Annotated in this window: 46 protein-coding genes; 29 read left to right on the top strand and 17 right to left on the bottom strand. The window is 67.4% G+C overall.

Annotation, left to right across the window (positions count from 1 at the left end; all coding sequences use genetic code 11):
* The first annotated feature begins 104 nt into the window (after window positions 1–104).
* Entirely contained in the window at window positions 105–581 is a 477-nt protein-coding gene (locus tag ACIQ7H_RS13240; protein ID WP_395792216.1) for a cytochrome c biogenesis CcdA family protein, read from the top strand.
* Window positions 582–622: 41 nt separating this feature from the next.
* Here the strand turns inward: ACIQ7H_RS13240 and ACIQ7H_RS13235 are convergent, their stop codons facing one another.
* Complete coding sequence (locus tag ACIQ7H_RS13235; RefSeq protein WP_395792214.1) at window positions 623–1,582, bottom strand: carbon-nitrogen hydrolase family protein; 960 nt, start codon at window positions 1,580–1,582, stop codon at window positions 623–625.
* A 269-nt stretch (window positions 1,583–1,851) separates the two neighbouring features.
* Between ACIQ7H_RS13235 and ACIQ7H_RS13230 the strand changes: the two genes are divergently transcribed.
* The 9 genes from ACIQ7H_RS13230 to ACIQ7H_RS13190 all read left to right on the top strand — a co-directional run bounded on the left by ACIQ7H_RS13230 (window position 1,852) and on the right by ACIQ7H_RS13190 (window position 7,255).
* Window positions 1,852–2,250: a GFA family protein gene (locus ACIQ7H_RS13230; RefSeq protein ID WP_395792212.1), complete on the top strand. Its 399-nt coding sequence runs from the start codon at window positions 1,852–1,854 to the stop codon at window positions 2,248–2,250.
* Between the two features lie 62 nt (window positions 2,251–2,312).
* Complete coding sequence (locus ACIQ7H_RS13225; RefSeq protein WP_395792210.1) at window positions 2,313–2,732, top strand: hypothetical protein; 420 nt, start codon at window positions 2,313–2,315, stop codon at window positions 2,730–2,732.
* A gap of 175 nt (window positions 2,733–2,907) precedes the next feature.
* Complete coding sequence (locus ACIQ7H_RS13220) at window positions 2,908–3,183, top strand: hypothetical protein (protein ID WP_395792208.1); 276 nt, start codon at window positions 2,908–2,910, stop codon at window positions 3,181–3,183.
* 64 nt (window positions 3,184–3,247) lie between these two features.
* A complete protein-coding gene (locus tag ACIQ7H_RS13215) occupies window positions 3,248–3,580 on the top strand; it encodes a YciI family protein (protein WP_395792206.1) in 333 nt (110 codons plus the stop codon).
* 30 nt (window positions 3,581–3,610) lie between these two features.
* Window positions 3,611–4,066 (top strand): SRPBCC family protein, encoded by a 456-nt coding sequence (locus tag ACIQ7H_RS13210; protein ID WP_395792204.1) that lies wholly within the window; start codon window positions 3,611–3,613, stop codon window positions 4,064–4,066.
* A 54-nt stretch (window positions 4,067–4,120) separates the two neighbouring features.
* Window positions 4,121–4,489: a DUF1428 domain-containing protein gene (locus ACIQ7H_RS13205; RefSeq protein ID WP_395792202.1), complete on the top strand. Its 369-nt coding sequence runs from the start codon at window positions 4,121–4,123 to the stop codon at window positions 4,487–4,489.
* The gene (locus ACIQ7H_RS13200; RefSeq protein WP_395792200.1) at window positions 4,482–5,735 is read left to right on the top strand and encodes an RNA polymerase sigma factor; all 1,254 of its coding nucleotides are present in this window, start codon (window positions 4,482–4,484) and stop codon (window positions 5,733–5,735) included. The genes ACIQ7H_RS13205 and ACIQ7H_RS13200 overlap by 8 nt, the downstream gene beginning before the upstream one ends.
* Window positions 5,736–6,075: 340 nt before the next feature.
* On the top strand, window positions 6,076–6,411 hold the full coding sequence (locus tag ACIQ7H_RS13195) for a hypothetical protein (RefSeq protein WP_395792198.1): 336 nt from the start codon (window positions 6,076–6,078) through the stop codon (window positions 6,409–6,411).
* A 64-nt stretch (window positions 6,412–6,475) separates the two neighbouring features.
* On the top strand, window positions 6,476–7,255 hold the full coding sequence (locus ACIQ7H_RS13190) for a DUF2189 domain-containing protein (protein WP_395792196.1): 780 nt from the start codon (window positions 6,476–6,478) through the stop codon (window positions 7,253–7,255).
* 82 nt (window positions 7,256–7,337) lie between these two features.
* On the opposite strand, the gene ACIQ7H_RS13185 is transcribed toward ACIQ7H_RS13190, so the two are convergent.
* The 7 genes from ACIQ7H_RS13185 to ubiH all read right to left on the bottom strand — a co-directional run bounded on the left by ACIQ7H_RS13185 (window position 7,338) and on the right by ubiH (window position 17,965).
* Window positions 7,338–8,687, bottom strand: a complete 1,350-nt coding sequence (locus ACIQ7H_RS13185; RefSeq protein ID WP_395792194.1) for an efflux RND transporter periplasmic adaptor subunit — start codon at window positions 8,685–8,687, stop codon at window positions 7,338–7,340.
* A 237-nt stretch (window positions 8,688–8,924) separates the two neighbouring features.
* Window positions 8,925–11,999: an efflux RND transporter permease subunit gene (locus ACIQ7H_RS13180; protein WP_395792192.1), complete on the bottom strand. Its 3,075-nt coding sequence runs from the start codon at window positions 11,997–11,999 to the stop codon at window positions 8,925–8,927.
* A 211-nt stretch (window positions 12,000–12,210) separates the two neighbouring features.
* The gene (locus tag ACIQ7H_RS13175) at window positions 12,211–13,017 is read right to left on the bottom strand and encodes a LytR/AlgR family response regulator transcription factor (RefSeq protein WP_395792190.1); all 807 of its coding nucleotides are present in this window, start codon (window positions 13,015–13,017) and stop codon (window positions 12,211–12,213) included.
* A 159-nt stretch (window positions 13,018–13,176) separates the two neighbouring features.
* Window positions 13,177–14,313 (bottom strand): sensor histidine kinase, encoded by a 1,137-nt coding sequence (locus ACIQ7H_RS13170; RefSeq protein ID WP_395792188.1) that lies wholly within the window; start codon window positions 14,311–14,313, stop codon window positions 13,177–13,179.
* A gap of 149 nt (window positions 14,314–14,462) precedes the next feature.
* Window positions 14,463–15,266, bottom strand: coding sequence for a hypothetical protein (locus ACIQ7H_RS13165; RefSeq protein WP_395792186.1), 804 nt, complete (start codon window positions 15,264–15,266; stop codon window positions 14,463–14,465).
* Between the two features lie 240 nt (window positions 15,267–15,506).
* Entirely contained in the window at window positions 15,507–16,739 is a 1,233-nt protein-coding gene (locus ACIQ7H_RS13160) for an FAD-dependent oxidoreductase (RefSeq protein WP_395792184.1), read from the bottom strand.
* Window positions 16,736–17,965 (bottom strand): 2-octaprenyl-6-methoxyphenyl hydroxylase, encoded by a 1,230-nt coding sequence (gene ubiH, locus ACIQ7H_RS13155; protein WP_395792182.1) that lies wholly within the window; start codon window positions 17,963–17,965, stop codon window positions 16,736–16,738. The genes ACIQ7H_RS13160 and ubiH overlap by 4 nt, the downstream gene beginning before the upstream one ends.
* A 272-nt stretch (window positions 17,966–18,237) precedes the next feature.
* On the opposite strand from ubiH, the gene ACIQ7H_RS13150 reads away from it, so the two are divergent.
* The 5 genes from ACIQ7H_RS13150 to murU are packed head-to-tail and all read left to right on the top strand — an operon-like array spanning window position 18,238 to window position 22,089.
* Window positions 18,238–18,789 (top strand): DUF6580 family putative transport protein, encoded by a 552-nt coding sequence (locus tag ACIQ7H_RS13150; RefSeq protein WP_395792180.1) that lies wholly within the window; start codon window positions 18,238–18,240, stop codon window positions 18,787–18,789.
* A 5-nt stretch (window positions 18,790–18,794) separates the two neighbouring features.
* On the top strand, window positions 18,795–19,349 hold the full coding sequence (locus ACIQ7H_RS13145; protein ID WP_395792178.1) for a cob(I)yrinic acid a,c-diamide adenosyltransferase: 555 nt from the start codon (window positions 18,795–18,797) through the stop codon (window positions 19,347–19,349).
* 41 nt (window positions 19,350–19,390) lie between these two features.
* Window positions 19,391–20,323 carry a histone deacetylase family protein gene (locus tag ACIQ7H_RS13140; RefSeq protein WP_395792176.1) on the top strand — a complete coding sequence of 311 codons (933 nt, stop codon included), beginning with the start codon at window positions 19,391–19,393 and terminating at the stop codon, window positions 20,321–20,323.
* 3 nt (window positions 20,324–20,326) lie between these two features.
* The gene (locus ACIQ7H_RS13135) at window positions 20,327–21,370 is read left to right on the top strand and encodes an aminoglycoside phosphotransferase family protein (RefSeq protein ID WP_395792174.1); all 1,044 of its coding nucleotides are present in this window, start codon (window positions 20,327–20,329) and stop codon (window positions 21,368–21,370) included.
* The gene (gene murU / locus ACIQ7H_RS13130) at window positions 21,367–22,089 is read left to right on the top strand and encodes an N-acetylmuramate alpha-1-phosphate uridylyltransferase MurU (protein WP_395792172.1); all 723 of its coding nucleotides are present in this window, start codon (window positions 21,367–21,369) and stop codon (window positions 22,087–22,089) included. The genes ACIQ7H_RS13135 and murU overlap by 4 nt, the downstream gene beginning before the upstream one ends.
* Before the next feature lie 128 nt (window positions 22,090–22,217).
* On the opposite strand, the gene ACIQ7H_RS13125 is transcribed toward murU, so the two are convergent.
* Window positions 22,218–22,373 (bottom strand): 30S ribosomal protein THX, encoded by a 156-nt coding sequence (locus tag ACIQ7H_RS13125; RefSeq protein ID WP_395792170.1) that lies wholly within the window; start codon window positions 22,371–22,373, stop codon window positions 22,218–22,220.
* 134 nt (window positions 22,374–22,507) lie between these two features.
* Here ACIQ7H_RS13125 and ACIQ7H_RS13120 point away from each other — a divergent pair, with 134 nt between their 5' ends.
* The gene (locus ACIQ7H_RS13120) at window positions 22,508–22,996 is read left to right on the top strand and encodes a DUF4442 domain-containing protein (protein ID WP_395792168.1); all 489 of its coding nucleotides are present in this window, start codon (window positions 22,508–22,510) and stop codon (window positions 22,994–22,996) included.
* A gap of 35 nt (window positions 22,997–23,031) precedes the next feature.
* On the opposite strand, the gene ACIQ7H_RS13115 is transcribed toward ACIQ7H_RS13120, so the two are convergent.
* Window positions 23,032–23,457: a MerC domain-containing protein gene (locus tag ACIQ7H_RS13115; protein ID WP_395792166.1), complete on the bottom strand. Its 426-nt coding sequence runs from the start codon at window positions 23,455–23,457 to the stop codon at window positions 23,032–23,034.
* A 177-nt stretch (window positions 23,458–23,634) separates the two neighbouring features.
* Between ACIQ7H_RS13115 and ACIQ7H_RS13110 the strand changes: the two genes are divergently transcribed.
* On the top strand, window positions 23,635–25,707 hold the full coding sequence (locus ACIQ7H_RS13110) for a TonB-dependent receptor domain-containing protein (RefSeq protein ID WP_395792164.1): 2,073 nt from the start codon (window positions 23,635–23,637) through the stop codon (window positions 25,705–25,707).
* Between the two features lie 295 nt (window positions 25,708–26,002).
* Here ACIQ7H_RS13110 and ACIQ7H_RS13105 read toward each other — a convergent pair whose 3' ends face one another.
* On the bottom strand, window positions 26,003–26,221 hold the full coding sequence (locus tag ACIQ7H_RS13105; RefSeq protein WP_395792162.1) for a hypothetical protein: 219 nt from the start codon (window positions 26,219–26,221) through the stop codon (window positions 26,003–26,005).
* A 32-nt stretch (window positions 26,222–26,253) separates the two neighbouring features.
* Entirely contained in the window at window positions 26,254–26,817 is a 564-nt protein-coding gene (locus tag ACIQ7H_RS13100; RefSeq protein WP_395792160.1) for a hypothetical protein, read from the bottom strand.
* Between the two features lie 170 nt (window positions 26,818–26,987).
* On the opposite strand from ACIQ7H_RS13100, the gene ACIQ7H_RS13095 reads away from it, so the two are divergent.
* From ACIQ7H_RS13095 to ACIQ7H_RS13080, 4 genes are all read left to right on the top strand, one after another.
* The gene (locus ACIQ7H_RS13095) at window positions 26,988–28,613 is read left to right on the top strand and encodes an ATP-binding protein (RefSeq protein WP_395792158.1); all 1,626 of its coding nucleotides are present in this window, start codon (window positions 26,988–26,990) and stop codon (window positions 28,611–28,613) included.
* Between the two features lie 10 nt (window positions 28,614–28,623).
* The gene (locus ACIQ7H_RS13090; protein WP_395792156.1) at window positions 28,624–29,013 is read left to right on the top strand and encodes a hypothetical protein; all 390 of its coding nucleotides are present in this window, start codon (window positions 28,624–28,626) and stop codon (window positions 29,011–29,013) included.
* A 157-nt stretch (window positions 29,014–29,170) separates the two neighbouring features.
* On the top strand, window positions 29,171–30,313 hold the full coding sequence (locus ACIQ7H_RS13085; RefSeq protein ID WP_395792154.1) for a hypothetical protein: 1,143 nt from the start codon (window positions 29,171–29,173) through the stop codon (window positions 30,311–30,313).
* Window positions 30,310–31,074, top strand: a complete 765-nt coding sequence (locus ACIQ7H_RS13080) for a response regulator (protein WP_395792152.1) — start codon at window positions 30,310–30,312, stop codon at window positions 31,072–31,074. The genes ACIQ7H_RS13085 and ACIQ7H_RS13080 overlap by 4 nt, the downstream gene beginning before the upstream one ends.
* 31 nt (window positions 31,075–31,105) lie before the next feature.
* Here ACIQ7H_RS13080 and ACIQ7H_RS13075 read toward each other — a convergent pair whose 3' ends face one another.
* The 3 genes from ACIQ7H_RS13075 to gltX form a co-directional block, all read right to left on the bottom strand.
* On the bottom strand, window positions 31,106–32,662 hold the full coding sequence (locus ACIQ7H_RS13075) for a succinylglutamate desuccinylase/aspartoacylase family protein (RefSeq protein ID WP_395792150.1): 1,557 nt from the start codon (window positions 32,660–32,662) through the stop codon (window positions 31,106–31,108).
* Window positions 32,649–33,158: a Fur family transcriptional regulator gene (locus tag ACIQ7H_RS13070; RefSeq protein WP_395792148.1), complete on the bottom strand. Its 510-nt coding sequence runs from the start codon at window positions 33,156–33,158 to the stop codon at window positions 32,649–32,651. Before ACIQ7H_RS13070 ends, ACIQ7H_RS13075 begins: the two co-directional genes overlap by 14 nt.
* 67 nt (window positions 33,159–33,225) lie before the next feature.
* Window positions 33,226–34,620, bottom strand: coding sequence for a glutamate--tRNA ligase (gene gltX / locus ACIQ7H_RS13065; RefSeq protein WP_395792146.1), 1,395 nt, complete (start codon window positions 34,618–34,620; stop codon window positions 33,226–33,228).
* A 204-nt stretch (window positions 34,621–34,824) separates the two neighbouring features.
* Between gltX and ACIQ7H_RS13060 the strand changes: the two genes are divergently transcribed.
* The 8 genes from ACIQ7H_RS13060 (at window position 34,825) to dxs (ending at window position 43,450) form a co-directional block, all read left to right on the top strand.
* Window positions 34,825–35,457, top strand: coding sequence for a peptidylprolyl isomerase (locus ACIQ7H_RS13060; protein ID WP_395792144.1), 633 nt, complete (start codon window positions 34,825–34,827; stop codon window positions 35,455–35,457).
* 49 nt (window positions 35,458–35,506) lie between these two features.
* On the top strand, window positions 35,507–36,214 hold the full coding sequence (locus ACIQ7H_RS13055; RefSeq protein WP_395792142.1) for a UDP-2,3-diacylglucosamine diphosphatase: 708 nt from the start codon (window positions 35,507–35,509) through the stop codon (window positions 36,212–36,214).
* Window positions 36,215–36,303: 89 nt separating this feature from the next.
* Window positions 36,304–36,831, top strand: coding sequence for a hypothetical protein (locus tag ACIQ7H_RS13050; protein WP_395792140.1), 528 nt, complete (start codon window positions 36,304–36,306; stop codon window positions 36,829–36,831).
* Window positions 36,832–36,867: 36 nt separating this feature from the next.
* Window positions 36,868–38,664 (top strand): acyl-CoA dehydrogenase C-terminal domain-containing protein, encoded by a 1,797-nt coding sequence (locus ACIQ7H_RS13045; RefSeq protein ID WP_395792138.1) that lies wholly within the window; start codon window positions 36,868–36,870, stop codon window positions 38,662–38,664.
* A gap of 106 nt (window positions 38,665–38,770) precedes the next feature.
* Window positions 38,771–39,259, top strand: coding sequence for a GNAT family N-acetyltransferase (locus ACIQ7H_RS13040; RefSeq protein ID WP_395792136.1), 489 nt, complete (start codon window positions 38,771–38,773; stop codon window positions 39,257–39,259).
* 219 nt (window positions 39,260–39,478) lie between these two features.
* Complete coding sequence (locus ACIQ7H_RS13035) at window positions 39,479–40,081, top strand: HNH endonuclease (protein WP_395792134.1); 603 nt, start codon at window positions 39,479–39,481, stop codon at window positions 40,079–40,081.
* Window positions 40,082–40,205: 124 nt separating this feature from the next.
* Window positions 40,206–41,315, top strand: coding sequence for a hypothetical protein (locus ACIQ7H_RS13030; RefSeq protein WP_395792132.1), 1,110 nt, complete (start codon window positions 40,206–40,208; stop codon window positions 41,313–41,315).
* Between the two features lie 230 nt (window positions 41,316–41,545).
* Window positions 41,546–43,450, top strand: coding sequence for a 1-deoxy-D-xylulose-5-phosphate synthase (gene dxs, locus ACIQ7H_RS13025; protein WP_395792130.1), 1,905 nt, complete (start codon window positions 41,546–41,548; stop codon window positions 43,448–43,450).
* A 173-nt stretch (window positions 43,451–43,623) separates the two neighbouring features.
* Here dxs and ahpF read toward each other — a convergent pair whose 3' ends face one another.
* Window positions 43,624–45,201: an alkyl hydroperoxide reductase subunit F gene (ahpF, locus tag ACIQ7H_RS13020; RefSeq protein ID WP_395792128.1), complete on the bottom strand. Its 1,578-nt coding sequence runs from the start codon at window positions 45,199–45,201 to the stop codon at window positions 43,624–43,626.
* Window positions 45,202–45,374: 173 nt separating this feature from the next.
* Window positions 45,375–45,938, bottom strand: a complete 564-nt coding sequence (gene ahpC / locus ACIQ7H_RS13015) for an alkyl hydroperoxide reductase subunit C (protein WP_395792126.1) — start codon at window positions 45,936–45,938, stop codon at window positions 45,375–45,377.
* Window positions 45,939–46,640 lie beyond the last annotated feature (702 nt).

Here is a 46,640-nt window from a genome sequence, read left to right as displayed (position 1 = left end):
TGCAGCGCGTCTCGACTCAAGCTCCGACCGTCAACTGCTTCCATTTGCCACACCTCCGATCCAAGACCGAAACCTTGACCGCTGGCGGCGCTTGAAGTTCACGGATAATTGGCGCCGGCTCTATAAGCACCACACTGCAAGACCGACTGGCGCGGCTGTTCGCTGGTGTGGGCAGTGCCGGCGGCAATACGCTGGCGCGGATCCGCAGCGAGCACCCGGCGGCGCAGTTCGGCGTCGGTGCGCTGCTGGGGGTGGCCTGGAGCCCTTGCGTTGGCCCAACCCTTGGTGCGGCGATTGCACTCGCCGCCACAGGTGAAGGAAGCGCCCAGGCCGCGGTGGTCATGACCGTCTTCAGCCTCGGCGCCGTGCTGCCGCTGCTGGCCGCCGGCCTGTTTTCACGCAGCGCGTTCGCGCGCTTTCGCGAGCGCCTTTTGGCCGCGGGCAATGGCGGCAAGAAGCTTATGGGCGCCAGCCTGCTGCTGATCGGCCTGCTGGTGTTGAGCGGCTTGGACAAGCGTCTCGAAACCTGGCTACTCGACTTCACCCCGGCCTGGCTGACCGAGCTGACGGTGCGCTACTGAGGTCGCTGCGGTCGGCACGACCGCCTCGATCTCGAACAGCCTCAGTCGTACCGAGTCAACACTTGCTGGCGCGTGGTGTTCAGCGCCAGCGTAAGCACATCCGGCCGGCTGTAGTGGCCACTGAGATCGAGACTCTGGCGCGCCTGCGCAACCTCGCATTGGTCCAGCTCGACGATGAACAGCTGCTCCACATCCGGCTGCGGCGGCAGCAGCCAGCGGCCGTCGGGGGCGGCCACGCAGGCGCCCCCGTTGGCCATGACCTCGGGCAGCGCGGCCCGCAGAAGCGCGGACTCGGGCAGATGCGCCGGAACATCCTGGCGCCGCATCAACCCACCGACACTGAGGACGAAACAACGGCCTTCGCGCGCGATGAAGCGGGTGATGTCTTCGGTGTTGCGCACCGAGCCCGGCCACGCCGCGACGTGAATGTCCAAACCTTGCGCGTACAACGCACTGCGCGCCAACGGCATCCAGTTCTCCCAACAATTCAGCGCGCCCAGCTTCAGCCCGTCGAGGTCGAACGTGCGCAGGCCGTGGCCGTCACCGGGCGACCAGACCAGGCGCTCTTCGTAAGTAGGCACCAGCTTGCGGTGCACGTTGCGGATCTCGCCCGAGGCGTCGATGAGCACCAGGCTGCAGTACAGGCTGTGGCCACCGCGCTCGCTGGGGCGCTCGATGATGCCCAGCACAACCTGGACTTCGGCCGCGCGGGCGGCCGCGCACACCGGGGCGAGATCACCCCGCTCAATCTGCACCGCCTGTTCGCCGTAGTGCGCATACAGCCGCTTCTGCAGCGGCGACTCGAAGCGCGCGCCTTCGGTGTGCTCCAGCCAGAACGGATAGCCCGGCAGCAGCGCCTCGCCGAACGCCACCAGCCGCGCGCCACGCAAGCCCGCCTCTTCCACCCGCGCCACCACCTTGGCAAGGGTGCCGCCTCGATCCAGCCACACCGGTGCGATCTGGGCCAGAGCCACTGTCAAGCCTGCAGCAGACTGGGACATTGCGAGCACGCGAGGTAAGAGAGGGCGCCCATCCTAGCCCGATTCGGTCTGCGGCGGAACCGTACCCGGCACATTCGGACATCGTGCGCTATCGCTGTCGATTCAGCGCTCCCAGGTTCGACCAGTGAGTCCGCAGCCGTGCGCGACTCGCGGCTCCAACAAACCCGAAGGACGCGCGGCGCGTCGCGAACTCCAGGCGCTTCGGTCAACATGCAGACGCGGCCGAACTGTATTGACCGGGCCGGACCTCAGAAGATGGACATCCCCGTATGAAGGGCAGCTGCCACTGCGGCGCCGTGGAATGGCAGCTCGACGGCGATCCGGGCTCGATCACTGCGTGCAACTGCACGCTCTGCCGTCGCTACGGAGCCCTCTGGGCGTATGACTGGGAGGGGGAACGCATCCGCTTGTCCGGTGTCACCTCGGTCTACACGCGCAGGGAACGGGAGAACCCGTTTCTCGAGATCCACTTCTGCCCCGCTTGCGCCTGCGTACTGGCCTGGCGGGCGGTGCGGCCCGATGAAGACGGGCGTCGGCGCATGGCGGTCAACGTCCGTCTGGCCCCGCCCGAGGCGGTAGCGAACCTGCCGATCGACCATTTCGACGGCCTCGATACCTTCGACGACCTGCCGCGGGACGGCCGCTGCGTTCGGGACCTGTGGTTCTGAGATCCGACCGGCACTCGATCAAGCCGACCTGCGCCCTGCCCCCGGAACGAGTGACCCGACCCATGCGCTACGTGATCGCCCTCGACGCAGCCCTCCGTCTCTTTCGCGAGCGGGCAGTGCCAACGGCAGCCACCAGTCTCATCGCTCCCACCCTGCTGCGTTCGCAGACCGTGACCCACCTGTACGCAGCCGCGCGACGGGGAGAGATCGACCGCGGCGAGGCGGGAGCGCAGCTGGACCACATGCGCACGCTCAACGTCCGCTTGCTGGGTGACCGCGTGCTGCAGAGGTTCGCTTGGGACTACGCGGAAAAGCTCGACTGGGAGGACACGTTCACCGCCGAGTACATCGCGCTCACCCGACTGCAGGCCGATGCTCTGGTCACACTCGATCCAGCGCTGGCGCGTGCTGCCGGCGCGCACGTGCCGATTGCCACCTACGAAACACTGCTCGACCGAACGGCGGCTCAGCCGCGGGCTTAAGGCGTGGCGTCCCTGCATAGGCCGCGACCCACTGCGCCGGCGGCGATCCCACCGGCCCACCGGCAGACGGTGCGACCAGCAGCTCAACCTGTCGCGCGCCGGCGCTGTCGAAAGCGCACCCGCTGCTTCGACCACTTCCCGAGTTCCCCCATGGAACCGGCTGGAGACCCACGTCATGCCCTATCTCGCCCTGCTGTACGAACCCGCTGACACGCCTGCTTTCGAAGCGCGCGGCGTACGCTGGCGACTGGCCGGCGAGGCCCTGCGCCTGGGCCCCGGCCCGACGCCGGCCCGCCCCTGTGCGCTCGCCGAATGCCGCGCAGCCGCCGTGGCTGCCGTGCAATGGATCGAGGCGCGCGATCTTAACGAAGCCCTGCGCCTCGCCACCCGCGAGCCGCTTCCGCCCGGCTACCTGCTCGAACTGCACTCGCTGGAACGCTCGACCCCGTAGCAGACTCAGCCCTCGACGGCTCTACGAATCCCCAATCCCGAATCCCCAATCCCGGCTCTCAACCATGAAATACCTCTGCCTCGTCTACTACAACGAAACCCATCAGGTCGAACTGGACGATGCCCACTGCATGCACTACGCCGGTGGCCTGGTCGAGCGCGGCCTGATGCTGGCCGGCAATGCCCTGCAGCCCGTGGCCACCGCCACCACGGTGCGGCTTCGCGACGGCCAGGTGCAGGTCACCGATGGCCCCTTCGCCGAAACCCGCGAACAGCTTGCCGGCTTCTATCTGATCGATGCCCAACACCTGGACCAGGCGATTGAGATCGCCGCCGGCATCCCACCGGCGCGGGTCGGCAGCATCGAGATCCGCCCGATCCGCGATTTGCACCCCTGAACCCAAGTCCCGAACCCAAGGAGAGCCTTCATGCCCACCGGCACCGTCACCCTGCACCGCGTGCTGCGCGCCCCCGCAGAACGCGTCTATCGCGCCTTTCTCGACCCCGATGCGATGGCCAAGTGGACCCCACCACACGGCTTCACCGGCAAGGTCAGCCACTCCGATCCGCGCGTCGGTGGCTTCTACCGGATGTCGTTCACCAACTTCTCGACCGGCAGCAGCCACCACTTCGGCGGCGAGTACCTGGAGCTGGTGCCGAACCAGCGCCTGCGCTACACCGACCGTTTCGATGCCGAATCACTGCCCGGCACGATGATCACCACGGTCGAACTGCGCGAGGTCGCGATGGGCACCGAGCTGCGGATCGAGCAAACCGGCATTCCGGACGCCATCCCCATCGAGGCCTGCTATCTGGGCTGGCAGGAATCGATGAACCTGCTGGCGCAATTGGTGGAACCGAACATCCCGGATCATCCGGTCTGAATCCGCCGCACCCGCGCGCCGCCCTTTATGCACCATCCCCGCGAGGAAGATCGCATGCCCTACGTCGATGCTTTCGTTATGCCCGGCTCCGCCGACAAGATCGAGGCTTGCAAGGAGATCGCCCGCACCGCCTGCGCGGTCTGGCTGGAGCACGGCGCCCTCGATTACTGGGAAGCCGTGGCTGACGATACTCACTGCGAGTGGGCGCGGCCGTTGACTGAACTTGCAGGCACGCAGGACGGCGAGACTGTCGTGTTCGCCTGGATCCGCTACCGCTCACGCGCGCACCGCGACGAGGTCAATGCGCTGGTGATGAAAGACCCGCGCATCACCGACATGCCACCGGAATCGATGCCCTTCGACTGCAAGCGCATGGCCTACGGCGGTTTCGAGGTGATGGTCGGCGGCCGTGCCGATGCCTGAGGTGTCGAGCGCGCTCGCCGCGCAGATCGAGGCGCTGTACCGCAGCGATTCGCGGCGGGTGCTGGCCACCCTGATCCGCCTGCTCGGCGATTTCGAACTGGCCGAAGACGCGGTATCGGATGCCTTTGCCGCAGCGATGGAGCAATGGCCCAGCGAGGGCATTCCGGGCAATCCGGTGGCTTGGCTGGTCTCGGCCGGACGCTTCAAGGCGATCGACCGCGTGCGCCGGCGCGCGCGCTTCGATGAAGTCGCGCGCACTGTCGCGGTCGAGCACGAGCTGCTGCACGAGCCGCCCACGCTCGACGGGTTCGAGCCGGTCGAAGACGACCGTCTGCGCCTGATGTTCACCTGCTGCCATCCGGCGCTGGCCTTCGAGGCGCAGATCGCCCTGACCCTGCGCGAAGTCTGCGGGTTGACCACCGAGGAGATCGCGCGCAGCTTCCTCACCACGGCCGCAACCCTGGCGCAGCGGATCGTGCGCGCCAAGAACAAAATCCGCGCCGCCAAGATCCCGTACGTGGTGCCAAGCCCGGCTGAGCTGCCGGCGCGGCTGGACGCCGTGCTGAAGGTGGTCTACCTGGTGTTCACCGAAGGCTATGCACCGACCCAAGGCGAACAGCTGACCCGCGGCGACCTCTCCGGCGAGGCCATTCGCTTGGGTCGCCTGCTGGTCGAACTGCTGCCCGAACCCGAAGTGCAGGGCCTGCTCGCGCTGATGCTGCTGACCGAAGCCCGCCGCGCCGCGCGCAGCGACGACGCCGGCGAACTGGTGCTGCTGGAACACCAGGACCGCAGCCGCTGGGACCGCGATCTGATCAACGAGGGCTGCGTCCGCGTGCAGCATGCGCTGCGCTCGCGCCGCATCGGGCCCTACAGCCTGCAGGCAGCGATCGCTGCCGTGCACGCCGAGGCGGCCGCCGCCGCCGACACTGACTGGCGCCAGATCGCAGGCCTGTACGAAGTGCTGCAACGCGTCGAGCCAAGCGCGGTCGTCGCGCTGAACCGCGCCGTGGCGATCGCGATGTGCGCGGGCCCGCAGGCCGGGCTTGACCTGATCGACGCCCTGATCGAATCCGGTCAGCTGCAGGACTATTGCCCTGCCCATGCAGCGCAGGCCGACCTGCTGCGACGCCTCGGCCGCACTGAGGCCGCGAGCTTGGCCTATGCACGCGCGCTGGCGCTGAGCCGGCAGGGCCCGGAGCAACGCTATTTCGCGCGGCGCTTGGCGGAGCTGGCCGCTGCCTGAGCCGAGCGATCGGGCATGGCCGATGCTCGCAAGGGTGCAGCAACGCGATTGATCGGATCCTTGCAGCAACGGCACAACGCGCCCGAGTCCAGCAAGCGCGCAGCGATACGCTCTCCTCAGCGGTCGACCGACCCGCACATCTCGCTGCGATCTGGTCGCGCGAGCGCCGTCAGCCGGCCACGCTCGCCAGCACGCGGTTTGCATTTGCGCGGTCGCTTGCAGCGCGGGCCAGACAGCTGAACGAATACCCCGCCCGCAGCGGCAATGCCCGGCTTCGAAGCAAGCCATCCCCTATGCTCGCCACGGCCCTGGCTTTGGGCCAACACCAGAGAGAACCTACATGCTTACCGTCCGCAGCGCCCTGAATTGCTCAACCGTTCTCGCCCTCGCCCTGGTCAGCGCGTCAGCGAAGGCCGAAGACCTGACCTTCACCCTGACCAACAACTCCAGCTTCGTCGTCGTCGAGTTTTACGCCTCGCCCTCGGACGTCGGCGAGTGGGAAGAAGACATCCTCGGCACCGGCGTGCTGGGCTCCGGCGAGTACAGCCAGATCACCATCGGCGACGGCCGCGAGCAGTGCGAATACGACCTGCGCTTCGTCTTCGACGATGGCGATGTGGTTGATCGTGGCGGCGTGAATCTGTGCGAAACCGGCAGCTACACTCTGACCGACTGACTCTGGCGCTGCAGCGGATGACGAGCCGGAGGTGTAGGCTCGCCATCCGCTGCCGGAGCTCGCAATGACCGCAAAGCCGCCCGCCGCCGCCGACGACGAAACGCGGCCTTTCGTGGTGCCGTGCGCCCAGTTGGAACTACGCGCGCCGCTGCGCTGGCTGCGGCTGGGCTGGGGTGACTTCCGGCGCGCGCCGGGCTTGAGCCTGCTGTTCGGTGCGGTCATCGTGCTGGTCAGCATCGCGGTATCGGCACTCGCCTGGTCGCTGGGTCGGTTCGCCCTGCTGGCAACGTTGCTGTCGGGCTTCGTGTTCATCGCGCCGCTGATCGCGGTCGGCCTGTACTGCGTCAGCCGCGGGCTGGAGGCCGGGCGCCAGCCCAGCCTTGCCGATTCGTTCGCACTGGCGCGACGGGTGATCGGCCAGGCCGGCGTGTTCGCGCTGGCACAGCTGGTGATCCTGCTGCTGTGGTCGCGGGCCGGGATGATGGTCAGCGCCTTTGTGCCGATGCAAAGCGGCAGCCTGCAGGGCTTGCTCGAGTTCCTGCTGATCGGTTCCGCGGTTGGCTCGGTGTTCGCGGCGATCACCTTCGCCACCGCGGCGTTCTCGCTACCGATGATCGCCGATCGCGATGTCGATATGGTCACCGCCTGTGTCTCCAGCATTCACGCGGTGCTGCGCAACAAGGCGGTGATGTTGTTCTGGGGCGTGCTGATCGCGCTGCTGACCGCGCTCGGCTTTGCCAGCGCCTTCCTCGGCCTGGGCATCGTGATGCCTTGGCTGGCCTATGCGGCCTGGCACGGCTACCGCGAGACCCTGGACACCCGCGAGTGGCCAGCGCTGGACTAGCCAGTCGACAGGACGCATGCACCCGAAGAAGTTCAGGCGACCCGAGCGCAGTCGCTGACGCGTCGGCGTCGCCTGCAACCCGTCAGCGCAGCAGCGCCGCCAGATCCGCATCGGGCTCAGCGCTGAGCACCGCAACCGTCTGACCTTCGCGCAGCCGCTCGGCGCCGCGGACGATGATGCGGTCGCCTGCCGCCAGCGCCCCGCGCACTTCGACGAAGTCGCCGTGGCGCTCGCCGACCTCCACTGCGACACGCTCGGCCTGTGAGTCAGCATCGACGCGCAGCACGTGATTGCCCTCGCGACGAAGCACCACCGCATCACGCGGCACCGCCAGCACTTCGCGCGCGGCCGCCGTCGGCAGACCCAGCTCAAGCGCCGTGCCGACCGGCAGCGACAGGCCGTGCAGCGGCAGACGCAGTTCGAGCTGGCGCGAGACCTCATCTCCGACCGGCACCACGGTACCCAGCGACAGCGGATGCGAGACATCGCCGACTCGCAGCTCGACCTTGGAGCCCGCGCGGAGGCTGGACGCCAGCGCCACCGGCGCACGCGCGCGCACTTCCAGATCAGCCGTGTCGACCAGACGCAGCACCGGGGCGCCCGCAGCCAGCATTTCGCCGTCCGCCGCGAAGCGTTCAACCACCACGCCGTCGAAGGGCGCCAACAGGCGCGCGCGCTCGATCTGCAGATGGATCTGCGCAAGCGCGGCTTCGGCTTCGACGCGCTGCGCCGTCAGTGCCGCCAAGCCCGATTCGGCCTCATCCAGCTGCAGGCCGGACACATGGCCCGCGTCGCCGAGCTGGCGGTAGCGCGCGAGCTGGCGCTCGGCCTGTTCGGCCTCGACCCGCAGCCGGCCGATCCGTGCCTGCTGCTCAGCTGCGGCCAGCTCCGCCGCGGCGCGGTCGAGCTGAGCCAGCGGCTCGCCACGGCGCAGGCGCGTGCCGACGTCGGCAATGCTGAGCACGCGCCCACCGACCTCGGCCGCCAGCCGCGCATCGCCGCGGCTGTGCACGCTGGCGCTGACCCAGCTCAGCGGCAGGAACTCCATCCGCTGCACTTCAGCAACACTGACCACCGCTGGCGGCGCAGCCGGTGCTGCAGCCGCGGCGGTCGCGGGCGGCTGCACCTGGGCAAGCGCGCTGGACTCGTCGCCCGTCAGCCAGATCACGCCGCCGCCGATCACCGCCAGCACGGTCGCCAGCGCCAGCGCCAAACGGCCGCGGCGCGGGCGCGCACTGCGCGCTGCGGCCGACGCGCGGGCCGGCGTCGGCACGGCGGGTGTAATGGCTTCGCGGATCGCCGCGGTCACCGCCGGTTCAATGGCGGTCACGGTTGGCAGCGGGTGCGGCGGCGCGTGCTCCGCGGACAGCAGCAGCGCCTTGGGCGGACGTGGGCCGTGCGAACGCGGCGATCGGCGGGTTGTTCTCGGCATGACGCATCTCCTCAGGTTCCATGGAAGGGCCGCGACCGTCCTGGCCGCGACCCGCAGTGATGACGCTCCCGCGCCACCCGGCGGTGGCTGCCTATGCAGCCACCCGCGGCCATCCCTGGCCGCCTCTGCGACGCATCCCTGCGTCGCGTTTGATCGAACTCCGAACGCATGAAGGCGCATGATTCGTTCGTGCGGGCGGCGCTGACCGCAGGCGGCCGGCAGCACGCACATAGGCCCTCATGCCGGCACCGCCGCAGGTTCAACGGCCGCCACGCGCTGGCGCTCGAACAGCCGCGCCAACACCGGCACCAGCACGAAGGTGAACACCAGCGACAGCGCGACACCGCCGACGCTGACCGCAGCGAGCCCGCGGTAGATCGCGGCACCCGGGCCGGGGCTGATCGCCATCGGCAGTGCACCGAACACGCCGGTGAGCGCGGCGATCAACACCGGGCGCAGGCGCTGGTTCATCGCCTCGCGCAGGGCGTCCTCGATGCTCAGCCCGCGCGACTGCGCCGACCGGGTCTGCGCCAGCAGCAGGATGGCGGTGTTGACCACCATGCCGAGCAGCATCACGAAGCCGATCATCGACAGCAGGTCGAGGTTCTGGCCGACGGTGAGCTTCAGCGCCCACAGCCCGAGCACGCCGCCCAACACGGCCAGCGGCAGGCTGGCCATCACCAGGGCGCTGTCGGTCAGCGAGCGGAACATCGCCGCCATCAGCAGAAACAGCACCACCAGCGCAAGCCCGAAGTTCGCGCCCATCGAGCCGACGATGGCGTCCAGACGATCCGCGCTGCCGGCCATGCGGATGCCGGCATCGGCCGGCAGCAGCTGGCGCAGCTCGGGCAGGATCTCGGCCTCCAGCACGTTCAGCGCGTCCTCCAGGGCGAGGTCTGCCGGCGGATCGAACACCAGGGTGAGGCTGCGGCGGCCATCGACGCGGCGCAGCTGGGATGGGCTGAGCAGGGTCTCCGTGCGGGCGAGTTCAGCCAACGGCAACACCCCGCCCAGCGGCGTCATCAGCGGCTGCGCACCGAGCGTCGACACGGAATCGCTACGGCCGCTGTCGACGCCAAGCAGGATTGGCAGGCGGCTATCGCCATCGAAATGCTCGCCCAGCCACAGGCCTTGACCGAGCACGCGCACGGCGTCCGCGAGATCCGCGCGGGCCCAGCCGACTTCAGCCAAACGACGGTCATCGGGCAGCACCCGCAGCTCGGGCGTAGCGACATCCGCATTCGGCAGCACCTGCACATTGGCACCGGGAAAACGCGTGCTCAGCTTCTCGCGCGCGGCTGTGGCCGCCTCGCGCAGCGCATCACCATCCGCATGCTGCAGGTGGACGCTGATCGCGCGCGCCGAAGTGCCAAAGCCACCGAACAGTTCACCCTCGGCCGCAAACGCGCGCGTGTCGGGCAGGCCCTGGATGACTTCATCGCGCACCAGTCGCTCCAGCTCGCCGATGGTGTCGGGGTCGGTGACGCGTGCGCCGATGGTGCCGCCGCCCGACCACACGCTCAGATACCAGTTGCTGAGTTGGGGCGCACGCTCGCCGTCCATGAACGGGCGCATGCGCTCGAGCAGGGTCGGCACCAGTTCCGCATTGACCCGCGCGGGGCTCATGCCGGGCGGAAAACTGAACTGGGCGTCGACCGCCGCACGTTTGACCGGCGGCAGGTAGTCGAGTTGTGGCATCAGCAGCCAGGCCAGCAGCGCCGGCGCCAGCACCAGCAGGGCCGCACCGACCCACTGCCGTGGCCGGGTCGCGGTCCAGACGAGCACCCGCTCGGTCAGCTGCGGCCAACCGTGGGCGAGCTTTCCGCGCGCGCCAGGGTTCAACCAGCGTCCGGCCGCCGCCGGCAGAACGGTGAGCGCGACCAGCAGCGAAATCGACACCGCGATCGACACCGTCAACGCCAGATCGGCGAACAGCTGGCCCTCGACGTCCTGCAGGCTCAGCACCGGCAGGAACACCGCCACGGTGGTCAGGGTGGAGGCCAGCAACGCACCGCCCACCTCGCGGGTGCCCTGCAGTGCGGCCTCAAAGCGCGCCATGCCGGCCTCGCGCAGGCGCAGGATGTTCTCGGCCACAACAACGGCGGCGTCCATCACCATGCCCACCGCGAACGCAAGGCCAGCCAGCGAGATCACGTTCAAGCTGCGGCCGCCCAGCTGCAGCACGATGAAGGTCGACAGCAGGCAGATCGGAATCGCCGCGGCGATCAGCAGGGTGGCCCGCAGATCACGCAGGAACCACCACAGGCAGCCCACCGCCAGCAGCATGCCGGCGAGCAGATTGCCGGACAGCAGGCTGATCGCACGCTGGATGAATACCGAGGCATCGAAGCTCTGCTGGATGTCGAGGCCAAGCGGCTTCAGCTCGGTCTCACGCACACGGTCGACTTCGGCGCGCACCGCCGCCAGCGTAGCCAACACGTTGGCATCGGCTTGGCGCAGAAAGCGCAGGCCGATCGCCGGATTGCCGTTCTGGTAGCTGAAGAAGCGCGCCTCGACCGGCTGCACCCGGATGTTGGCGACATCGCGCAGTCGCACCGGGCGGCCCTCGCGCCAGGCCAGCACCAGCTCGCCGAGTTCCTCGGGCGCATAGCGGCCGGCGAAGCGCAGGCTGTACTCGCGCCGGCCATCTTCAACCAGCCCCGCGGAGACATCGGTGGCGCGCGCGGCCTGGCGGGCGATCAGCGGCAGCTCGATACCGAGTGCAGCGGCGCGATTCAAGTCGACGCTGATGCGCAGCTCCTCGGGCATGCCGCCCTGGATCTCGACCGCCGCCACACCGGGGATCGACTCGAAGCGCGGCACCAGACGCTCCTCGATCAGGCGCAGGTGCTCGTTGAGGTCGCCCGTACTGCCGGGAAGCTGCTGCACGAAGAAGAAGGTCAGCGTGCTATTGCTGTCACCCGCGCTTTGCAGCACCGGCGGGCTGGCTTCACGGGGCAGCGGCGGCAGTCTGTTCAGGCGCGAAATCACCTCGACCGCAGCGGATTTCATGTCGCTGCCCACCGCAAAGCTGAGATTGACGCCGCCGAAACCGTTGCCGATGTTCGACTCCATCGACTCCAAGCCCGGCAGGCCCTGCATCACCCGCTCGATCGGTTCAACGATTTCCGACTCCAGCTCCTGCGGCGACGCCGCGCGCCAGTTCGATGACACCGAAAGCTGCGGCCGCTCGATATCCGGAAACAGCTGCAGCGGCAGGCGATACAGGGCCAGCCCGCCGAACAGGAGAATCAGGGCCAGGACCGCGGCCACCGCCGGTGGGTTGCGCAATGCGCTTTCAGTGAGTTGCATGCTCGGCATCCGTGCGAGAACGCGTGCAGGCTGCACGTGCTCGATGCCAGTTCGGATGCATCAGTGGTCACGAAGGTTGCAGGGCTTGCGACGAAGCGTGTGCGGCCTGCGCCGAAGCGTCTGGAGGGCCCCTGCAGGCATGACCTCCAGCAGGGCGAAACGACGCATTCAGGGGCGTGCGCAGTGGGTCTGATCGGCCGCGCGCGAGTTCTCAGAGCTTGAAGCGCTCGCGGAAACCCCGCGACAGCTTGAGCTCCTGTCCGCAGTCGAGGCGTAGGAACGCCTCACCGTTCAGATGCGGACGCATCTCGACCACGCGCGCCGCATTCACGATCGTCGAGCGATGAATGCGGGGAAAGCGCGATGGATCCAGCTCGGATTCCAACTGCCGCAGGGTTGCTCGCAACACATGCGTGCCGCTGTCGGTGTGAATGCACATGTAGTCGCCAGCGGCGTCGATCCAGCGGATGTTGGCGAGTGCGACCAGCAGCACCCTGCCGCCATCGCGGATCGACAGCCGGTCGCTGCGGCGCAGCTCTTCAGCGCGCTCGGCCGCCAAGGCTTCGTCCAGACTCAAATCGCTGCGGCCGGACAAGCCGCCGAGCAGGGCCAACAAGTGGGTCGTGTGTGCGGAGTGCGCATTCTGCTGACGGCGATCGCGCACGCGCTGCAGCGCCTGTTGCAAACGTTCGGCATCGACCGGCTTCAGCAGATAGTCGACCGCCGCGGTCTCGAACGCGCGCAGCGCGTAGTGATCGAACGCGGTGACGAAGACCACCGGCGGCAGGTCGTCCAGCGCCAGTTCGGCCAGCACACCGAAACCGTCCAGGCCGGGCATCTGCACATCCAGGAACACCAGGTCGGGGCGGTGCTGCCGGATCGCCTGCACCGCCGCCACGCCATCGCCACATTCGCCGATGATCTCGACGTCGGCGCTCTCAGCCAGCCGCAGCCGCAGTCCGCGCCGGGCCAGCGGCTCGTCATCCACCAGCAGGGTGCGCAGAAGTGCACTGTTCATCGCCAGCTCGATCCGCGCGCCGCACTGCCGCCGCCAACAAGTGCAGGCAGCGCAACGCGGCAGGCGAGCTTCTGCATCTCCGGTGCGCGGGTAAGCGCTGGTGCCGCCCACAGCACCTCGTGAACAACGCCTGCCGCCGATCTCACCGACTCGGATCGATCACGCGTTTGCATTCGATAAGCTCTCGTCGCGCCGCGGCAGCTCGAACGGCAGCCGCAGTTCAACTTCCAAGCCGCCCTCGGGCCGGTTGCTGGCGCGGCTGCTGCCGCTTTCGCCATACAGCACCCGCACCCGCTCGAACACGTTGCGCAAGCCAACCCCATTGCCCGGCGGCAGCGCACCGTCATCGCGCAGATGCGGGCAGCCGGGACCGTCATCGCGCACCGTCAGCACCAGCTGCGCCCCCGTTCGACGTGCCTCGATCCACAGGCTGCCGCCCTCGATCCGCGGTGCCACCGCGTATTTGATGGCGTTCTCGATCAGCGGCTGCAGGATCAGGCTGGGCACCAGTGCACCGAAGCAATCTGCGGCGATGTGGGTCTGAAGCCGCAGACGCTCGTCAAAGCGGATGCGCTCGATGCCGAGGTACAGCTGCATCGCCTCCAGCTCCTGACGCAGGCTGACCCGCTGCATCGGATCGCTGTCCAGCGAATGACGCAAGAAGCCCGACAGGCCCAGCACCATCGCATTGGCCGTGGGTGTGTCTCGATCGAGGATCAGGGTCGAGATTGCATTCAAGGTGTTGAACAGGAAGTGCGGGTTGAGCTGGTAGCGCAGCATCTTCAGCTGCGCCTGGTGGGCCATTGCGTTGGCTTCCAGCAGTCGCCGGCTCTCCGCCTGCAGCTGGCGATACGTGGTCAGGCCGAGGTACAGGCCAAGCCAGGTCAGCACCACGTAGAGATGGCTGACGGCATAGGCGAGGTAACCGAGCTGGCTGGTGGGCCGGCAGTCGCTGCAGTACTCGATCAGCACCACGATGTAGGCAGCACCCATCAGCACCGAGGCCAGCAGCACCGGCACCGCCGAAAGCAGCAGCTGCTGCGGCATCGGCCGGCCACGCAACCGGTGCAACCACGGCCGCAGCAGACCGGTGCCCAGCGCGCCCGCAATCGCAGTGGCGGCCGGCACCATCGCGTAATGCAGGCCTTTGCCGTGCGCCAGCGCGCCCAGAAAGCTCAGCCCGAAATAGCCCAGCCAGCCAACGATGTGCAGCCACCAGAACAATCGGCGCGGCGCATCTGCGCGCGCACCGGTTGCCTGAGCAGGGGCCTGCAGCGCGCTGGAGGCAGCAGCCATGGCGAGTCCGATGGAATCCAACCGCGCATGCTACGCGAGGTCTGAATCCCGAAGCTGTGCGCCGCTAACGGCTCGGCGCACAGCTCGCACGGGCTGGCGCAGACTTGCTTCGGCGAACGCCGCAGAGCCTCGCGCCGGCGATACTCAGTTCAGTAAGACTCGATCCAGCACTGCTTGCGCCTGCGCGGCGCCGGATCTTCGCCGAAAGCATCGTTGCTGCATTCGACACCACCGCGGAACTCGAGCACCACATAGTGCTGGCTGGTGCCGTAGCGCACCGCGCGACGACCGCGGAACTCGCAGTAACCGCCTTCGCTCGCACACTCGCTCCAACCGTCGCCGCCCCAGCCGCCGCCGCTGTTGGGGCCGCCGTATCCACCACGGATCGGCTGGAAATCGCAGCCCTTGCTCCGGCGCGGCGCCGGGTCGCCGAAGGTGTCGTTGTCACAGAAAACGCTGCCGCCGTCGAAGCGCTCGTAGGTGTATCTGCCCTCGGCGCCGTAGCGCACATCGGCCGGCCCCGGCAAGCGGCAGACGCTGCCCTCGCGCGCGCAGCGAATCCAGTCGCCGCCGCCCGGTCCGCCGCTGCCCCAGTGACCGCCACCGCCACCGCCACCGCTGCGGGTGTACAGCACTTCGCAGCTCTTGACGCGACGTGGTGCCGGGTCGCCGAACATCGAGTTGTCGCAGTTGAGCGTGGCATTGCGCACCTCGCGATAGACATAGCGGCCGTCGGCGCCGTAGCGCACCACGGCCCAGCCACGCACGTCGCAGCGCTGGCGCTCATTCGCGCAGAACTCCCAGTCGCGCAGATAGCCACCCGACTTGCTGCCTTGGCCGATGCCACCCAACCGCAGCTCGCTGTCGGATTGAGGCCCGATGTAGCCGTCATCGCGCTGCGCCAGCGCTGCCGTCGACAGCAGCCCGGTCAGGGCGATCAGGATCAAGTGCATGCACAGAGTGATGCGGGGCGACGGCGAGCGGCTCATAAAGGTCCTGGGTCGGAGGAGCGGTGGCGCACTGGATAGCACGCGCTGACGGACTTGTCAGCGGGGCGGCTCGGAAGCAAGCGATGCGAGGTTCAGGCGGGCTGCCAACAGGGCTGGCGCCCGATCGCCATGCGCAATCGCCACGCAGCGATGGCCTGCACGGCGCATGCCCCGCGCAGGCATCGGCACTGGTCCAGGGCAGAATCAGGCGCCACTGGCGCGCACCATCCACAGCCGCCGCAGCGGCGCGATCGCCCCTGCCAGGCCCAGCGCGTGTCCGCGCAGCAGGGTCGGCAGCACGGCATCGTTCGAGAACAGACGGTTGAGCCCGTCGAAGCCGTAGGCCGCCAGTTCGTTCTCGCTGCGCCGGCGGCGCGCGTAGCGGTCGAGCAGGCGTGTGCTGTGCAAAGGCGCACCGCGGGTCGCCGCCACGCTGGAGAGGTCGAGCAGTTCGGCGGCGTCCTGCAGGCCGAGGTTGACGCCCTGGCCGGCCAGCGGATGCACCGCATGCGCGGCGTCCCCCGCCAGCAGCAGCGGCCCGCTGCGATAGGTTTTGGCCAGCTGCAGCTTCAGCGCAAACGCGACCCGATCCGAGGCCAGGCGCATCGCCCCGAGACGACCATCGAAGGCGCGCTCAAGTGCGCGCTCGAAGGCCGGCGCATCGGCGGCGCACAGGCGCTCGGCTTCGGCGGTCGGCAGGCTCCACACGATCGACGACAGCCCGTCGGCGCAGGGCAGCACCGCCAGAGGACCGCCGGGCAGAAAGCGCTGCCAGGCGGTGTCGGCGTGCGGCTGCGCGGTGTCGATGTAGGCGACCAGTCCGCTCTGGGCATAGTCGCGGCCCTGCACTTCAATTCCCGCCCACGCGCGCAGCGGCGAGGACGCGCCATCGGCGGCAATCAACAGCGGTGCGCGCAGGGTGTCGCGATCAAGATCGAGTACGGCCATCTGCCCGCCCACGGCATCGGTTTCGACCGCATAGCCCTGCACCCGTGCCGGCGCATGCAGTTGCACCCCGGCGCGCTCCAGCGCCTGCCAAAGCCGCGACTGGATCAGACCGGCCTCGACGATATGGCCGAGCTCGCGCTGGCCGGATTCGTATGCATCGAGGCGCAGGGCGCGGCCACCGCCGGCATCCCACACCTCCATCGCCCGGTAAGCATGCGTGCGCGCCGCTTCAACACTCGACCAGACGCCGAGCAGCTCCAGCAGCCGGCGCGAGCCGGGGGCGATCGCGTAGACGCGCAGGTCGCGTTCGACTTCGGCCGACCAGGGCTGCGGCGGTCGCGACTCGACCAAGGCCACCCGACGCCCCTGCTGGGCGAGACCCAATGCAATCGCCGCGCCGACGATGCCGCCGCCGACCACGATCGCTTCCAGCGCGCTGGCCGAACGTGCCGGCTGCGCGCGCCCGGCGGCCACTCCCATGCGACTCATGCTGGCCTCCGCAGTTGGTCGAGCTGTTCGAGCGCACGCGGATTCAGCCCCATCGCGCCGCGCACCAGCGGCCGCGCCAGATCGGCGAAGTGATCAAGCGCAGCCAGGCCCAGGCCACGCAACAGCCGCACCGGAAAGCTGCGGTGACAGAACAATCCGGCCAGACCGTCGCTGAAATCGATGGTGCGAGCGCGGTCGTCGGCGCGCTGATCCGCGTACTCCGACAGACGCCCCGGGTCGCCCGGGTCCAGGGCCAGCTGCGCACGCAGCAGGCTGGCCAGGCACAGCGCATCGCGCAGGCCGAGATTGAAGCCCTGCGCACCGATCGGATGCAGGGTCTGCGCGGCATTGCCCACCACCACGCAGCGCGAGCCGACCGTGCGCTCGGCCGTCACCAGCCGCATCGGATAGGCGCTGCGACGACCGACCGCACGCAGCCGACCCAGCCGCCAGCCGAAGCGCTGCTGCAGCAGCTCCAGGTAGCCGGCATCGTTCAGCCCGAGAACGCTCTCGGCCTGGGCCGTTGGCACCGTCAGCACGCTGCCGATGCGGCCGCCGGCCAGGGGCAGACACGCGACCGGCCCGTCCACGGTGAAGCGCTCGTAGGCAACGCCCGCATGCGGGCGATCCGGCTGCACGACGCTGACGAACAGGGTCTGGCCGTAGTCCTTGCGCAACTCACCCAGGCCGAGCTGCGCGCGCAATGGCGAGTCGGTGCCTTCGGCGATCACCAGCAGCCGGGTGTGCAGACACTCACCGCTGTCGAGTTCGACGGCGACGGAATCGGTCTGGACCTGCGCGCTCACTACGCGTGCCGGCGCGCGCCGCGCAAGATTCACGCAGCCGACCAGCCGGCGTTCAAGCGCGAGGCCGAGTTCGCGCGCGATCACCACGCCACCGAATGCGTCCACGCCGTGTTCTTCGGCGCGCAGGCGCACCCGACCGAAGTCGCCGGCGCTGGAGACATGCACGCCGCGGATCGGCGCTGGCGGGGTATCGAGCTGGGCCAGCACGCCAAGTGCATGCAGCGCATCGAGGCTGAGCCGGTTCAGCGCCAGATTGCGCTCGTCAAAACTGGGCGGCCGCTCGATCGCAGGTGCGCTGGCCTCGACCAGGCCGATCCGCAGCGGGCTGGCGTCCAGCGCGCAGGCCAGGCTGCTGCCGACCAAGCCGCCGCCGACGATCAGCACATCGAAGGTGGCGCCGTGAGACATGTGTGCAGACATTTCGGACTCATGTGATGCCCCGCGGCACGCAGCGCCGGCTGGAGCGGTTCGGCTATCCTAAGTGTAGTGCTTCGCACTTGATCGAACGTACCTGCGGCGTCTTTGCGCGGCTGGCGGCGTTGCTCCTCCTCGCCATAGCGCTGCTATGACTCGTCGTCGCGCCTTGCCAGTCACGCAAAGCCACTCGCAGCTACTGTCCGCCAAGTACGAAGCACTACACTAGCGGCCGATCCCTCGGCGCGCTGTCGAGACTGCAAAGCTGGAGCATTCAGATGCCAAACACCGCCCCCTTGATCCCGCTGCGCAGCCTGGTGCTGGCCGGCTTCATCCTCGCCGCCGCCGCCGCGCGCCTGCTGCCGCACGCCTGGAACTTCACCCCGGTCGAGGCGATGGCCCTGTTCGGTGGCGCCTACTTCGCCAGCCGCTGGGCGGCGTTCGCGGTGCCGCTGGTAGCCCTGCTGCTGAGCGATCTGTTCCTCGGCTTCTACGGCCTGATGCCGGTGGTCTACGGCTGTGTCGCGCTGTCGGTGATGCTCGGCTTCTGGCTGCGCGGCAGGGTGAACGTGCTGCGGGTCGGTGCGGCCGGTCTGGTCGGCGCGGTGGTGTTTTTCCTGGTCACCAATTTTGCGGTCTGGGCCACCGCCGGCAGCGTCAGCGACCACCCCGCGTGCAGCATCGGCCTTGTCGAGTGCTATGTCGCCGCCCTGCCCTTCTTCCGCGCCCAGCTGGTCGGCACTGCGGTATGGAGCCTGCTGCTGTTCGGCGGCTACGCCCTGCTCAGCCGCCAATTGCCGGCACTGAATGCGCGACCGGCAGCGGCCTGATCGCCATGGGCAATCGACTTTCCAAGATCTACACGCGCACCGGCGACGACGGCAGCACAGGCCTGGGTGACGGCAGCCGGGTGGCGAAGGATTCAGCCCGGGTCGGCGCCTACGGCACCGTCGATGAGCTGAACTCGAACATCGGCGTGCTGCTCGCGCAGAACCTGCCCGACACTCTCCGCGAGCCGCTGGTGTCGATCCAGCATCAGCTGTTCGACCTCGGCGGCGAGCTGTGCATCCCCGGCCATGCGGCGATCTTCGACGCCGACATCGATCGGCTGGAGAACATCCTCGACGCGCTCAATGCCGATCTGCCGCCGCTGAAGGATTTCATCCTGCCCGGTGGCAGTGCGGCGGCGGCGCACGCGCACGTGGCGCGCACGGTGTGTCGCCGCGCCGAGCGCGATGTCGTCTCGCTGGCCCGCCACGACGCGGTGCGTCCGCAGGCGATCCGATACCTGAACCGCCTGTCGGACCTGCTGTTCGTGATGGCACGCGTGCTGGCGCGGGTGGATGGCGCCAGCGAAGTGCTGTGGCAGCACACCCGGCGCAACGGCTAGAGACGCAACGCTCCCCCTCACCGTAGATCGAGGCACGCCGGATGCTGCTGTTCACCCACCCCGTCTGCATCCGCCATAGTGCCGGCCCGGGCCATCCGGAATCGCCGCAGCGCCTGGCCACGGTGCTGGCCGCCCTGCATGCTCTCGACGAACTGCCGCTGGACTGGCGCGAGGCGCCGCGTGCCAGCCGCGAACAACTGCTGCGCGCACACACGCCGGAATTGGTCGCACGGATCCTCGACGTCTCGATCGAGCACACGCTGCGGATCGACGACGACACCGTGATGAACGCGGATTCGCCCGAGGCCGCGCGCCATGCGGCAGGCGCGGTGTGTGCAGCGATCGATGCAGTGATGGCGGGCGATGCCAGGCGCGCGTTCTGCGCGGTGCGCCCGCCGGGTCACCACGCCACGCGAGCCGAAGCGATGGGGTTCTGCCTGATCAACTCGGTCGCAGTCGGCGCGGCGCATGCACTGGAGATGCATGGCCTCAAGCGCGTGGCGATCATCGATTTCGACGTTCATCACGGCAACGGCAGCCAGGATATCTTCTGGGACGACCCGCGCGTGCTGTACCTGTCCAGCCACCAGTCGCCGCTGTATCCCTACAGCGGCAACGCTGACGAAACCGGTGCCGGCAACATCCTCAACTTGCCGCTGCCGGAAGGTGCCGACGGCGAGTTCCTGCGCGATGTCTACCGCCAGCACGGCCTGCCGGCGCTGAATGCTTTCAGGCCTGAACTGGTGCTGGTGTCGGCCGGCTTCGATGGCCATCGGCTCGATCCGCTGGCCGGGCTGAACCTTGAGGCCGGCGACTTCGCCTGGCTGACCCTGGAGCTGATGGAGATCGCCAATCGCCATGCCCAGGGCCGACTGGTGTCGACGCTGGAGGGCGGCTACAGCCTGACCGCTCTGCGCGACTGCAGCGTTGCCCATGTGCGTGCGCTGGCCAGCGCCGAGATGGCCGCGGCCTGATCGATGGCGGAGTCGATTCCTACCGATGCCCGCGCGCTCGCCGCGCTGCGCTGGGCGCGCGAACGCACCGGCTCGGCAACGCTTGAGCTTGCGCCCGCCGCCAGTGACGCCAGCTTCCGGCGCTATCTGCGCCTGCAGGGCACGCCGGATCTGCTGCTGATGGATTCGCCGCCGGCGCAGGTGCCGCTCGAACCCTGGCTGCAGGTCGGCCGCCTGCTGAGCAGCGCCGGCCTTCGCGTGCCCAAGGTCGAACATACCGATGTCGAGCAAGGCTTCGCCCTGATCGAACACCTGGGCGACGCGCTGTATCAGCACCGGCTGAATGCAGACAGCGCAGATCCGCTCTACGGCCGCGCCCTCGAGGCGCTGTTGCGGATGCAGCGCGCCTTGCCGGCCAGCGCGGTTCCGGTCTACGAACACGCTCGCTTCGAGATGGAGCTGGAACTGATGCCGACCTGGTTCCTGCATCGGCATCTTGGGCAAGTGCCCGAATGCGAGCAGTGGGACCCGATCGAATCCGCGTTTCGGCTGCTGCTAGACAACGCGATGGCGCAGCCGCAGGTGTTCGTGCACCGCGATTTTCACAGTCGCAACCTGCTCGACTGCGCGCCCGGGCCGGGCATCATCGACTTCCAGGACGCGCTCGGCGGGCCGCAGACCTATGACCTGGTCTCCCTGCTGCGCGACTGCTACCTGCGCTGGGACGACGCGCGCATTGAAGGCTGGGCCGAGGACTACCGTCGCGAGTTGGTCCGCGCCGGCATGATCGCCGACGCCCCGCAGCGCTTCCGACGCGCATTCGACCTGATGGGCCTGCAGCGGCACATCAAGGTGCTGGGTCTGTTCTGTCGCCTGCACTACCGCGACGGCAAGCCGGGCTATCTTGCCGACCTGCCGCGCGTGCTCGGCTACGTGCTCGATGTCGCGGATGCGTACCCGGAGCTGCGCGAGTTCGCCGCCCTGCTGCGCCGATTCACCGCTGGCGTCGACCTGAGTCAGCCGCGTAGTGAAGCAGCCATGGCGGACCGCGAGCCGCCGGCCGCATGAGCACTGCCGAGGTCGCCTTCATCCTTGCCGCCGGTCGCGGCGAGCGTATGCGGCCGTTGTCTGATACGACCCCCAAGCCGCTGCTGCAGGTCGGCGGAAAGCGCCTGATCGAGTGGCATCTGCAGGCGCTGCAGCGCGCTGGCGTGCGTCGAGTGGTGATCAACACCGCGCATCTGGCCGAGTGTTTCGAACCCGCGCTGGGCGACGGCGCCCGCTATGGGCTGGAGATCCGCTACAGCCGCGAGGCCGAGCGCCTGGAAACTGGCGGTGGCCTGTTGCAGGCCTTGCCGCTGATCGATGCCAATCAGTTTCTGCTGGTCAATGGCGATGTGTTCTGCGACGTCGACTACGCGCGGTTCGAGCTCGGCCCAGGCGACCAGGCTCAGTTGCTGATGGTCGACAACCCGCCACAGCACCCGCGCGGTGACTTCGTGCTCGCCGCCAACCGCCTGCGCAGCGAGGGCGAGCCGCGCCTGACCTATGCCGGCATCGGCCTGTACTCCGCGCATGTTCTTGATGGCTGGCGTGAGGTGATCGGCGACACCGCCGACAGCCGCCGACAGCCGCCGCGCTTCGGACTTGCGCCGCTGCTGCGCGCCGCGATGACGAACGACCGTGTCGCCGGCCTGAACCATCGCGGGCGCTGGGAAGACGTCGGCACGCCAGAACGACTGGCGGCGCTGGATGCGGTGGTCCGCAACGCCGCCCGCGAAAGCTGACGCGCATCGAGTCCAGCGTCGGCGTCAAGCGAATCCGTCGCGAATGCAATCCGCCGAAAAGCAAACGCCCCGCTCAAGGCGGGGCGTTCATTGAAGCCGGCTGCGCCGCGAGGCGCAGCGTGCAGGCTTCAGGCCTTCTTGCGGGCCGGCGCTTTCTTGGCCGCAGCGACCGGCGCCTTCGGCGTCACGGTCTTGGCCACAGCGGTGGTGCCGTGCGGGCGCGCGTTGCCGTAGCTGTGGTTGTAGATCTTGCCCTTGCGGGTGCGGGTATCGCCCTTGCCCATGTCGTTCTCCTGGAAAATTCGTTAAAGCGGGGTCGCTCGGAAAGCCGGGTAGCCTACCATCTCGCGCGGGTGAAGCAAGCAGGACGCGCCTGCGGGTAGGCTTGTCGCCTTCCATCCGTCGGGAACATCAGCACATGGCCGCCAGCACCCTCGCCCGCAATCTCGCCCGCCTCGACCGCCTTCCAGCCCTGCTGCGACCGTGGGCGCGCGATCGACTGCTCGGGCGCGCGGTGCCGCTGGTGGGCACCGCGCGTCTGCATTTCGAACAGGTCGATGCCGAGCAGGTCGTGATCAGCATTGCCAATCGCCGGTCGGTGCAGAACCACATCGGCGGCGTGCATGCGGCCGCGATGGCTCTGCTGGCCGAAACCGCCAGCGGCTTCTGCTTGGGTTGGCATCTTCCCGAAGACCGCTTGCCCCTGATCAAAAGCTTCAAGGTCGACTTCAAACGCCGAACCCAGGGCGATCTACGCGCCGTGGCCCGACTCTCGTCCGAGCAGGTGCGGCAGATCCAAGCTGAGCCCAAGGGCGAGCTGCTCGTTCCCGTCGTGGTCACCGACCAGAGCGGTGAGTCGCCGATCGACTGCGCGATGCTGTGGGCGTGGGTGCCCAAGAAGCGCTGAGGTCAGCCCCAGCACCACCGCCGGGGTTGGTGGGCTCAGTGTGCACAAGCCGGCCCGTGGACATGGCGCCGCGAAAGCCGCTGGTTGCGCAGATGCGAGACCGCCACCAGCACGCCACCGACGGTCATCAGCACCGCGTGGGGAATCAAATCGTGGTGCAGCGGCCCAAAGCTGCCAAACCAGATCAGCGCCAGCCCGGGCACCAGAACCTGCAGCGCCTTCAAACTGCCGTGGCGGCGATAGCCGGCAATCAGCGAAGACAACGCCAGCACGGTCGCAAACAGCACGAAACTGCGCTCAAGCAGCTCGGAAGCCAGAAAGCTGACACCCAAAGCCGGCAGCAGCGCGAGCAGCACGGGAAAGCTTGCGCAGTGCACGGCGCAAACGAACGAGGCCGCCGAGCCGACCTGGTCGGCGCGCGCGATGAGGCGATCGGCGGGGAACTGCGGCAATGCGGACATGGGAACGCCCCGAAGGATCAGGACCTCCGGCCTAGGCCGGGGTGTTTTGCGATGGTATAACATCTGTCTTCGGTTTTCAGGCCTGCTTGCTCAGTTCTGTCGATCCTTACCGCGGAGCGCGTTTCGACGCGCTCCTTTTTGGCTCTGCAGTCGCAACGTTATAACTCAGAGGACACCATGACTCTCCGCCCCTTGGCTGCCACCATCGCCCTGCTGCTGCCCGGTCTAAGCCCGGCCCAGTCCGCCGCCCCACACGACACAGACCGCGCCAAACAACTCGACCAACTGATCGTCACCGCCACGCCGCTGCGCTCGAATGCCGAGAACATTGTGCAGCCGGTCGAGATCCTCGCTGGCGAAGCGCTGGATGACCATCGCGCCGGCACGCTGGGCGAGACCGTGTCGCAGTTGCTCGGGGTGCAAAGCTCGTTCTTCGGCGCCGGCGTCGGGCGACCCATCATCCGCGGCCAGGAAGGCCCGCGCGTGCAGGTGCTGAGCGAGGGCATTGCCAGTCTGGATGCCTCCACCACCAGCGTCGATCACGCGGTCAGCATCGAGCCGTTTCTCGCGGATCAGATCGAAGTGCTGAAGGGACCGGCGACCCTGCTGTACGGCCCCGGTGCGATCGGCGGCGCAGTCAATGTGGTGGACGGGCGCATTCCCACTGCACTTCCCGAGCAGGCGGTCAGTGGGCGGGCGGAAGTACGCGGCGGCAGCGTGGCTGACGAGCGCAGCGCGATGTTCCGTCTGGATGGCGCCAATGGACAGTTTGCGTGGCACGTCGACGGCTTTCGTCGCGATACCTCCGACTACGAGATTCCTGGATTCGCGCGCGTGGAGGACGACCACGATCACGAAGAAGAAGGCCACGAGGCGCACGAAGAAGAGGAAAACCCCTTCGGCCTGCTGCCGAACAGCGCGGTCGACTCCCGCGGCGGCGCCCTCGGCCTGAGCTGGATCGGTGCGCGCGGCTATGCCGGCGTGTCGGTCAGCCGCTTCGAAACCGTGTACGGCGTGCCGGGCCACAACCACGGCCACGAAGAGGAACACGAGGATGGCGAGCAGCACGAAGAAGAAGGCGAAGCGCCGGTAAGCATTGATCTCGCCCAGACCCGCTACGACTTCAAGGCTGGATTGAGTGCGCCCTTTGCGGGCGTCGAATCGATGAATTTCCGCCTGGGCGTGAACAATTACCGCCACGTTGAACTCGAAGGCGAGGAGGTCGGCACGCGTTTCGACAACGAGGCCTACGAAGGTCGTGCCGATCTGGTACACGCCCCGCTCGCCGGCTGGCGCGGCGCAGTCGGGCTTCAGTTCAGCCGTCGCGATTTCGTCGCCCTTGGCGAAGAGGCCTTCGTGCCGCCCTCGCTGAGCCGCGACCTCGGCCTGTTCCTGATCGAGGAAAAGGATCTCGATGCCTGGAAGTTCGAGCTCGGTGCGCGCGCCGATCGCCTGCGGGTGAGTGCAGACGGCCACCGCGAGCGCAGTTTCAGCAGCTTCAGCGCATCGGCCGGCGCGCTGTGGCGGATGAGCGATGCGCTGCACTTCAGCGCGTCTTTCGACCGCGCCCAGCGCGCGCCGGGCGCGGAGGAGCTGTTCTCCAACGGCCCGCATGCCGCCACCCGCAGCTTCGAAATCGGCGATGACACACTTGGCCGCGAGACGGCCAACCAGCTGGAGCTGGCCGCGCATCTGCATGCCGGCCCGTTGAGCGGCAAGCTGGCGGCGTTTCAGAACCGGTTCGACGATTTCATCTACCTCGCCAACACCGGTGAAGAAGAAGACGAGCTGCCGGTGCAGCAGTGGACCCAGGCCGATGCGCGCTTCCACGGCCTGGAAGCCGAGGCCGCCCTGCTGCTGGCGGACAACGCCAGCGGGGCCTGGACAATGCGGCTGTCGGGCGACCGCGTGAATGCATCGCTGGATGCGGGCGGCAATCTGCCGCGGATCGCACCGTCAAGGATCGGCGCGGGTTTTGACTGGAGCCTGGACGGCTGGCGCGCATCACTCGACGCCAAGCGCTATGGCCGCCAGAGCAAGGTCGCAGAGTTCGAAGACCCCAGCGAAGGCTTCACCCTGTTCGACGCCAACCTGGCCTACCACTGGGATGTTCGCGAGATCGGCTGGGAGGTGTTTCTGCGCGGCACCAATCTGAGCAACCGCGAGGCGCGCCTGCACACCTCGGTGCTGAAGAACGATGCCCCGCTGCCGGGCCGCAATCTGCTGTTCGGCGTGCGCGCGTTCTTCTGACGTTTGAGCGCAGGGGCTCATGGCCCGGAAACGCGTCGGGGCGGCCGACGCCATTCATCTGCCGGCCCGAGCATGCACGAGGTGCGACGGCAGCAGCGCTCCCTTGCCTGCCGTCGCGTAATCGCCCGCCGAAAGCACCGTCCACGCAAGCTTCCGCAGGCACCGGCCCCGTACAAACGGTTACCGGTTGAGCCACGCGGCGGGAAAGGCGCTGCGCGGGGCCGTCAACGCTTCCAGCGCGGACGGAGCAAAACTGCTGCGCTTGAAGAGGCGCAGCGAAGCCGACGCCACACACTCAGCGTGAAGCGGTCTCCACGGGATAACTCGGGCCGTGGCCATTCGAATCGGAATGCGCCGACAACATCAGCCCTGTGCCAAAAGAAGCGAAACCCATCAGCAGAAAAAATGAAACCAGAGTCCAGCGCATGCGCATCACGTTGCGCGCCGGATGCACCGTTGTCAGCCAATAGGCGCCAACAGCAAGCAGCAAAAAAGCGAATGACAGCATCAACATGGCGGCCTCCCGGCAAGCCTTGAATCGGAAGATCAGTCCTCCAGCGCCACGTCCCAAAGCAGAACGCCATCGCGCAGGCTGATCAAATGTTCGCTGCCGCCCTGGCCCTCGGCGTCCTGGCGCAGGCTGCGCGCACGCAAACCCCCGGCGGCGTCGGGCAACAGGTCGGTCACCTCGCCAGCCACCTCCACGCTCCACAGACGTAGGCCGGACACCATCGAAACCGCCAGGACCTGTGAGCGGATGGAGGCGGTGTCGTGATCGGCCGCTGCAGAGGTCGCACTCAGACCGAGGTAGAGCACGTCGTCGGCGTCGGCCAGCGCGCTGATCGCGCCGCTGCCGAGGGGCATGACCCAACTGGTGCGACCATCCGGGCCCAGAAAGCGCAGTTCCGCGTTCGGGATGGCGCGGGAGGAAAGCTCGGCCACGCGTTCAGTGACCAGCACCGTGTTGCCTCGCTCATCCGCCCACAGTCCCCGCGTGCTGAGCGCGCCGCGCTGACTGGCAGCCTGAGCTTCCAACGTACCCGGTGAAAAGTGGCTGATCAGCGCAGTACAGGTCAGCAACAGGACCGCAGCCGGCACCAATGCACGCATGGATAATCACTCCGTGGCGGGCCCCCGCCGTCGGAACACAGCAGAACACGTGTGGCCGCCGCGTTCAGTCAGCGCTTTGTTGCGATTGCGTAGCGCAGCAACTGCCTTGGTCGCCCTGTGTAGCGGCATTGTAGCGAGTTTGTAGCGGCGCCCTGACCACGGCCGGGCGCATGCTAGTGTCCGCCGTCCTACTCCTGCACCGGCGCGATGTGACCAGCCTGTTCGCCCGCATCTACCTGGGTTTGATCGTGGCCATGCTCCTGATTGCAGGTGCAGTGCTGGCGACCTTGTCGCTGCTCGAAAGTTCGCGCGACACGGCGTTCCGCGAATCGGTGCTGCGGGTGCCGCTGCAGCTGATTGCCGACGGTATCGGCCGGCATGAGGGTGAGGATCGCGAGCGCTGGATCGACATCGCCGCGCGACTGTTGAACGCCGAGCTGCGGGTCGAGGCCACCGATACGCCGCCATCGCGGGTCGTGGTCGAGCACGTCGGAGAGCAGCAGTACCGCGCCCGCGTCGCCCTGCCCGGCAGCACCAAGCATCAGGTGGTGCTGCTGTTCCAGAACTGGACCGAGCAACAGTGGCGGGCGACCACGCACTTTCTGTTGAACGAACTCGGCCGCCACCCTGCCGACCAGCAGCGCGCCACGCTGGAGCGCCTGGCGGCTGATCTGCCCTATCCGCTGCGACACCTGAGCCTGGAGCAAGCCGGCTTGGATGAGCGCCAGCGCGAGCGCATCAAGACCGAGGTCGTGATGCAAACCGAGTGGCGCGACAGCGGTCGACCCAATACCCGTTTCTTCGCCCCTTACGGCCTGCATGGCGATGTGTTGGCGGTCGGGCCGGTGCCCAGCCCGGCGGCCATGCCGCTGGCGATGACCTTGAGTGTGATCGGGATTGCCGCGCTCGCCTTCGCCGGCATCGCGCTGTGGATGGTGCGCACGCTGGAGCGCCGACTGCAGCAGATCGACGGCGCGCTGGCAAAATTCGGCACCGCCAACTTCGAGCTCGGCGACCTCGGCCCCAATACGGGCGATGCGATCGGCCGCCTCGCCCACACCGTGCGCGGCATGGCGACGCGCATCCACGGGCTGTTGCGGACCCAGCAAGAGATCATCCAGGGCGTGTCGCATGACTTGCGGACCCCGGTGGCGCGCGTGCGGCTGCGGCTGGAGATGCTCAATCCTGAGCCGGGTCCGCAGCGCGATCGCGCCGATGGCATCCGCCGCGATCTGGATGAACTCGAAAGCCTGATCGACGCGGCGATCACCTACTCGCAGCTGGATGACGCAGGCGCCCGCCTGCGTCAGGAGCCGCTCGACCTCGGCAGTGAACTGCGCCGATTGCTCCAGGACCAGTCGCTGCTCGCCCCGGGGATCGCCGTCGAGCTGCGCATGCCCGAAGGCGCATCCAGGCTCTCGGCCGACCGCGGTCTGCTGCGCCGCGCCCTGCAGAACCTGCTGGGCAACGCCCTGCGCTACGCCAGCAAGCGGGTTGAGGTGCAGCTGCAGGCCGCCGCCGGCATTCTGCAGATCGCCGTCGACGACGACGGCCCGGGCGTCCCCGAAGCCCAGCGCGAGCGCATTTTCGAACCGTTTTCGCGCCTGGATGAAACCCGCAGCAAGAGCTCGGGCGGCTATGGCCTGGGCTTGGCGATCGTGCGCCGGATCGCCGAATGCCACGGTGGGCGTATCGACTGTGTCGCCAGCCCGCTGGGCGGAGCACGCTTTCAACTGCAGCTACCGCTGGCCGGGCAGTTTCATGGGACGGCTGCCAATGCGCTCGGTTCGAGCTAGACTCCGGGATATGAATACTCCCAAAGCAATCGTCATCGCCCTTGCGCTTGCGATCTCCACGTCCACCTTGGCTGCGCCTGAAACGGATGGGACAAAACTGGAAAGGGAGCGATCTGCGAAGTCCGCCCAGGCAGGTGCAAAGGCGGCAACGGCAGTCAGTTCCGAGGTCGATGAGGAATGGGGCATCTGGAACCAGGCGCCCCGACAGGGCAATCGCGATCCGCTGCTCGCGCTGGGCTACGCCGACCGTGCGCCGGGACCGGAGCCGATTGACGCCGCAGCACGTGGGGAACGATTGCCGACGGATGGCACCGCGGGCCGCGATCCAATTCAGTTGAACGCGGTTGAGTTCGATCAGATTCCTGCGCCGCCCCCTCCCAACCCCGCCAATGGCACGTGAGACCGGGCTGGCCCCGGCCCGACAGCCGAGGCTGACCTGCGGACTCTCTCCCTGCTTCCTGGCGATGGGTTTTGGCTTGTTGCTTGCCTCCAGCCAAGCCTTGGCAAGCTTCTGCGACGATCCTGATGTTTGCCTGAAACAAGCGCTCGACGCTCGCTTGGCGGGCGACGAAAGCGCTGCGCTTGCCCGGCTTGACGCCCTGCTCAGCCGCTTTCCCGATCGACTGCGCGCGCGCGCCGAGCGCGCGCTGAGCCTGCTGCAGCTGGGTCGCGCCGAGGAATCGATCCAGGAGCTCGATTCTCTGCTTGCAAGTGAGCTGCCTCCGAACGTGCGCGCCAATCTGGTGCAGCTGCGCGATCAGGCACTCTCGCAGTTGGCCGGCCCACCCGGCCGCAATAGCCTTCGCTTCAGTCTGGGCCACGATGACAATGTCACCAGTTTCGCGGACTACGACCCGCGGCTGGGGGCAGACGGGCCGACGCTCGGCACCGTAGGTGGCAGCCCGGATAGCTACGCGGAAGTCGGTGGGCGTTTGCGCTGGCGCGGTGTCGCGGGCAATGCGATCCAGACCCGCGCTGACGCTGACTTCAGTGCGCGGCGGCACCGCGAATTGCACGAGTTCGATCTTGACGACCTGCGCCTGCGCGCCAGCGCCGAATTGCATGCCACGCCGCGGCTGGGGATTCAGCTGTCGCCCAGTTTTCGCCATATCCAGCGGGGCCGCGACGCGCTGCTGAACGATACCGGCATCGAGCTGGCGATGGGCTTTTCGGCATCACGGATTGCGCTTCGCGCAGGGCTGGAACGCGCCTCCAGGCGTTACAGCCGCGCGAGCTATCGCGGTCTGGATGCCGAACACTGGGCACTGAACCTGCGCTCGCAGATCGCATTCGGCGCGCGCAACCAGTGGTGGCTGGGCGGCGATCTGGAATACCGCGACGAACAAGCGCGCAGCCGCGCCCAGAACCGCGAGCTTCAGCGGATCGGACTCAGCCTCGGCCTGCAGCAGGGCCGCCATGAACTGGTTGTGTCGGTGGACGGCAACAGCTACCGCTACCGTGAACCGGGTGCGGCAGAAACCCTGATCCGTGTTCCGATCACTGCTGACAATTCGCTTGACGTGCTGGTGCGCGGCGCTCGCGACCTTCGCTATCGCGGGGGCGATGTCCGCTACCGTTTCAGCTTCCACGCGAATTGGACCCTACAGCTGCGGCTGCGGCGCCTGCTGGCCGATATCGACGACGCGGGTCCGCGCTACGACCGCACCAGCCTTGACTTTGGAGTGGAGTGGAACCGATGAATGCCGTCGTCCAGGAGGAACCCGAGACGCGCGTGCTGGTGGTCGAAGACGACCCCGAGCTGGGCAGCCTGCTGCAGGAATATCTGCGCTCGCAGGGCTACCGGGTCGAGCTGGAACCCAACGGCCGGATTGCGGTGCAGCGGATTCTCGCCGATCCGCCCGCGCTGGTGATCCTTGACCTGATGCTGCCCGGCGAGGACGGCTTCGGCGTATGTCGCCAGGTGCGCCCGCATTTCCACGGCCGCATCCTGATGCTGACCGCGCGCGAGGACAGCATCGATCAGGTGCTGGGCCTGGAACTCGGGGCCGACGACTACGTGCGCAAACCGGTGGAGCCACGTGTGCTGCTGGCGCGGGTGCGCGCGCTGTTGCGACGCGAGCCGGTGCAGCCCTTGGTCCTGGCCTCAGATTCCAATGCAGCCGAGCCGACTCGTCCGACCTCGGCGCCGAGCCCTCTGAGCCTGTGCGGCATCGCGCTTGATGAAGGCGCACGCGAGGTCAGAGTCAAGGGCGAGCTGGTCGAACTCACCGAAGCCCAGTTCGGACTGTTGCGCCTGTTCATGCAGCACGCTGGCGAAGTGCTGTCGCGGCAGGAACTGTTCACCGGTCTGCGTGGCATCGACTACGACGGTCAGAACCGCGGCATCGATCTGCTGGTGTCGCAGCTGCGTGCTCGAATCGGTGATGATCCAAACCACCCGCGCCTGATCAAGACCATACGCGCCCGCGGCTATCTATTCGTCCGCCCCGGCGAGGAGTAAGGCACCGGCTGCGGGACAGCGCGAGCAACGCCTATTCGAAATCCTCATCCGGCGGCAGTCCTTCATCGTCCAGCGATTCCTCGCTCGGCTCAGCGGCCTCGGGTGCGGCGGCCGGTGGACGCCCGGCATCCTCCTCGTAGGGCAGCGCCGCCTGTCCGCTGGCGGCCTGATTGACCGCTCCGGATTCGCTGGTTTCTTCGCCCAGGTGGAAGATCGCATAGCCCGGCAGAACCACCTGATTCAGCGCCATACCGATCACCCGCCCGGACACACTGGCGACGATGTCGGTCTCGCTGCTTTCCAGCGGATCGACGATCTGCCCGATGCGCTGGCCGCGCTGCACGCGCTCTCCGAGGCGAACATCGCTGATCAGCATGCCGCCGCGATTGGCGCGCACCCAGCGTGACTCGTAGAAGATCGCCTGTGGCTCCAGCCATTCCGGACTGTCGCGGACCATGCCGAGCTTGTGCACCAGGGTCAGCAGGGCCTGCACGCCGGCCTCGATCTCGACCGGCTCCAGCTCGCCCGGCCCACCGACCTCGAAGGTCACCGCTGGAATGCCCGATTGGATCGCCGCCACCCGCAGCATGCCGCGGCTACCGGCACTGTGCAGGACCGGCGTAGCACCGAAGCCGCGAGTGAACTCCAGCACCTGCGGAATGCGCAGATCGGCGCGCACCTGCGGAAGATTGATTCGATCAAACGAGCCGGTGTGCATGTCGACCAAGGCGTCGCAGTGGCGTGCCACTTGATCGAAAAAGCTGTGGGCGATGCGCGATGCGATGCTGCCGGTCGAGCTTCCCGGAAAGAAGCGGTTGAGATCGCGCCGATCCGGCAGGTAGCGCGAATTGCGGCTGAAGCCGAACAGATTGACCACCGGCACGCCGATCACGGTGCCGGCGAAGCGCTCCGGCTGCAGCTGCTTCATCATCCGTCGCACCACTTCGACACCGTTCAGTTCGTCGCCATGCACCGCCGCGGTGAGACAAAGCACCGGTCCGGCGCGGTCGCCGTGGATGACGTCGATCGGCGTACGCATTTCGCCACCGGCATAGGTCTGGCTCGCGTTCCAGTACAGCCGGTTCCGCGTGCCGGGGGCGATCTCTCCACCCAACATGCGGAAGGGCCGCACCACCCGCGGACCAACGAAATCGACGCTGTCCGAATCGCCGGCAGGCTCGACCGGGGGCGGACCTGCATCAGCCTGACCGGGCCAGTCGTAGAGCACGCGCAGATCCGGCGGGCCGCTCGCCGCTTGTTCGGTCACTGCGCGCCGCGAGACATCGACGCCATACGCGGGCTCGACGGGCGAGCTTGCACCCGCCGTCGCCGCCAGCACGTTCTGCAGCTGGCGCGCCTGCTGCTCAACGGTGGGTGGTCCGACCGCGTCATCCGCAGGCAGCACTTCGAGACGCGCGCTGGCGTCTTCCTCCAGGGCGGGCAGCGGCACGGTCTCGACATCGTCAACCGGCTCGCTGGCGACCGGGTCCGGCCACGGGCCGAGTTCGATCGGCGGCGCCTGCGCGGAGCAGGCTACAGCGACCATCCACAGCAGCGGCGCCAAGCGCCACGCGCTAACGCGGTGCATCCTGCGGTTTGCTGCAGCTGGCGCACAAACCGTGCACCTCCAGCGTCTGCGCGTGCGGTTCGAAACCCAGTGCGCGCGCCTGCGAAATCAGCAGACGCGTCACCGCCTCATCCTCGAGTTCGACCGCAGCCAAGCAGCGCTTGCAGATCAGGAACGGTACCGAGTGCTGCTGCCGCGGCTGGTGGCAGCTGACGAAGGCATTGATCGATTCGAGCTTGTGGATGAAGCCGTTCTCAAGCAGGAAATCGAGCGCGCGATAGACGGTCGGCGGAGCCACCGGACCACGTTCATCTCGCATTTGCTCCAGCAGTGCGTAGGCCTTGACCGGCCGCTCGGCATCGGCGATCAGTTTGAGCACCTGCTCACGCAGCGCTGTAAGCCGCAGGCCGCGCTCGCGACACACAGCGGCAACTTCCGCCAGGTAAGACTTGGCGTCGTGCACATGATGATCGGGATGATTGCAGGCCTGCTGGCCCTGCGCGGCGGAGTGTTTCATCGCTGGATAATAGCATCGGGCTTGCGCCGCTCCGGAACGTGCCAGGCGCCGCGGAAACGGCCGCGGTTCAGGCGATTTTCGCCAGCGCCTGGTCGAGCCGCCTCAGGCTTTCGGCCTGCCCGGTCAGGTACAGGGTATGGTCGATCGAGGGCGATACGGTGCCGCCGGTCACCGCCACCCGTAGCGGCTGCGCGACTTTGCCGATGCCCAGCTCCAATGCGGCTGCGGTCGCTTCCAGCGCGGCGTGCACGCTGGCCGGGGTCCACTCCGTGAGGGCAACCAGGCGCGCATGCACGGCGCTGATCACGGCCGCTGCCGGCTTCAGGTGCTTCTCCACCGCTGCCTCGTCATAGGCTTCGATCGGGCGGTACCAGATGGAGGCGCGCTCGGCCATGTCCTTCAGGGTCTTGACCCGGTCGCGCAAAGCGACCACTACGTCAGCCGGATTGGGCCCAGCGGCGAGGTCGTAGCCCGCCTGCTCCAGATGAAAGTGCAGGTGCTTGGCGACTTCGGCCGGATCATCGGTCTTCAGATAGTGCTGATTGAGCCAGGCCAGCTTGTCGAAGTCGAAGCGCGAGGCGGCGCGGTTGACATCGTCGATGCGGAACAGCCGGGTCATGTCCTCGATCGAGAAGATTTCCTGATCGCCGTGGCTCCAGCCCAGCCGCACGATGTAGTTCAAAAGCGCGTGCGGCAGGTAGCCGTCGTCGCGGTACTGCATCACGCTGATCGCGCCGTGGCGCTTGCTGAGCTTGGCGCCATCGGCGCCGAGAATCATCGGTAGGTGCGAGAAGCGCGGCACCTCGGCGCCGAGCGCGTGGTAGAGGTTGATCTGCCGCGGCGTGTTGTTGACATGGTCATCGCCACGAATCACATCGGTGATCCGCATGTCGAGGTCGTCGATCACCACCGCGAAGTTGTAGGTCGGGTAATCGTCCGAGCGGATCATCACCAGATCGTCGAGCTCGGCATTGGCCCATTCGATGCGGCCCTTGACCCGATCGTCGAACACCACCGTACCCGCCTGCGGATTCTTCAGCCGGATGACCCGGTTGGGGTCGTCGCGGCGCGGCAGGTTCAGCTCGCGCGAGCGGCCGTCGTAACGCGGCTTCTCGCCCTGCTCCATGGCGAGCGCGCGCATCGCGTCGATCTCTTCCTTGGTCTCATAGGCGTAGTAGGCCTTGCCGGCCTGGACCAGTTCGGAGGCCACCTGGCGATAACGTTCCAGCCGCTGGGTCTGATAGATCGGACCCTCATCGGCCTCAAGCCCGAGCCAGCGCATGCCTTCAATGATCGCCTCCACCGCCGCCTGGGTGCTGCGCTCGCGGTCGGTATCCTCGATCCTCAGCACGAAATCGCCGCCGTGATGGCGCGCCTCCAGCCAGCAGTACAGCGCAGTGCGGGCGCCACCGATGTGCAGGTAGCCGGTGGGGCTGGGAGCGAAGCGCGTGCGACAGGCCATGGCGAACCCCGGGGCGATCGAGAAAATGGGCGCGGAGTGTAACAGCGACACCCGGGAACCCTGACTGATCGCCGCGGTCGCAGGCCCCTGCGCCAGCCGGCCGTAGACGCCTACAATGCCGGTGCCCGGCGCTGGCCGGACAAGTTTCGCTTTCGCCTTTCACCCTGCCCCACCGTGGGCGTTCTCAACAACCCTGGAGTCGACATGCTGCGCAGCCTTGCCCTGACCCTCGCCTTCGCGCCCTTCGCGGCCCTCGCCCAGGACGCGGCGCCTGCCCCTGCCGCTCCCGCCGCTGAGGAAGTAGCGCCCGCCGCTGCCCCGCGCGTGGCCCTCAATACCAACCTCGGGCGCATCGTGATCGAACTCGACGCCGCCAAGGCGCCGAAGTCAGCTGAAGGCTACCTGCAGTACGTGCGTGACGGCTTTTACTCCGGCACCGTGTTCCACCGCGTGATTCCAGGCTTCATGGTCCAGGGCGGCGGCTTCACCGCCGACTTGCAGCTCAAGCCGACCCGCGCAGCGGTCCCGAACGAGGCCAACAACGGTCTGTCCAACCTGCGCGGCACCGTCGCGATGGCGCGCACCAACGAGCCGCACTCGGCAACCTCGCAGTTCTTCGTCAATGTGGTCGACAACCAGCGCCTGGATTTCGTCTCGGAGCAGGACGGTCTGTGGGGCTATGCGGTGTTCGGCAAGGTCATCGAAGGCATGGACGTGGTCGACAAGATCGCCGCCCTGCCCACCGGTGGCCAAGGCCCGCTGCCACGTGATGTCCCCACCGAACCGGTGGTGATTGAAAGCGCGGAGCTGCTGCCTGCGCCGACCCCGGCGGGCTGATCTTCAACGGGATGCGGCGGCCCAGGCTGCCGCATCCCGGAACCGACACGTGACCACTCTCTTCATTTCCGATCTGCACCTCGACCCGAGTCGTCCGCAGATCACCGAGCTGTTCCTGCGCTTGCTGCGCAACGAAGCGCAGCAGGCGCAGTCGCTGTTCATTCTTGGCGACCTGTTCGAGGCCTGGATCGGTGACGATGCGCCCGGCGCGATCGGTACCGCGGTTGCGCGCGGCCTGTCGGCCTGCGCTCGCGCCGGCACCGAGATCGGCTTCATCCGCGGCAATCGCGATTTCCTGCTTGACGCCAGCTACGCCCGCAGCTGCGGCATGCGTCTGCTGCCCGACCCCTGCGTGGTCACGCTGACCGGCATCCCGACCCTGCTGCTGCACGGTGATCTGCTGTGCACCGACGACCTCGCCTACCAGCGCTTTCGCGCCGGCAGCCGTACCGCAGCCTGGCGCGAGAGTTTTCTGGCGCGCCCGGTCGCCGAGCGCGAGGCCTTCGCGCGCCAGGCTCGCGCCGAAAGCCAGCGCCATCAGCAGGGTGTCGATGCGCAGATCACCGATGCCAATCCGCAGGCCGTGCTCGACATGCTGCGGCTGTACGGCGTACCGCGGATGATCCATGGACACACCCATCGCCCGGCTGTGCATGAGCTGCCAGACGGCGACCGGCGCTACGTGCTCGGCGACTGGTACACGCAGGGCAGCGTGCTGCGCATTGACGGCAGCGGCTGGAACCTGCAGCAGCTGTGACACCCATCGCCCGCCCCGACCGGGCCGGCTCACGCCAGCTGCGCGATCGGGGCTGGTATTCTCCAACCCCATACGCCGGAGCATGGTGCATGCACATCCAGTCACTCAACCCACTGCCGATCGCCATGGCCGGGCGTTCAAGTCATCGATCTGCAGTGCTGCGCGTCTTGTTGTTGATCCTCGTCGCCCTGCTACTTGCGGCCTGCAGCAGCGGCCCGGTGAAGCGCGTGTTTCCGCCCAATGCCAGCGTGCAGGAACTGCGGCTGCAGGCCGACGGCCACTGGGAGCTGCAGCTGCGCATCCAGAATTTCAGCACGGTGGCGATGCGCTTCGAGCGGCTCGAACTCGATATCGAGCTCGGCGGCCACGCCGCCGGCCGCATCGAAACCACCGTCGCCGACACCGTTCCGCCCAGCAGCGCCGAGAACATCGTGCTACAGCTGATGCCCTCGACCGAGGCCGCCGAGGCCCTGCGCTCGGCGCTGGAAACCCGCCGCGGTGTTGGTTATCGCATCAGCGGCAGCCTGGGCAGCAGCGAGCCCAAGAACCGTAACGACAGCTTCGAGTTCAGCAGCGCCTTGACGCCGATGCCCGGCCTCGACGGCGTGCTGCGCTGATCCCTTCGCCTTTTCACTTTCAAGCACGAGCCCGTCATGAACAGCTACCGCGCCCCCGTCCGTGATCTGCGTTTTGCCCTCTACGACCTGGTCGACCTGGAGGCCCATGCGGCCAAGCTGCCGGGCGCCGAACACGTCAACCGCGAGCTGGTCGACGCCGTACTTGATGAGGCCGCGCGCTTTACCGAACAGGTGCTGGCGCCGCTCAACGGCAGCGGTGATGCGGAAGGCTGCAGCCACGACAAAGCCACGGGGGCAGTCAGCACGCCCAAGGGATTCCGCGAGGCCTACGCCCAGTTCGTCGAAGGCGGCTGGAGCGGGCTGACCGCGCCGGAAGAATTCGGCGGCCAGGGCCTGCCGGAACTGGTCGGCGCTGCGTTCAAGGAAATGATCGACGCCGCCAACCTGAGCTGGGGCAACTATCCGCTGCTTTCGCACGGCGCCACCGAGGCGCTCAAGCATCACGGTGAGGCCTGGCAGCAGGAGGTCTTCCTGAAGCCGATCGTTGAGGGCCGCTGGACCGGCACCATGTGCCTGACCGAGCCTCACTGCGGCTCCGACCTCGCCCTGCTGAAGACCCGCGCCGAGCCGCAGGCCGACGGCAGCTTCGCGGTGACCGGCACCAAAATCTTCATCACCGGCGGCGAGCACGATTTCACCGACAACATCGTGCACCTGGTGCTGGCGCGCCTGCCGGACGCGCCGGCGGGCACCAAGGGCATCTCCCTGTTCATCGTGCCCAAGTTCAAGGTGGCGAAAGACGGCGCGGTCGGCGAGCGCAATGCGCTTCGCTGCGGCTCGATCGAACACAAAATGGGCATCCACGGCTCAGCCACCTGCGTGATGAACTTTGACGGCGCCGAGGGCTGGCTGATCGGCCAGCCCAACAAGGGCCTGGCGGCGATGTTCACCATGATGAACTCGGCGCGGCTCGCCGTTGGCATCCAAGGCCTGGGCCTGATCGACCGCGCCTGCCAGAACGCGCTGGCGTACTCGCGCGATCGCCTGCAGATGCGCTCGCTGTCGGGCCCGAAGCGTCCAGACAAGCCGGCCGACCCGCTGATCGTGCATCCGGACATTCGCCGCATGCTGCTGACATGCAAGGCATTCGCCGAAAGCGGCCGCGCGCTGGCGATGCATGCAGCGAGCCTGGTGGATCTGGTCGACAAGGCGCAGACACCGGAAGCCCGCGCTGAAGCAGACGCTCTTTTGAGCTTCCTCACACCCATCGTCAAAGGTGTGCTGACGGAAGCCTCGGTCGAGTGCACTTACCACGCCCTGCAATGCTTCGGCGGCCACGGCTACGTGCGCGAATGGGGCATGGAGCAGCTGGCCCGCGACGCTCGCATCACCACGATCTACGAAGGCACCACCCAGATCCAGGCCTTGGACCTGCTCGGCCGCAAGGTCATCCAGCAGCAGGGCGCAGGCTTCAAGCTGTTCCTCGGCATGATCGTCGAGTTCTGCAGCGCCAACGTAGCCAAGCCGGAGCTGGTGGAGTTCATCGCACCGCTGGCGCAGGCCGCGCAGGATTGGCAGCAGCTGACGCTGGATATCGCCCAGCGCGTTCAGAGCAACCCGGAGGAACTTGGCGCCGCGTCAGTCGACTACCTGTTCTACTCGGGCTACGTCAGTCTGGCCTATTGGTGGGCGCGCTCGGTGGCGGCAGCCGATGCCAATGGCCACAGCGAGGACTTCCGCAAGGCCAAGCGCGAAACCGCACGGTTCTACTTCAAACGCATCCTGCCGCGCACGCTGGCGCACGCTGCCAGCATCCGCGCCGGCAGCGATAGCCTGATGGCGCTGGACGAGACCCTGTTCGGGTTGGGCTGAGCGCTCGGGGCGGAGCCTGTCGGATAGGACAGCCTCCGCCCTTCCCCCGGCCGCACGGACGGGGTAAAACACTGCTTCCTTCCACAACATCCCTTCGCGCACCCTCATGCACATCCAGGCCGGCGACACCGAGCTGCTGATCCGATCCGCGGAAGCCGACGACGACGAATTCATCCTCGGCCTGGTTGAACGACTGGTCGACTTCGAACTGCCCAAGTGGCGCAAGAAGAATGTGGTGTCCGAGGGCATTCGCCGCGACCTGGTGAAACACCTGGAGAACCCGCCGCCTGGCTCGTTTCTGTTTGTGGCCGAGGACGCCAGTGACGGCAGTCGCATCGGGTTCTTGCATCTGCAGACGGTGACCGACTTCTTCACCGGCCATCTGAACTGCCACATCTCCGATATCGCCGTCAGCCGCGGCGCCGATGGCAAGGGCATCGGCAGCGCGCTGATCGGCTACGCCGAACGCTTCGCGCGCGAGCACCGCTGCGAGCGTCTGACGCTGGCAGTCTTCCCCGGCAACAACCGCGCACGGGAACTCTACGAGAGCGTCGGCTTCGGGGTTGAGCTGCTGCGCATGGCAAAACCGCTGTAGGCCGCAGCCCTGCTGACGCCGCGGTCACCCAAGCTTGACCCGACTGGGCTATGCTCGGCGGGTCGCGCGGGCTGCTCAAGGCACAACGCGCATGGCGTCAGTGGGCCGAACCACCGCGCAACAGGCTGACCAGCGGCGTCCGGATCACAGGGCTATGGCGTTCGTCTCGCATCAGCGAGGCAAAGCCGTCCCCCCGTTGAACGGAAGGAGACCTGGAACATGCAGCCTGTGGCACAGCCGCTGTCAGCACTTGACCGGACCCGCGTTCTCTCCCTCGACGCCCATGGCCGTATCCTCGACTGGATGAGCTGGCAGCAGGCGACTTGTCTGTACGTACGCGGTGCGGTTGCCTGGACCTTGGGCAATCCCTGTTTGACCGTGCACGGTGGTTTCAATCGCCTGCGGGACGCGCAGAGCATCATCGAACTGCATCCGATCGTGGCCGCCCGCGGCCACGCACGCCCGCATTCGATCGACCCCTCGCCGGCGCTGAACAACACCGCGTTGTTCGCTCGCGATCGCCACCTCTGCCTGTACTGCGGTGGCCATTTCAATCGCTACGCACTGACCCGCGACCACGTGGTGCCGACGTCGCGCGGCGGACGCGACATCTGGACCAATGTGGTCAGCGCCTGCCTGCCCTGCAATCTCAAGAAGGGCAGTCGGACGCCGCAGGAGGCCCGCATGCCGCTGCTGGCGGTGCCCTACCGGCCGAGCTGGGTCGAACATCTGATCCTGTCCAACCGCAACATCCTGGTTGATCAGATGGAGTTTCTGCGCAATCACCTGCCCAAGCGCAGGCCGGAGCTGGCGGCGAATTGACGCTCGCAGGCGTTTCGTCAACACTGCCCGGCTACAAACGCAGGCGGCCCCGTCGTTGTTGACGCAGGCCTGCCCAAGAAAATTCCTGTGCGGACCTGCCAACACCGCACCTCAGGGGGGGTTGATGGCCAGTATCCGCAAGATCGCTGTGTCGGGCTTTGGGCGCGCCGAAGAAGCCGCCTTCCGCAGCCTGTTCGAGGCCGCCAACCGACAGGCCGGGGGCGGCTTTGTTCTGTGCGCCGAAGCTGAGTGTGAGGCCTTGATCATCGACGCCGACTCCATCTACGGTCAGATGGGCCTGATGCAGGCGCAGGGGTCGGGCAAGCTGCTGATTGCGCTGACGTCCGGAAGCCGCGCCGACGCTGACTACAAGCTCGACCGCCCGCTTGAGCAAGCCAGCCTCGCCCGGCTGCTGACCGCGCTCGGCAATGGCGAACTGCCGCAGCAGGCGGCGGCGCCAGCACGCGTAGAACCGGTGAGCCAGGAACCCGCACGCAGCGCGCTGCTTGCTGCAGCAAGCGCGCCACCGGCCCCACGCCCGGAGTCGAAACCCAAGCTGCCGCCCAGACCGGCCGCATCGACGCCGGCTGCACCGCAAGCAGTGGCAGCGCCTGTCTCGGCTCCGCCGCGCGCCGAGCCTGCGACGACGACCGCGACCACGACTGCACGTCCGCGCAGCCTGTTCGAGCATCTGCAGCCCGGCGTGCTGACGCGCGCCGTCAAGTTCCAGCGCGGCGATGCGCCGGCGCTGGTGTTGGAACCTGAAGCCCGGGTCTACCTCGGTGGAAGCACTCTCAAGCCCTACATCGAGTACCTCAAGGCACCGATCGCCGATGAGGATTTCAAACCCGTGTCGGCCACGGAGCTGGCTGCGCTTGAGGCTGTGGAAGGCAGCCGACAGCCAGTCATGCGGCTGATCTGGCTGGCTGCCCTGCATGCTGGAGACGGACAACTGATCGGTTTCGACCCCACCACCCGCTTCAAGCTGGGCAAGTGGCCGCAGATCGAGCGCGAGTTCCCGAAGCACTTCCGCATCGCCACCGTGATGATGAAGCAGGCCGCCACGGTCGACGACATCGCTGCCGCCTCTGGCGCCAGCCGCGAGGAAGTCTGCGACCTGCTCAACGCCTACCTCGCCACCGGCTTCGCCGAGCCCGAGCAAGGCCAAGCCAGCGCAGCGGCCGAGACCGCGCGCAGTGGGTTGATGGATCGGCTGCGCGGCTTGAGGGGCTGAGAGCAGGGTTTCGGAATCGGCGTCTGGAGCAATCGAGCGCGACCGCGCGACCAACCTGCCGCTCCGATCCAACGCCTGATAAGCCAGGTTAGGGCTCCCTCGCGCGCTGAACCGCTGCAAACCGCTCGCCGCCTCGGGCCCAGCACGCATCCCCAATCCTCCATTCAGGGCGGCTTCCGGCGCGCTCCGCTGTTGCCCTGCCCCGCGCAAGCCCGGACAATTCGCGGATCATGATTGATCCCAGCCTTTACCCCCTGCTGTCGCGCATTGCCGCGCCAACCCAACTGCGCGAGCTGAGCGAAGAGCAACTCCCGCAGGCCGCCGCTGAACTGCGCGCCTACCTGATCGAATCCGTGGGCAGGAGTGGCGGCCACTTTGGCGCCGGCCTCGGCGTGGTCGAACTCACGGTCGCCCTGCACTGGGCGTTCAATACGCCCGATGACCGTCTGGTCTGGGACGTGGGCCACCAGTGCTACCCGCACAAGATCCTCACCGGCCGTCGCGACAACATCCATACCGTCAAACAGAAGGACGGCGTGGCGCCGTTTCCCAAGCGCGACGAAAGCCCTTACGACACCTTCGGCGTCGGCCACAGCTCGACCTCGATTTCGGCCGCGCTGGGCATGGCCATCGCCTGTCAGGCCCAGGGCGATCAGCGCAAGGTGGTGGCGGTAATCGGCGACGGTGCGATGACCGCCGGCATGGCCTATGAGGCACTGAATCACGCCGGCGGCATGGACGCCCCGCCCAATCTGCTGGTGATCCTCAACGACAACCGGATGTCGATCTCCGAGAACGTCGGCGGCATGACCAAGATGTTCGGCCGCATCACCGCCAGCCGCACCCTGAACGCGATGCGCGAAGGCGGCAAACGGCTGCTCGGCTCCAAGCGCAGCAACCCGGCCGCGCGCTTCGTGCGCCGCTGGGAGGAGCACTGGAAGGGCATGTTCGTACCTTCGACCCTGTTCGAAGAAATGGGCTTCCACTACACCGGCCCCATCGATGGCCACGATCTGCCGGCACTGGTGGGTGCCCTCAACACGCTGAAGAAGCTCGACGGCCCGCAGCTGTTGCATGTCATCACTACCAAGGGCAAGGGCTACGAGCTGGCCGAGGGCGACCAGATCGGTTACCACGCGGTCGGGCCGTTTGATCCCGACAAGGGCCTGGTCGCCAAAGGCGGGGCGAAGAAGCCCACCTATACCGATGTGTTCTCCGATTGGCTTTGCGATATGGCCGCCGCTGAGCCCAAGTTGCTCGGCATCACCCCGGCGATGCGCGAGGGCTCCGGCTTGGTGCGCTTCTCCAGGGAGTACCCGAACCGCTATTTCGATGTGGCGATTGCCGAGCAGCACGCGGTGACCCTGGCCGCCGGCATGGCCTGCGAAGGCATGAAACCGGTAGTGGCCATCTACTCCACCTTCCTGCAGCGCGCCTACGACCAGCTGATCCACGACGTCGCCCTGCAGGATCTCGACGTGCTGTTCGCGATTGATCGCGCCGGCGTGGTTGGCCCGGACGGCGCGACCCATGCGGGCACATTTGACCTCTCCTACCTGCGCTGCATCCCCAACATGGTGGTGATGGCGCCGGCGGATGAGAACGAGTGCCGGCAAATGCTCAGCACCGGTTTCAAGCATGCGGGCCCGGCAGCGGTGCGCTATCCGCGCGGCAACGGACCGGGCGTGGCGATCGAGCCCGCGCTGGGCACCCTGCCGATCGGCAAAGCCGAACTACGGCGGCGCGGTGGCCGTATCGCGATCCTGAGTTTTGGCGCCCTGCTGCCGGCAGCCGAAGTCGCCGGCGCCGAGCTCGACGCCAGCGTGGTCAATATGCGTTTTGTCCGCCCCTTGGACCGCGGCCTGATCCTCGAACTGGCCAGGAGCCACGATGCCTTCGTGACTGTCGAGGACAACGCGATCATGGGCGGCGCCGGCAGCGGTGTAGCCGAACTGCTGGCTGCCGAAGGGCTGCAGCTGCCGGTGCTGCATCTGGGCCTGCCGGATGCGTATCTGGAGCACGCCGCGCGCGAGCAACTGCTGGCCGAAGTCGGGCTGGACAGCGCCGGGATTCTCGCCAGCATCCGCGCGCGGTTCCCGCAGGTCGCCAGTGCGGTGAAAGCGGTGGGGGCTTGATCCAGTCCTTCTGGATTTCCTGAGCCCGCGTGCGCGGGCGCAAGACTCGATCAGCGTGGGCGTCTCGCGCGCCGACCATAATCCCGAACCTGGAATCGCGGACGCCGACAGGCACTTGTCCTGTCGGCGTTCGATCAAGCGTCGGGGGCAGCGGCTCGGCCTTCGTGTCAGCCTCAGGCGGCCTTGGCCTGACCTTCAGCCACGCTGCTGCGCATCAGATGGTCGAATGCGCCGAGTGCCGCGGTGGCGCCTGCTCCCATCGCGATGATGATCTGCTTGTAGGGCACGGTGGTGCAGTCGCCGGCTGCGTACACCCCCGGAAGCGAGGTCTTGCCGTGGGCATCGATTTCGATCTCACCACGCGCTGACAGCGCCACGCTGCCCTTGAGCCAGTCGGTGTTCGGCAGCAGGCCGATCTGCACAAAAATGCCGTCCAGCTCGACGCGCTGCACGTCCAGACTGCCGCGGTCGCGATAGTTCAGGCCGGTCACCTTCTGGCCGTCGCCCAGCACCTCGGTGGTCTGCGCGTTCAGCAGGATGTCGACGTTGGGCAGGCTCCGCAGCTTGCGCTGCAGCACTTCGTCCGCGCGCAGCTTGGTGTCGAATTCGACCAGGGTCACGTGGCTGACAATGCCGGCCAGATCGATTGCAGCCTCGACGCCCGAGTTGCCGCCGCCGATCACCGCCACGCGCTTGCCGCGGAACAACGGGCCATCGCAGTGCGGGCAATAGGCCACGCCCTTGTTGCGGTACTGCTCCTCGCCGGGCACGCCCATCTGCCGCCAGCGCGCGCCGGTGCTGAGCACCACGCTGCGGGCCTTCAGCGATGCGCCATTCTCCAGCTGGATCTCGATCAGGCCATCGCTGCCGGCCGGCACCAGGGCCGCGGCACGCTGCATCGGCATCAGGTCGACCTCGTAGTCCTTGACGTGCTGCTCAAGCTGGGCGACCAACTTCGGGCCTTCGGTGTGCGAGACCGAAATGAAGTTCTCGATGCCGAGGGTATCCATCACCTGACCGCCGAAGCGCTCGGCCAGCAGACCGGTGCGGATGCCCTTGCGGGCGGCGTAGATCGCCGACGATGCGCCGGCCGGGCCACCGCCCACCACCAGCATGTCGAAGGTGTCCTTGGCGGCCAACTGCTGCGCCATACGCGCCTCGGCACCGGTGTCGAGCTTGGCCAGAATCTCGGCGAGACTCATCCGCCCGCTGGCGAACGGCTTGCCGTTCAAGTAGACACTGGGTACAGCCATCACCTGGCGCTCCTCGACCTCGGCCTGGAACAGCGCACCATCGATGGCGACATGCTTGACGCCGGGGTTCAGCACGGCCAACAGATTCAGCGCTTGAACCACATCAGGGCAGTTGTGGCAGGACAGCGAGAAATAGGTTTCCAGCACGAACTCGCCCGGCAGAGCCTTGGCCTGCTCGATCACCTCGGCATCTTCGCGCGAGGGATGGCCGCCCACCTGCAGCAAGGCCAGCACCAGCGAAGTGAACTCATGACCCATCGGCAGGCCGGCGAATCCGACTGCGATGTCGCTGCCGGACCGACGGATCTCGAACGAGGGCGTGCGCGCATCGCGCAAGGTGCCCAGCGAAATCTTGTCGGACAGCGCGGCGATGTCCTGCAACAGTGCCTGCAGCTCCTTCGAAGCATCGCTGTCGTCCAGCGATGCGTTCAGCTCGATCGGCAGCTGCAGCTTCTCGAGGTAGGTGGACAGCTGCGACTTCAGGTCAGCGTCGAGCATGGCGGCACTCCGGGATTCGATTCAGTGGGTGAGCGAGCGCGCTTGCGCCTATGGCCTGCGCAATCGAGGCGGCAGGCGCAAGCGAACTCAGAGCGGTGTCGGCGCAGCGCGCGATGCTTCGCAAACGCGGGCCGGTGCCCCGGCGCCAGAGCGGCGCCGGGGCGATACAGCGATCAGATCTTGCCGACGAGGTCGAGCGAAGGAGCCAGGGTCTTGGCGCCTTCCTTCCACTTGGCCGGACACACTTGGCCGGGGTTGTTGGCGGTGTACTGCGCCGCCTTCAGCTTGCGCAGGGTCTCCGACACGTCACGGGCGATCTCGTTGCTGTGGATCTCAGCGGTCTTGATCACGCCGTCCGGATTGATGATGAAGGTGCCGCGCAGGGCCAGACCTTCTTCGGCGATGTGCACGCCGAACGCGTTGGTCAGGGTATGGGTCGGGTCGCCGACCAGGGGGAAGCGCGCCTTGCCTACCGCCGGCGAGGTCTCGTGCCACACCTTGTGCGAGAAATGAGTGTCGGTGGTGACGATGTAGACCTCAGCGCCGGCCTTCTGGAACTCGGCGTAATTGTCAGCGGCGTCTTCAACTTCGGTCGGGCAATTGAAGGTAAACGCTGCCGGCATGAAGATCAGTACCGACCACTTGCCCTTCAGACTGGCGTCGGTGACTTCAATGAACTTGCCGTTGTGGAAAGCTTGCGCCTTGAACGGCTGCACGCTGGTGTTGATCAGGGACATCGATGTTCTCCTAGGTCGGGGGGAAGATGTGAATCACAACGATCGCGATGTTAGGCAGCACCTATCGACCGGTAAAGACGATTGTGTGAATTGCTGCGATAGAACAAAACTATCAGACACAGCCTTAGTGCCCTGTGAGGAGCCTGCCGACACCTGCAAGCCGGCACGAAGTGTTCCAAAGCACAGCGCGCTGCCTCTGGCCAGCGACCCAATCCTGATTCACTCGCTCAAACCATCTGCGAGCGAGCGAAGGCTGACTGCACTTCTTTCTCGCGACGCAGCAGAGATCAGCGCAGGGCGTCAAGGCGCCGGGTCACGGGCTCTCAACATCCCGCTTGAGGCATGCCTGCCCGCGGTCGACGGAGCGATCCCAACCTGCGGCAAGGCCAGCTCTCTACCGGTCGGGCAGTGCCTCGGAGCACGAATGCGCGGCCCGTGCCGCGCAATCGCGCCCTCTGCCTACGGCCCGGCCCTCGCTTACGCTCGGGCGTTCGAGGGCGCGCGGCCCGTGCCGTGCAAACGCGCCCTCTGCCTACGGCCCGGCCCTCGCTTACGCTCGGGCGTTCGAGGGCGCGCGCGGCAATGCCGCGCAAACGCGCCCTCTGCCTACGGCCCGGCCCTCGCTTACGCTCGGGCGTTCGAGGGCGCGCGCGGCAGTGCCGCGCAAACGCGCCCTCTGCCTACGGCCCGGCCCTCGCTTAC

This window comes from Aquimonas sp. (assembly GCF_044377145.1).
Classification (GTDB): domain Bacteria; phylum Pseudomonadota; class Gammaproteobacteria; order Xanthomonadales; family Xanthomonadaceae; genus Aquimonas.
The sequence above is the reverse complement of the archived record's forward strand: the minus strand, read 5'-3'. Positions and strand labels throughout refer to the sequence as shown.

Coding starts and splice junctions, on each gene's coding strand:
- ACIQ7H_RS13235 (WP_395792214.1), bottom strand. CDS start 1,582: ATGTCCCAGTCTGCTGCAGGCTTGACAGTGGCTCTGGCCCAGATCGCA.
- ACIQ7H_RS13230 (WP_395792212.1), top strand. CDS start 1,852: ATGAAGGGCAGCTGCCACTGCGGCGCCGTGGAATGGCAGCTCGACGGC.
- ACIQ7H_RS13225 (WP_395792210.1), top strand. CDS start 2,313: ATGCGCTACGTGATCGCCCTCGACGCAGCCCTCCGTCTCTTTCGCGAG.
- ACIQ7H_RS13220 (WP_395792208.1), top strand. CDS start 2,908: ATGCCCTATCTCGCCCTGCTGTACGAACCCGCTGACACGCCTGCTTTC.
- ACIQ7H_RS13215 (WP_395792206.1), top strand. CDS start 3,248: ATGAAATACCTCTGCCTCGTCTACTACAACGAAACCCATCAGGTCGAA.
- ACIQ7H_RS13210 (WP_395792204.1), top strand. CDS start 3,611: ATGCCCACCGGCACCGTCACCCTGCACCGCGTGCTGCGCGCCCCCGCA.
- ACIQ7H_RS13205 (WP_395792202.1), top strand. CDS start 4,121: ATGCCCTACGTCGATGCTTTCGTTATGCCCGGCTCCGCCGACAAGATC.
- ACIQ7H_RS13200 (WP_395792200.1), top strand. CDS start 4,482: ATGCCTGAGGTGTCGAGCGCGCTCGCCGCGCAGATCGAGGCGCTGTAC.
- ACIQ7H_RS13195 (WP_395792198.1), top strand. CDS start 6,076: ATGCTTACCGTCCGCAGCGCCCTGAATTGCTCAACCGTTCTCGCCCTC.
- ACIQ7H_RS13190 (WP_395792196.1), top strand. CDS start 6,476: ATGACCGCAAAGCCGCCCGCCGCCGCCGACGACGAAACGCGGCCTTTC.
- ACIQ7H_RS13185 (WP_395792194.1), bottom strand. CDS start 8,687: ATGCCGAGAACAACCCGCCGATCGCCGCGTTCGCACGGCCCACGTCCG.
- ACIQ7H_RS13180 (WP_395792192.1), bottom strand. CDS start 11,999: ATGCAACTCACTGAAAGCGCATTGCGCAACCCACCGGCGGTGGCCGCG.
- ACIQ7H_RS13175 (WP_395792190.1), bottom strand. CDS start 13,017: ATGAACAGTGCACTTCTGCGCACCCTGCTGGTGGATGACGAGCCGCTG.
- ACIQ7H_RS13170 (WP_395792188.1), bottom strand. CDS start 14,313: ATGGCTGCTGCCTCCAGCGCGCTGCAGGCCCCTGCTCAGGCAACCGGT.
- ACIQ7H_RS13165 (WP_395792186.1), bottom strand. CDS start 15,266: ATGCACTTGATCCTGATCGCCCTGACCGGGCTGCTGTCGACGGCAGCG.
- ACIQ7H_RS13160 (WP_395792184.1), bottom strand. CDS start 16,739: ATGAGTCGCATGGGAGTGGCCGCCGGGCGCGCGCAGCCGGCACGTTCG.
- ubiH (WP_395792182.1), bottom strand. CDS start 17,965: ATGTCTGCACACATGTCTCACGGCGCCACCTTCGATGTGCTGATCGTC.
- ACIQ7H_RS13150 (WP_395792180.1), top strand. CDS start 18,238: ATGCCAAACACCGCCCCCTTGATCCCGCTGCGCAGCCTGGTGCTGGCC.
- ACIQ7H_RS13145 (WP_395792178.1), top strand. CDS start 18,795: ATGGGCAATCGACTTTCCAAGATCTACACGCGCACCGGCGACGACGGC.
- ACIQ7H_RS13140 (WP_395792176.1), top strand. CDS start 19,391: ATGCTGCTGTTCACCCACCCCGTCTGCATCCGCCATAGTGCCGGCCCG.
- ACIQ7H_RS13135 (WP_395792174.1), top strand. CDS start 20,327: ATGGCGGAGTCGATTCCTACCGATGCCCGCGCGCTCGCCGCGCTGCGC.
- murU (WP_395792172.1), top strand. CDS start 21,367: ATGAGCACTGCCGAGGTCGCCTTCATCCTTGCCGCCGGTCGCGGCGAG.
- ACIQ7H_RS13125 (WP_395792170.1), bottom strand. CDS start 22,373: ATGGGCAAGGGCGATACCCGCACCCGCAAGGGCAAGATCTACAACCAC.
- ACIQ7H_RS13120 (WP_395792168.1), top strand. CDS start 22,508: ATGGCCGCCAGCACCCTCGCCCGCAATCTCGCCCGCCTCGACCGCCTT.
- ACIQ7H_RS13115 (WP_395792166.1), bottom strand. CDS start 23,457: ATGTCCGCATTGCCGCAGTTCCCCGCCGATCGCCTCATCGCGCGCGCC.
- ACIQ7H_RS13110 (WP_395792164.1), top strand. CDS start 23,635: ATGACTCTCCGCCCCTTGGCTGCCACCATCGCCCTGCTGCTGCCCGGT.
- ACIQ7H_RS13105 (WP_395792162.1), bottom strand. CDS start 26,221: ATGTTGATGCTGTCATTCGCTTTTTTGCTGCTTGCTGTTGGCGCCTAT.
- ACIQ7H_RS13100 (WP_395792160.1), bottom strand. CDS start 26,817: ATGCGTGCATTGGTGCCGGCTGCGGTCCTGTTGCTGACCTGTACTGCG.
- ACIQ7H_RS13095 (WP_395792158.1), top strand. CDS start 26,988: ATGCTAGTGTCCGCCGTCCTACTCCTGCACCGGCGCGATGTGACCAGC.
- ACIQ7H_RS13090 (WP_395792156.1), top strand. CDS start 28,624: ATGAATACTCCCAAAGCAATCGTCATCGCCCTTGCGCTTGCGATCTCC.
- ACIQ7H_RS13080 (WP_395792152.1), top strand. CDS start 30,310: ATGAATGCCGTCGTCCAGGAGGAACCCGAGACGCGCGTGCTGGTGGTC.
- ACIQ7H_RS13075 (WP_395792150.1), bottom strand. CDS start 32,662: ATGCACCGCGTTAGCGCGTGGCGCTTGGCGCCGCTGCTGTGGATGGTC.
- ACIQ7H_RS13070 (WP_395792148.1), bottom strand. CDS start 33,158: ATGAAACACTCCGCCGCGCAGGGCCAGCAGGCCTGCAATCATCCCGAT.
- gltX (WP_395792146.1), bottom strand. CDS start 34,620: ATGGCCTGTCGCACGCGCTTCGCTCCCAGCCCCACCGGCTACCTGCAC.
- ACIQ7H_RS13060 (WP_395792144.1), top strand. CDS start 34,825: ATGCTGCGCAGCCTTGCCCTGACCCTCGCCTTCGCGCCCTTCGCGGCC.
- ACIQ7H_RS13050 (WP_395792140.1), top strand. CDS start 36,304: ATGCACATCCAGTCACTCAACCCACTGCCGATCGCCATGGCCGGGCGT.
- ACIQ7H_RS13045 (WP_395792138.1), top strand. CDS start 36,868: ATGAACAGCTACCGCGCCCCCGTCCGTGATCTGCGTTTTGCCCTCTAC.
- ACIQ7H_RS13040 (WP_395792136.1), top strand. CDS start 38,771: ATGCACATCCAGGCCGGCGACACCGAGCTGCTGATCCGATCCGCGGAA.
- ACIQ7H_RS13035 (WP_395792134.1), top strand. CDS start 39,479: ATGCAGCCTGTGGCACAGCCGCTGTCAGCACTTGACCGGACCCGCGTT.
- ACIQ7H_RS13030 (WP_395792132.1), top strand. CDS start 40,206: ATGGCCAGTATCCGCAAGATCGCTGTGTCGGGCTTTGGGCGCGCCGAA.
- dxs (WP_395792130.1), top strand. CDS start 41,546: ATGATTGATCCCAGCCTTTACCCCCTGCTGTCGCGCATTGCCGCGCCA.
- ahpF (WP_395792128.1), bottom strand. CDS start 45,201: ATGCTCGACGCTGACCTGAAGTCGCAGCTGTCCACCTACCTCGAGAAG.
- ahpC (WP_395792126.1), bottom strand. CDS start 45,938: ATGTCCCTGATCAACACCAGCGTGCAGCCGTTCAAGGCGCAAGCTTTC.